The sequence below is a fragment of the Aurantimonas sp. A2-1-M11 genome, from assembly GCF_036549475.1.
In the GTDB taxonomy this organism is placed as follows: domain Bacteria; phylum Pseudomonadota; class Alphaproteobacteria; order Rhizobiales; family Rhizobiaceae; genus Aurantimonas.
Genome location: NZ_JAZHLI010000030.1, coordinates 1 through 53,963, shown reverse-complemented (window position 1 = coordinate 53,963; position 53,963 = coordinate 1). Strand labels below are relative to the sequence as shown.

Here is a 53,963-nt window from a genome sequence, read left to right as displayed (position 1 = left end):
CAGGAGTTCGTGGAAATCATGCAGTTCGGCATTGCCGGTGCGCGGATCATCAAGCCCTTCCCAGCAGGCGACGAATTCTTCCACGGCATCCTCCCAACGGCGAAAATCCGCCGTCCAAGCGAAGAATCCATCGCAAACGCAAGTGAACAATCAGACTACAAAAATTTCCAAATGCGATTCCCCTGCCGCACCATGTCATCGGTCCCCATCGCGGGAACGCGAACGCAAAGGCCCGGCCGCAGGATGCTGCGGCCGGGCCGGAGGATCGGCTGACAAGGGGTGCGGTCAGCGCGCCGCAGACTGCTCGCAGGCTTCCACGTGCTTGGCCAGCGCCTCGTTGGAGAGGATCGCGCTGATCGTGCGGATGTCGCGGTTCTGGAACTTCGGCGTCTGCTGCAGCTCCTTGAGCCGCTCGAGCATGGTCACTCGGCTCATGGCGTTCTCCTTCTTGGCAATTCCGCGGCGAGGATTTCGCCTGCGGGTTTGGCGGGTGCCGTCAGGCGGCCCGCACACTCGCGGTCACGGGAATCTCGATGTCGACCTCCAGGGTCGAGACCTGTTCGCCGCGATCCATCTTCACGATCACCTTCTCGCGGTCGACATGGACGTGCCGTGCGATCACCGCAAGAATCTCCTCGCGCAGGAGGCCGACGAGATCGGAATGGCCGACCGTCGCGCGCTCGTGGGCGAGCAGGACCTGCAGGCGCTCGCGCGCCATCGGCGCCGAGCTCTGCTTGCTGAAGAAACTGAAAAGGCTCATGCCGCTCTCCGTCCGAAGATCTTGCCGAACAGGCCGCGCTTCTCCCCCGGGATCGTCATGGGAACGGTCTCGCCGGCCAGGCGGCGTGCGGCATCGATATAGGCCAGCGCCGGTGCGCTGCGGGCGTCGCCCAGCGTGACTGGCGTGCCGAGGTTGGATGCGCGCAGCACGTCCATCGATTCGGGGATGATGCCGAGCAGCGGGATCGACAGGATCTCCAGCACGTCCTCGACCTTCAGCATGTCGCCACGCTCGGCGCGGTTCGGGTCGTAGCGGGTCAGCAGCAGGTGCTTGTCCATGCGCTCGCCGCGTTCTGCCTTGGCGGTCTTGGCGTCGAGCAGGCCGATGATCCGGTCCGAATCGCGCACCGAGGAGACTTCCGGGTTGGTCACGACCACGGCCACGTCCGCGTGGCGCATCGCCAGCGTGGCGCCGCGCTCGATGCCGGCCGGGCTGTCGCAGATGATCCAGTCGAAGGTCTCGCGCAGCTCGTTCATGACCTTCTCCACGCCTTCCGACGTGAGATTGTCCTTGTCGCGGGTCTGCGAGGCCGGCAGCAGGAACAGCGTCTCCAGCCGCTTGTCGCGGATCAGCGCCTGCGGCAACTTGGCATCGCCCTGCACCACGTTGATCAGGTCGTAGACCACGCGGCGCTCGGCCCCCATGACGAGATCGAGATTGCGCAGGCCGACGTCGAAATCGACCACGACGGTCTTTTCGCCCCGCTGTGCCAGCGCGGCGCCGAGCGCAGCCGTGGATGTCGTCTTGCCGACGCCTCCCTTGCCCGAAGTCACCACGATTACTTTTGCCATCTCGTTCTCCTGTAAGCTGGTCGCCGCCGGCTAGACCAGAATCTCCGTCTTCAGCGTGTCGCCGTCGAGCCAGACCTGCACGGCCTGCCCGCGATGCGCCGGGTTCATGTCGTCTGCCATTTTATAGAGTCCGTCGATCGCCAGAAGCTCGGCCTCGAGCTTGCGGCAGAAGATGCGCGCCGAGGCGTTGCCCACCGAGCCCGCCATCGCCCGACCGCGCAGGGTGCCGTAGACGTGAATCGACCCGCCCGCGACGATCTCCGAGCCCGACGCGACGGAGCCCAGGATGGTCACGTCGCCTTCCGGGAAGATCACCGACTGCCCCGAGCGTACCGGCTCGTGGATGATGATCGACGGCATTGCGCGCATCGGCTGGGGCTCGGGCCGCGGGGCCGGCGCTTCGGTCCTTGGCGCGGCGCTGGTCGGCGCAACGGCCGGTTCCGGCGCGGCGGGCGGTTCGAAATCGTCGGCCGGGCGTCCGCCCTTCATGGCCGGCGGCATGCCGAAGCCCAGCAGCGAGGCGCGGGCACCCTCGATGCCCATAATCCGCACGCTGCGCTCGCCCAGTTCCCCGATCAGGTCCTTCAGCTGCGCCTGGTCGATGTCCAGACCCTCGACATCGAGGACGATCGGACGCCCGAGGAAGAAGCCGGTCGAACGCGAGGCCAGGTCGTCGAGGCGTGCCAGCCAGCGGTCGAAGGGCAGCTCGGGGGACAGCACCAGCGCAAGGAAGGAGCGGCCCTTGAGGCGGATCGGACGGGTGTCTGTTAGCGCTTTGGTCATCTGCGTTAATTTTCGGTTGCTGTGCGATCTAATCGAAGGTCGGTTAATGGCAGATTAATCCTCGGAGCCTGCGCCGGGCTGACGCCTGCGCGGCGTTTCGCCCCGCCCGCGGCGGTCTCCGGCGGGGCTATGACGTCCTTGTGGCCTTGCGATGGCGATGGCTTTCGGCCATGACCCGAGGGCAGGCTCGGCGCAGATCGGGTGCGACGGCCGCCAGACACGGGGACTAGCCATGACCACCGGACGGATGCTCGCCACGCTCGCAGGCGCCCTCGCTTGGTTCGCAGGGCTTTCGGCGCCAGGCCTCGCCCAGGAGCCGATCACCCTCGGCGAGATGAACAGCTACACCACCCTGCCCGCCTTCACCGGCCCCTATCGCAAGGGCTGGGAACTGGCGCTGGAGGAGATCAATGCCGCCGGCGGCATCGACGGCCGGCCGGTCACGGTCGTCAGCCGCGACGACAACGGCAAGCCTGCCGACGCCATCCGCATCGCCGAGGAATTCGTCGCCTCTGACGACGTCGCGATCGTGTGGGGCGGCTTCTTCTCCAATGTCGGCCTGGCCCTGACCGACTTCGCCAAACAGCGTCAGGTGCCGTATCTGGCTACCGAGCCGCTGGCCGACGCCATCGTCTGGTCGCAGGGCAACCGCTACACCTTCCGCCTGCGCCCCTCCACGGCCATGCAGGCCGCGATGCTGGCGGAGGAAGCCGCCAAGATGGACGCCACGCGCTGGGCCACCATCGCGCCGAACTATGCCTACGGCACCGACGCCGTCACCGCTTTCAAGGCGGAGCTGAAGAAGCGCAAGCCGGAGGTCGAGTTCGTCGGCGAGCAGTGGCCGCCCCAGGGCAAGCTGGATGCCGGCCCCACCGTGCGCGCGCTGGAGGCGATGAAGCCCGACGCGATCTTCAACGTCACCTTCGGGGCCGACCTCGCCAAATTCGTGCGCGAGGGCGACATCCGCGGCCTGTTCGACGGCCGCGAGGTGGTGTCCCTTCTGTCCGGCGAACCGGAATATCTGGAGCCGCTCGGCGCCGAGGCCCCGGAGGGCTGGATCGTCACCGGCTACCCCTGGTACGACATCGACACGCCGGAACATGACGCCTTCCGCAAGGCCTACGAGGCGAAATACGGCGAGCATCCCTATGCCGGCTCGCTCGTCGGCTACAATTCGATGCTCGCCATCGCCGCCGCCCTGTCGAAGGCGGGCGCCACCGATGCCGAATCCCTCGTCGCCGCCTTCGAGGGCCTCGAGGTCCCCGACGCCCCCTCCGGCCCCTTCACCTTCCGCGAAGCCGACCACCAGTCCACCATGGGCGCCTGGGTCGGTCGCACGGCGGTGCGCGACGGCCAGGGCGTCATGGTCGACTGGCGCTATGCCGACGGCGCCGACTACCTTCCGTCGCCCGAGGAAGCCCGCAAGCTGCGCCCAGCCGAATAGGCCCGCAACCCGGCCAGGCGGGCGCGCGGTGGTCCGCGCCGCGGCGTCGCCGCGCGGGTTCCCAACGAGGAGACGGTGTTGACGACGCTCGGCTTCGTATTCGCCCAGCTTCTGGCCGGCCTTGCCGACGCGTCGTCGCTGTTCCTGGTGGCGGCCGGCCTGTCGCTGATCTTCGGCGTCACGCGCATCGTCAACTTCGCCCATGGCTCGTTGTTCATGCTGGGCGCCTATGTCGCCTATTCGGCGGTGACGTTCCTGCCGACCGGCTTTCTCGGCTTCTGGGGCGGCATGCTGGCGGCGGCCGTGGCGGTCGCTCTCGTCGGCGGGCTGATCGAAGTCGTCGTCCTGCGCCGGCTCTATGCCTCGGCCGAGCTCTACCAGCTCGTCGCCACCTTCGGCGTCCTCCTCGTCATCCAGGATGTCGCCCTGGCCATCTGGGGCCCGGAGGACCTTCTGGCGCCCCGCGCGCCGGGCCTCGGCGGGGCACTGCGGATCCTCGGCGAACCGGTGCCGCAATATGATCTCCTGCTGATCGCCGCCGGTCCGGTCGTCCTGGCCGCCGTCTGGCTGGTTCTCAACCGCACCCGCTGGGGCACGCTGGTGCGCGCCGCGACCGAGGACCGCGAGATGACCGGCGCCCTCGGCGTCGACCAGGCGCGCCTGTTCACCACCGTCTTCATGCTCGGCGCCTTCCTGGCGGGGCTCGCCGGCGCGCTGCAGACCCCGCGCGAAGCGGTCAGCCTCGCCCTCGATCTCGACGTCGTGGTCGAGGCCTTCGTCATCGTCGTCGTCGGCGGGCTCGGCTCCATCGGCGGCGCCTATGCGGCCGCGGTGCTGATCGGCGTCCTCAACGCCTTCACCCTCTTGTGGTTTCCCACCCTCGCCACCGTCTTGCCCTTCCTGGTGATGGCCGCCATCTTGGTCGTGCGGCCCCACGGCCTGTTCGGCCAGCCGGCCCTCGTCGCGCCGGCCCCGGCCGAGCGCGGCGCCACGCTGCGGCTGCCCGGCCGGGCGACGACCATCCTCGTCGTCCTTGCCTTTGCCGCCTTCGCGCTGCTGCCGCTGGTCGAATCCGGCTTCGCCCTGATCCTGCTCGCCGACTTCTTCGTCGCCGCGCTGTTTGCCGCCAGCCTGCAGTTCATGATGGGTCTGGGCGGCATGATCTCCTTCGGCCACGCCGCCTTCTTCGGCCTCGGCGCCTACGGGGCGGCCCTCGCCGCGACTGCGCTCGGCCTGCCGATGCTTCCCGCCATGGCGCTGGGCGTGGCCACCGGCGGCGTCGGCGCCCTCGTCATCGGCTGGTTCTGCGTGCGCCTGTCCGGCGTATATCTCGCCATGCTGACGCTGGCGGGCGCGCAGATCCTGTGGGCCGTCGCCCTGCAATGGCAGGATGTGACCGGCGGGGACGACGGCATCCTCGGCGTCTGGCCCGACCGCTTCGCCGCCTCCCGCACGGCCTACTATCTCATCGCGCTCGGCCTTTGCGGCGCCGGTCTCTGGCTGATCCGCCGGGTCGCCCACGCACCCTTCGGCTATCTCCTGCGCGCCACCCGCGATTCGCCGCTGCGCGCCGAGGCCATCGGCCTTGACGTGCGGGGCCGCCAGCTCGCCGCCTTCGTCCTCGCCGGCCTCTTCGCCGCGCTCGCCGGCACGGTCTTCGTCTTCGCCAAGGGCAGCGTCTTTCCCACCATCCTGTCGGTGGGCCAATCCGTCGATGCGCTGCTTATGGTGCTGATCGGCGGCGTGCAGGCCCTGTCGGGCCCGATCGCCGGCGCCGCCGTCTTCGTCGGCATCGAGGATTGGGTCGGCCGGCTGCCCTATTGGCGCTCCATATTCGGCATCATCATCCTGGCCGTCTGCATCCTGGCGCCCCAGGGGCTGGCCGGCGGGCTGCGCTCGATCGCCGGCCTGGCCCGCCGCCGCGCGGCAGGCCAGCCCGGCGCTGCCGCATGAAGGCGCTCGCGATCCAGGGTCTCGCCAAGGCTTTCGGCGGTGTCGTCGCGGTCGACGATGTGGCCTTCGACCTCGCCGCGGGCGAGATGCTGGCGCTGATCGGCGCCAACGGCGCGGGCAAGTCGACCACCTTCAACATGCTCAACGGCCAGCTGCGGCCCGATCGCGGCTCGGTGCGGCTGTTCGGCGCCGAGATCGCCGGCCTGCCGGCGCGCCGCATTGCACGGCTCGGGGTCGGGCGCACCTTCCAGATCACCCAGACCTTCGCGTCGATGACCGTTCGCGAGAACCTGCAGGCCGCCCTCCTCGCCCATCGCAACCGCCGCTTCGATTTCTTTTCCCGCGCCGTTGCCGCCGAGCGCGACGCGGCCGACCGGCTGCTCGCCACCGTCGGCATGGCCGAGGCCGCCGACCGCCCCTCCGCCGAGCTCGCCTATGGCGACGTCAAGCGACTGGAACTCGCCGTCGCGCTGGCCGCATCGCCGCGGCTGCTCCTGATGGACGAGCCCACCGCCGGCATGGCGCCGCGCGAGCGCACTGCCCTGATGGCGCTGGTGCGCGGCATCGTCGAGGAGACCGGGCTCAGTGTCCTCTTCACCGAACACGACATGGACGTCGTCTTCGCCCATGCCGACCGCATCGTGGTCATGAACCGCGGCGCGGTCATCGCCGAGGGCACCGCCGAGGCGATCCGTGCCGACCCGACCGTCCGGGCGGTCTATCTGGGCGGCGGCGCCGTTGAATCGATCACTGAACAAGTGGCGCCAGATGCTTGAACTGCAGGCGATCGACAGCTTCTACGGTGAAGCCCACATCCTGCACGGCGTCTCGCTCGCCGTGCAGTCGGGCGAGATCGTCGCCCTCATCGGGCGCAACGGCGCCGGCAAGTCGACGACGCTGAAGAGCGCCATGGGCCTGGTGCGCCCGCGCCGCGGCACGGTGCGCTATCGCGGCACCGACATCACCGGCCTGCCGCCCTACCGCATCGCCCGCATGGGTCTCGGCTACGTCCCCGAGGACCGTCGCATCTTCAAGGACCTGACCGTGGCGGAGAATCTCGAGGTCGGCCGCCGCGACGCCATCGACGATGACGCGCCCTGGACCCCGGCGCGGCTCTACGACCTTTTCCCCAATCTCGGCGAACGCAGCGGCCAGAAGGGCGGCCGCCTGTCGGGCGGCGAACAGCAGATGCTCAGCCTCGCCCGCACGCTGATGGGCAATCCCGAGACGCTGCTTCTGGACGAGCCCTCCGAAGGCATCGCCCCCGTGATCGTCGACGCCATGGCCGCCGCGATCCTCGACCTCAAGCGCGAGGGCCTGTCGGTGCTTTTGTCGGAACAGAATCTCGGCTTCGCCCGCGCCATCGCCGATCGCGCGGTCATCATCGAAACCGGCACCGTCTGCTTCACTGGCAGTTTCGCCGAGATGGAAGCCGATCCCGAGATCGTCTCCAGCCATCTTGCCGTCTAGCCGACTGTCCCTGCCAGCGACCTCAGCCGCCGTCGCCGAAGCGCGCGCCCTGATGCTCGCCGAGCCGTGGCGCCGGCCGCTCCAGCGACAGTTCGGCCGCGCCATAGGTGATCGGGCTGCGCACGCCCGCCGTGCCGCCGGGCGCGATCTGCATGCCGCGATGGACGATCTGCGGATCGGCAAAGACGTCGGCGACATCGTTGATCGGCCCCGACGGCACCCCCACCGGCTCAAGCGCCGCGAGAAGGTCGTCGCGGCGCCACGCGGCGATCGCACCCGCCAGGATCGGCGCCAGTGCCTCGCGATGGGCGACCCGCGCCTCGTTGGTGGCATACAGCGGATCCGCGGCGAGCTGCGGCAGGCCGAGGACGGCGCACAGGCGCGCGAACTGCCGGTCGTTGCCGCAGGCGATGATCAGATGGCCGTCGGCGACCGGGAAGACCTGATACGGCACAATGTTGGGATGGGCATTGCCGAGCCGCGTCGGGGCGAGGCCCGTTGCGAAGAAGTTCAGCGCCTGGTTGGCCAGCACGCCCGCCATGCAGTCGTAGAGCGCCATGTCGACATACTGGCCGCGCCCGGTCCGTTCCCGGTCGGCCAGCGCCGCCTGGATGGCGATCGTGCCGTAGAGGCCGGTGAAGATGTCGGCAAAGGCGACGCCGATCTTCTGGGGCTCGCCCGCCGGATCGCCGGTCAGGCTCATGATCCCGCCCATGCCCTGGATCATGAAGTCGTAGCCGGCTCGGCCGGCATAGGGCCCGTCCTGGCCGAAGCCGGTGACCGAGCAGTAGACGAGGCGTGGATTGACCGCCGCCAGGCTTGCATGGTCGAGGCCGAACTTCGCCAGTCCGCCGACCTTGAAGTTCTCGACCAGGACGTCGGCCTCTTCTGCCAGTTCGCGCACCAGCGCCCGCCCCGCCTCGGTGGCGAAATCGGCGACCACGGACCGCTTGCCGCGGTTGCAGGCATGGAAATAGGCGGCCGTGCGCTCGCCGTCCCGCTCGACGAAGGGCGGGCCCCAGCCGCGCGTATCGTCGCCGGCCGGGCTCTCCACCTTGATCACGTCGGCGCCGAGATCGGCAAGCGTCTGGCCGATCCACGGACCGGCCAGGATGCGGGCGAGTTCCAGGACCTTCAGTCCGGCATGGGGAGCGTGCGTCATCGGGCCGGCGTGCCGCCCGGCGCCGTCTCTGTCAAGCACGGCGCGCGATGCGCCGGCATTTCATCGGATCAGTCCACGAAGGCGCGTTCGACGACGAAGGTGCCCGGCTTGTTGTTGGCACCTTCCTCGAAGCCGCGTGCCTCCAGCAGCGCCTCGGTATCCTTCAGCATCGCCATGGAGCCGCAGATCATCGCCCGGTCGGTCTCCGGGTCGAGCGGCGCGATGCCCAGATCCTGGAACAGCCTGCCGTTCTCGATCAGCGTGGTGATGCGGTGGCCGCGCGTCTCGCCCTCGCGGGTCGCGCTGGCATGGAAGATCAGCTTGTCGCCGATGAACTCGCTCATCAGCTCGTCGGTCCGGCAGGTCTCCACCAGTTCGCGGCCATAGGCGAGCTCGGCATCGCCGCGGCAGGTCTGGGTCAGGATCACCTGGTCGAACTTCTCGTAGGTCTCCGGGTCGCGGATCACCGAGGCAAACGGCGCGATGCCGGTACCGGTCGAGAACAGGAACAGCCGCTTGCCCGGCTTCAGCGCGTCGTGGACGAGCGTCCCCGTCGCCTTCTTGCGCATCAGCACCGTGTCGCCGACCTTGATCTTCTGCAGATGCTCGGTCAGCGGGCCGTTCGGCACCTTGATGGAGAAGAACTCCAGTTCCTCGTCCCAGGCGGGGCTGGCGATCGAATAGGCGCGATAGACCGGCTTCTCCGCGTTCGGCAGGCCAATCATCACGAACTCGCCCGAGCGGAAGCGGAAGCTCTGCGGCCGGGTGATGCGGAACGCGAACAGACTGTCGGTGTAATGCGTCACCATGGTCACGGTCTCGGCGAAGACGCCCGCGGGAATCGGGAAGGTGGGCTCCGGCGAATGCTCCGGCTGGCGGGCGAGAGAACTCATCAGGCGTCGTTCCTTTTCAGTGTCCGTGTCCGCCCGGATCGTCCCGGCCCGGCGCGCAGGCCGGCATCTTGCCGCGGTTGGTTGGTTGCCGGGAAGACGGCAGGTCCGGCATGACCGTGCCTACATCGCAGTCGTGCCGGAAGATAGAACCCCTGCTGCGCCATTGCAGCGTCGCACGTTCCAAATATCGCCATCCTTCGGGGAAAACATTCGCTGCCCCGCATGGCAACGCAGCGCCTGCGTCCTGCCTGGCCTCAGGTGGCATCCGCCACCACACCCGTCTGCGCCTTCTCTTCCAAGCAGGCGACCCGCGCGCCGGCACAGGCGAAGCCGGCAATGACGCTGCGCACCACCCGGGTGCCGACCCCGGTCAGGTCGAAGCCGCGATCCGAGCGCAACCATTCGGAAATCACCCCGCTCACCGCGCAGACATAGGCCGTTGCCGCCTCTTTCGGCTCCCATTCGTGCTTCAGCTCGCCGCGATGCTGCACCGCGGCGAAAATCCCGGAAACAGCCTTGTGCATGGTCTCCTCGGCGTCGGTCCGCCGGATCATCGCATCCTGCATCTCGCCCACATATTCGCAGCGGAACAGGAGGATCGTCAGCACCTTACGGGTTCTTTCGTCGCGCTCCAGATGCCTGAGCGCCTCGATCGTGTTCTCGTAGAGATCCTGCAGGGAGCGGCGGCCGGCGCAGGCCTGTTCGTCGAAGAACTCCTCCTGCGGCAGGCGGGCGCGGTCCTGCATCGCCTGGAACAGTACGAGCTTGTTGGCGAAGTGCCAGTAGATCGCGCCGCGGGTGAGGCCTGCGGTCGCGGCAATGTGACCGAGGGTCGTCGAAGCGACGCCCTTTTCGTAGAACAACGTTTCCGCAGCGTCGAGGATCGCCTCGCGCGTCTGCAGGGCATCCTGCTTCGTGCGTCTCAAATCCTGCCTCCCTTGCTCGGATACATTTATGCATGTATGTATGCTGCAATGCAAGAGAACGCCGCCGGAGCCGGCCGGAAAAAGGTTTTACAATGCGCGGACTTAACCTGATTTTGCGCATGACGGCACTGGCCGCCGCGTCGCTGGCGACGACCAGCCTTTCCCTGGCACAGGGCGCCGGCGGCACCCCGCCCCCGCCCGCCGTGACCGTGCAGACCGTCAAGACCACGAGCCTGCCGGTCACCTACGAATATGCCGGCCGCGTCGCCTCCTCCCGCGAGGTTGAGGTGCGCGCCCGCGTCGGCGGCATCCTGCTGGAACGCGATTTCGACGAAGGCTCGCAGGTGGCTGCCGGCACCCTCCTGTTCCGCATCGATCCGGCGACCTACGAGGCCCAGGTCGCGCTGGCCAGGGCGCAGGTCCTGCAGGCCCAGGCCCAGCTCGGCCAGGCACAGCGCAGCGAAGCCCGGGCCCGCCAGCTCGCCCGCAGCGGGGCATCGAGCCAGGCCACCCTCGAGGATTCGATCTCGGCGCGAGAACTCGCCGAGGCGCAGGTCGCGGCCGCCGAGGCGCAGCTGCGCACCGCCAATCTCTCGCTGGACTACGCGACCGTCGAGGCGCCGGTCGGCGGCGTCACCAGCCTGGAACAGGTGCCCGAAGGCAGTCTGCTCAGCACCGGCGACCTGCTCACCCGCATCAGCCGGCTCGACCCGGTCTATGTGAACTTCTCGGCTGCCGACACCGAGGCCGCCTCGATCCGCGAGCTGGTCGAAAGCGGCCAGCTGCAGGGCTCCTCGTCGCCGTCCGACCTCACCGTCACCGTGATGTTCGGCGACGGCGAGACCTACGGCCAGACCGGCACCATCGACTTTACCTCCACCACCATCGATTCCCAGACCGGCACGATCCTGTCGCGCGCTGTGCTGCCGAACCCCGACACCAGGCTGCTGCCGGGCCAGTTCGTGCGCCTGCAGCTCGAGGGTCTGTCCATCGAGGATGCCATCGAGTTGCCGATGGAGGCGCTGATGCAGGGGCCGCAGGGCACGTTCGTCTACACGCTGACCGACGAGAATGTCGCCGAGGTCCGCCCGATCGTCGTCGGCCGCAATCTCGACGGCTCCATCGTCGTCTCGGAAGGGCTGGCGAATGGTGACCGGGTCATCGTCAAGGGCGTCGTCAAGGTCCGCCCGGGCGCGCCGGTCGACCCGCAGCCGGCGGCCGAGCCGGCCGGTGAAGACGCCACAGGCGCCGACGCGGCCGCTGCCACCGATGCGCCGAAGCCCGCCGAGCCCGAGCCGGCCGCGTCTCAGCCTGCAGAGGCCGATGCCGAGCAGCAGGGTGTGATCCAGCCCGACGCAGGCGATGCGGACAAGGTGGTTGTCGAAGCCGGAACGGCCTCGGGCACCGGCATTCGGACGAACGAGCCGCCGGTCCCCCTGACCGCCCTGCCCGATGGCGATGACGCCCGCCGCGCCACGAATGGCGACGAAGCGGCAGCGGAGTCCGCGCGATGAACGCCCGCTTCTTCGTCGACCGGCCGATCTTCGCGGCCGTCATCTCGATCCTCATCACCCTCGGCGGCCTGCTGTCGATCAGCGCGCTGCCGATCGAGCAATATCCGCAGCTGGTGCCGCCACAGGTCCAGGTGCGCGCCTCCTATCCCGGCGCCAGCGCCGAGACCATCGCCCAGACCGTCGCCGCGCCGATCGAGCAGCAGATCAACGGCGTCGAGGACATGCTGTACATGCAGTCCACGAACTCCTCGACGGGCACGGCGACGATCACCGTCACCTTCGCCAGCGGCACCGATCCCGACCAGGCGACGATCAACGTCAACAACCGCGTGCAGCAGGCCAATGCCTCCCTGCCCGAGCAGGTCCAGCGACTCGGCGTCACCGTCGCCAAGCAGAACTCGTCGATCCTGGCGGTTCTGACCATGTCGTCGACGGATCCGCGTTACGACGCGACCTATGTGTCGAACTACGTGCTGCTCAACGTCCTCGACGAGCTCAAGCGGCTGCCGGGCATCGGCGAGGCGCAGCTCTTCGGCGCCCGCAACTATTCCATGCGCATCTGGCTGCGCCCGGACGCGCTGGCCTCCTACGATCTCACGCCCGGCGACGTCGCCACCGCGATCCGCGATCAGAACGCCCAGTTCGCCGCCGGCCAGTTCGGCGCTCCGCCCACCAACACCGATCTCGCCTTCACCTATTCGGTGACCACGGCCGGCCGCCTGCCCGACAGGGAGGCGTTCGAGAACATCATCCTGCGCTCCGACCAGAACGGCTCGTCGCTGCTGCTCAAGGACGTGGCGCGGGTCGAGCTCGGTGCCCAGGATTACGGCTTCAACGCCACCTACAACGGCACGCCCACCGTGCCCATCGGCATCTATCTGCAGCCGGGCGCCAATGCCCTCGACACGCTCGCCGGCGTCAACGAGCGCATGCAGGAGCTGTCCGGCTCCTTCCCGGACGGCATCAGCTTCGCCATCCCCTACGACACGACGAAGTTCATCGAGGCCTCGATCGAGGAGGTGGTCATCACCTTCATGGAGGCGATGGCGCTGGTCTTCGTCGTCGTCTTCGTCTTCCTGCAGAGCTTCCGCGCGACGCTGATCCCGATGATCGCCGTGCCGGTGTCGATCATCGGCACCTTCGGCGTGCTTTTGGCGCTCGGATTCTCGATCAACCTCCTGACGCTGTTCGGCCTGGTGCTGGCGATCGGCATCGTCGTCGACGACGCCATCGTCGTCCTGGAGAATGTCGAGCGGATCATGCGGACCGAGGGCCTCAAGGCCAGGGACGCCACGGCCAAGGCAATGACCGAGGTCGCCGGGCCGGTGATCGCCATCGTGCTGGTGCTGTGCGCCGTGTTCATCCCGGTCGCCTTCCTCGGCGGCCTCGCCGGCACGATGTATCGCCAGTTCGCGGTGACCATCGCCGTGTCGGTCACGATCTCCGGCATAGTCGCGCTGACGCTGACCCCGGCGCTCTGCGGCCTCCTGCTCAAGAACAGCCATTCCGAGCCATGGGCGCCGTTCCGCTGGTTCAACAGCGGCTTCGACAAGCTCACCCGCGCCTACGGGGCGGGCGTTGCCTTCATCATGCGCTGCGCGATCCTGGCGCTGGTGCTGTTCGCCGGCGTCGTCGGCGGCAGCTACTACATGTTCCAGGCCATCCCCGGCTCGCTGGTTCCCGACGAGGATCAGGGCGTCAATTTCGTCATCGCGATCCTGCCGCCGGCCGCCTCCCTGGCGCGCACCACCGAGGTGATGGAGCAGGTCAGCGAGAATCTGCGCCAGCACCCGGCCGTGCAGGACGTCACCGCCTTTGCGGGCTTCGACCTCCTCGCCGGCACGCAGAAATCCAGCGCCGGCGTGGCCTTCGTCAGCCTCAAGGACTGGGGCGAACGCACCGATCCGTCGCTCGACGCCCGCAATCTCGTCGGCCCGTTCATCGGCATGAATGCCGGCATCCAGGACGGCATGGTGCTCGCCTTCAACCCGCCACCGATCCAGGGCCTGTCGACCACCGGCGGCTTCGACCTGTTCGTCCAGGACCGCCGCAATGCCGGGGCGCAGTCGCTGATCGAGGCGACCAACGCCCTCGTGGCCGCCGCCGCCGAGCGGCCGGAACTGGCCGGCGTGCGCACCACCTTCTCGGCCAATGTCCCGCAGTACCAGATCGACGTCGACCGCCAGAAGGCCAAGGCGCTGGACGTGCCGATCTCGTCGATCTTCGAGACCATGCAGTCGACCTTCGGGTCGCTCTACGTCAACGACTTCACCCTGCTCGGCCGCAACTACCGCGTCTCGCTCCAGTCGGAATCGGATTTCCGCGAGAAACCCGAGGATCTGCGCTTCGTCTACGTCAAGGCGACCAATGGCGCGATGATCCCCCTCGACGCCCTGCTCTCGGTGGAGCGGATCGTCGGGCCCGACCTGATCGAGCGCTTCAACGCGTTCAACGCCGCCAAGGTCTCCGGCGGCCCCGCCCCCGGCTTCTCCTCCGGCCAGGCGCTGGCGGCGATGCAGGAGGTCGCGGCGGCGAGCCTGCCCGAGGGCTACCAGGTCGCCTGGACGGGCTCGGCCTATCAGGAGATCGCCTCGGGCGGCACCGGACTGGTCGCCATCGGCTTCGGCATCCTCATGGTGTTCCTGATCCTGTCGGCCCAGTACGAGCGCTGGTCGCTGCCGATCGCCGTCCTCCTGGCGGTGCCCTTCGCCATGCTCGGCGCATTGCTCGCGATCTGGCTCCGCGGCCTCGACAACGACGTCTATTTCCAGATCGGTCTGGTGACGCTGGTGGGGCTGGCGGCCAAGAACGCCATCCTGATCGTGGAGTTCGCGGTCCTGAAGCGGGCGGAGGGCCTGTCGGCCTTCGACGCCGCGCTGGAAGGCGCCAAGCTGCGCTTCCGGCCGATCATCATGACGTCGCTGGCCTTCATCCTTGGCGTCGTGCCGCTGGCGATCTCCACCGGCGCCGGCTCGGCCAGCCGCCACTCGATCGGCACCGGCGTCATCGGCGGCATGCTGGCGGCGACCTTCGTGGCGATCTTCTTCATCCCGCTCTTCTACATGCTGCTCGCCCGCAAGCAGCCTGCGCCGAAGACGGCCGCGCCCGCATCGGGGGGCGACAACGAGGCATCGGTACCGGCCGAATAACGGGCCCGGCCTCCACCACGCGACAAACGAAAAGGGCGGCGCGCCGGATTGGCGCGCCGCCATTTTTATCGAGTTAGCCCAAAATATTGCCGGCAGGTCCGGAATCGGTTTCTCAGCCGCCTGCGGGCACCAGGCTCACGCCTCGGCCGGCACCTCCAGCTTGTCGAGCGGGCATGGCTGGTCCTTCTTGGCGCATTTGCGCCGATAGACATGCGCCCAGCGATCGTAGCGCCCGGCCGCGGCCAGCCGCTCGGCGATCAGCCGGAAGAACGCCTTCTTCTCGGCCTTGCCGTCCAGCCGCTTGAACCGCTTCTTGTCCGGCTTGGTCATGGCGCAGCCGATGCAGCGGCCGCCATCCTTGTACTTGCAGATGTCGATGCAGGGTGACGGGGCATCGCCCCAACGCTTGGCCACGCGGCCTCCTGTGATGAGATTGCCGGAAGGGCGACGGCCCGGTGGGTCCCCACCCGGCACGCGGCATTTCCCTTCCATTCCCGGTCTGCTATGAATAGATGAAAGTAGTTGTCAAGTTTGGAACGGTTCCAGGTATCGGCATCATCGCCGGCTCCGGTTTCGTCCCGCACGGCTTTCCTCAACGCGGAAATATCATGTCTGCATTGCCCCTGACCGATTCATCCCTGCCGCACATCGCGGCGCCCGCGCGCGTACTGGCCTTTCCCGGCGGTGACTGCCCGACGGTCCGGCCCGCAACGCCGCAACTGACCGATGACGAATGCGACGAATTGAACCGTCTGCGCTGGTTCGCGTTGAAGAGCCGTCTGGCGCCAAAGCCGGATCTGGAACGCGCCTGCTTCCTGCTGGCCGGCGAATCCAACGTCTCGCTGGAGCGCTTTGCCATCGCCTTCTTCCGCGGCCTGTCGGCCAGGAGCCTGCGGGAGATGGTGTTCTACCGGCCGGGGGCACGCCACGCTTCGGATGACGAGATCTGGCTGCTGCGCCTCCTGTCGGTGCTGCGCTCCGGCGAGAATGCCGCCGCCGGCGCGCTCGTCGCCTGGCGGGTACGCCCGGATGGCCGGCGCTGGCTGCGATTCCTCGCCGCCTCCCTCGCGAACGCCCTGTGAAGCGAAAAACTGCCTGGGGCGGATCGCCGCAACCTTGCCACGGACGGACCGAGGGTCTACATTAGAAACATTCTAAAACACCATTCAGGGACCTGAGCCATGGGACTAGTAGCAGCCAAGATCGAACCGACGGCAAAGGAAGAGATCGTCAACGGCCTCACCCAGTCGCTGGCCGAGACGGCGATCGCGACGCTGAAGGCCCAGAACTTCCACTGGAACGTGACCGGCATGTCCTTCGGCGCGCTGCATGCGCTGTTTCAGGAGATCTATGAGGATCACTTCGAGGGGCAGGACACGCTGGCCGAGCGCATCAAGACGTTCGACGCCCATGCCGAGGGTCGCTATTCGGTCTTTCTCGAGCGCAGCGCCATCGAGGAGCATGACGGCCGCACCGACGCCCGCACCATGGTCGAGGTCCTGATGCAGGACCAGGAGACCCTGTCCTCAACCCTGTCGGCACTCGCCGAGGTCGCCGACCAGCATGGCGACTTCGCCACCAACGATCTGGCGACGGCACGCATCGAGCAGCACGACAAGTTCGCCTGGATGCTCCGCGCCCACCTCAAGACGACGGCCGCCTGACACCGGCACGCCGGTCGCAAGAGCACCGTCCGACATCGAAAGGCCCGCCGGATCGTCTCCGGCGGGCCTTTCCCGTTCTGGGAACGCATGCGGCAATTGCCGCGCCGCCTGCGTCAAGCGGCGTCGTCTTCGCTCGGGATCGGACAGGGCACGCCCTCGCGCTCGCATTTGCGCCGGTAGGACATCACCCAGAAAGCCGGATTGCGCGCCGATTCCTGCAGGCGCGTGATCAGCGTCTCGATGAATTCGCGCTTCTGCGCGGCCCCGCCGGAGGACGGAAAGGCCTGCTTTTCCGCCTTGGTCATCGAACAGCCGACGCAGCGGCCCTGCCGCTTGTACTTGCAGATGTCGACGCAGGGGGACGGTGCAGAGGCCCAGGCGGCATCCGCGTCGTTCGTGGTGGTGCTGGTCATGAAGTGCGGGTCGCTGCTGGCGGAATAGGCGGGCGTCAGGCCGCCATATAGGTGCGCACGCACGCGACCGCCAAGCCCCGACGACGTTCCGGTCGTCGGTACAGCCAGCCTGTGCGTGGACGGCCGGAGCGACCGTCAGCTCGCCGCGGCGAGACCCTGCATCGGCTCCATCAGGCCGAGACGACGGCGCATGAAGGCCTTGTTGCCGAGAAGATCCTCGATCGTGTAGTGGCCCAGCGCCCCCAGGAAGGCATTCAGCGCCTCGCGCAGCGCCGAGTTCAGCTCGCAGCTGTTGACCAGCGGACAATCCACCGCCCCGGTCTCGAAACATTCCGCCAGGGCGAAATTCTCTTCGGTCACCTCGACCACGTTGCGCAGATTGATCGCCGATGCGGGCCGGGCCAGCCGGACGCCGCCGTTGCGACCGCGCACGGTCTCGATCATGCGGGCCTCGACCAGAGGCTGCAGGATCTTGAACAGGAACAGCTCGGATGCCGAATAGGCGGCCGCAATATCCTTGATGCGGCTCAGCTGCCCCCCGTTGGAGGCGCAATACATCAGAATCCGGATCGCGTAGTTCGTCTGGCGGGTCAGCCGCATCAAATCGTCCCTCGACCATGTCGCTGGTTAACATCCAGCGAACCCAATCTAGAACGATTCCAGCTTCATGAGAAGGGCACGCGCGCAGGTCCTCGAATCGAAATCGATCCTCGGCATGCACGATCCGTTGAAACCATCACGCAGGGGCGTCCGCTCACGCGCCCTGCGGACCACAAGCGAACGCCCGCCGCGATCCTTTCGCAGCGGGCGTCGCACACCCTGCCCTCCGATCCGGCCGGCCGCCTATTCGGCGGCTTCGGCCGGTGCCTCTTCGGCGGCCTTCGGAATGTAGTTGAGGATCGGCGCCAGCCAGCGTTCGACCTCGGCAAGCGCCATGCCCTTGCGCCGCGCATAATCCTCGACCTGATCGCGCTCGATCTTGGCGACGCCGAAATAATACGCCTCGGGGTGGCCGATATAGAGGCCCGACACCGACGAGCCCGGCCACATGGCATAGCTCTCGGTCAGGGTCACGCCGGTCGTGGCCTCCGCGTCGAGAAGCTCGAACAGCGTGGTCTTCTCGGTGTGGTCGGGCTGGGCCGGATAGCCCGGTGCCGGCCGGATCCCGGCATAGTCCTCGCTGATCAGTTCCTCGGGCGCGAAGGCCTCGTCCGGGGCATAGCCCCAGAACTCCCGGCGCACCCTCTCGTGCATGCGTTCGGCGAAGGCTTCGGCGAAGCGGTCGGCGAGTGCCTTGACCATGATCGAGGAGTAATCGTCGTTGGCCTTGGCGAAGCGGTTGGCGATCGCCTCCTCCTCGATGCCGGCTGTGACCACGAAGCCGCCGACATGATCGCCCTTGCCGCTGTCCTGCGGCGCCACGAAGTCGGCCAGCGCCACGTTCGGGCGGTCCCCGCGCTTGGTCAGCTGCTGGCGCAGCGTGTAGAACGTCGCCAGTTCCTCCTTGCGGTCCTCGCCGGTGTAGAGGCGGATGTCGTCACCCACCGAATTGGCCGGCCAGAAGCCGATCACGCCGCGCGGGCGGAACCACTTCTCGGCGATGATCTGCTTCAGCATCGCCTGGGCGTCGCTGAACAGCGCCCGGGCCGCCTCGCCCTGCTTCTCGTCCTCCAGGATACCCGGATAGCGGCCCTTCATCTCCCAGGTCTGGAAGAACGGCGTCCAGTCGATGTAGCGGGCGAGCTCCTCCAGGTCCCAGTCCTCGAAGACGCGGGTGCCGGTGATTGACGGCGTGACCGGCTCGTAGGCCGCCCAGTCGCAGACCTGCGCATTGGCACGGGCCTGGGCGAGCGGCAGCCGCTTTTTGTCGCGCTCGCCCTTGCGATGCGCCTCGGCGACCTTCTGGTAATCCGCCTTCACGCCCTCGACATAGCTGTCCCGCGTCTCCTGCGAGAGCAGGTGCGACACCACGCCGACGGCGCGCGACGCGTCGGTGACATAGACCGTCTGGCCCCGGTTGTAGCCGGGGTCGATCTTCACGGCGGTGTGCACCTTGCTGGTCGTCGCACCGCCGATGAGGAGCGGAATGTCGAAGCCCTCGCGCTCCATCTCCGCGGCGACATGCACCATCTCGTCGAGCGACGGCGTGATCAGGCCGGACAGGCCGATGACGTCGACCTTCTCCTTGCGCGCCGTCTCCAGGATCTTGGCGGCCGGCACCATCACCCCGAGATCGATGACCTCGTAATTGTTGCAGGCTAGGACCACGCCGACGATGTTCTTGCCGATGTCGTGGACGTCGCCCTTCACGGTCGCCATCAGCACCTTGCCGGCGTTGGAGCGCTCGTCGGTGCCGTTCAGCCGCTTCTCCTCCTCCATGTAGGGCAGGAGATGCGCCACCGCCTGCTTCATGACGCGGGCAGACTTGACCACCTGCGGCAGGAACATCTTGCCGGCGCCGAACAGGTCGCCGACGATGTTCATGCCGTCCATCAGCGGCCCCTCGATGACGTGCAGCGGCCTGTCCGCCTCGAGCCGCGCCTCTTCGGTGTCCTCGACGATGTACTCGGTGATGCCGTTCACCAGGGCATGGGCAATGCGGTCCTGGACGCTCTTCTCGCGCCAGGTCAGGTCCTTGGCCTTCGCCTCCTTGCCGCCGGCCCCGCGCCAGCGCTCGGCCAGTTCCAGCAGCCGCTCGGTCGGGTCCGCGCCGTCGGCGCGCTTGCGGTCGAGAACCACGTCCTCGCACGCCTCGCGCAGTTCCGGGTCGATCGACTCGTAGACCGCCAGCTGCCCGGCGTTGACGATGCCCATGTCCATGCCCGCCTGGATGGCGTGGTACAGGAACACCGCGTGCATGGCCTCGCGCACCGCCTCGTTGCCGCGGAACGAGAAGGACAGGTTGGACACGCCGCCCGAGATGTGCGCCCCGGGCAGGTTCTGGCGGATCTGGCGCGTTGCCTCGATGAAGGCGACGCCGTAGCCATTGTGCTCCTCGATGCCGGTGGCGATCGCGAAGACGTTCGGATCGAAGACGATGTCCTCCGGCGGGAAGCCCGCCTGCTCGGTCAGGAGCTTGTAGGCCCGGCTGCAGATCGAGACCTTGCGCTCCAGCGTGTCGGCCTGTCCCTGCTCGTCGAAGGCCATGACCACCACCGCGGCGCCGTAGCTGCGCACCAGCCGCGCCTGCGTCAGGAAGCTCTCCTCGCCCTCCTTCATGGAGATCGAGTTGACCAGCGCCTTGCCCTGCACGCATTTCAGCCCGGCCTCGATCACCTCGAACTTCGAGGAATCGATCATCACCGGCACCTTGGCGATGTCGGGCTCGGCCGCGATCAGGTTCAGGTAGTCGATCATCATCTGCTTGGAGTCGATCAACCCTTCGTCCATGTTGACGTCGATGATCTGGGCGCCGTTCTCGACCTGGCTGCGGGCCACGTCCAGGGCAGCCGGCAGGTCGTTCGCCTCGATCATCTTGCGGAAGCGGGCCGAGCCGGTGACGTTGGTCCGCTCGCCGACATTGACGAAGGGGATCTCCTTGGTCAGCGTGAACGGCTCGAGGCCCGACAGGCGCATCAGCGGCGCGATCGTCGGCACCTTGCGCGGCTTGTAGCGCGCGGCGGTCTCGGCCACGGCCTTGATGTGGTCCGGCGTCGAGCCGCAGCAGCCACCCAGCACGTTGACCAGCCCTTCCTTGCAGAAGATCTCGACCTCCTTGGCCATCTGCTCGGGGCTCTGGTCGTACTCGCCGAACTCGTTCGGCAGGCCGGCATTCGGATAGGCGCAGACGAAGGTGTCGGCGGCCGCCGAGATTTCCGCCAGATGGTCGCGCATCGCGCTTGCGCCGAGGGCGCAGTTCAGGCCGATGGTGAAGGGCCGGCCGTGCCGCACCGAATGCCAGAACGCCGTCGGCGTCTGGCCCGACAGCGTGCGGCCGGACAGGTCGGTGATCGTGCCCGAAATCATCAGCGGCAGCGTCACGCCCTTCTCCGCGAAGATCTCCTCGCAGGCGAAGATCGCCGCCTTGGCGTTCAGCGTGTCGAAGATCGTCTCGATCAGGATCAGGTCGGAGCCGCCGTCGATCAGGCCGCGCAGCTGCTCACCATAGGCGATGCGCAGGTCGTCGAAGGTGACGGCCCGGTAGCCGGGATTGTTGACGTCCGGCGAGATCGAGGCGGTCCGGTTCGTCGGTCCCAGCGCGCCGGCGACGAAGCGGCGCTTGCCGTCCTTCTCCTCGGCGCGGATGCAGGCCCGGCGGGCCAGCCGCGCGCCGTCGCGGTTCAGCTCGTAGACCTGGTCCTCCATCTGGTAATCGGCCTGGGCGATCGTCGTGGAGGAGAAGGTGTTGGTTTCCAGGATGTCCGCGCCGGCCATGGCATAGGCGTAGTGGATGTCCTCGATCGCCTGCGGCTGCGTCAGGTTGAGCAGGTCGTTGTTGCCCTGCAGGTGGCATTCGCAGGCGCCGAAGCGGTGCCCGCGGAATTCGTCCTCGCCGAGGCCGAGCAGCTGGATCTCGGTTCCCATGGCACCGTCGAGGACCAGGATGCGCTCGGCCACGGCCTTGCGCAGCGCCCGCGAGGCTTCTGCCGGCGAACGGCCTTCGGTCATCGCCCCGAAGAGCTTGTCGGACGTCTCTGTCATGGCTTCACCGTTTCCTTGTCGCTACGCGGCATCACATAAACATATCCTTATGTCAACATCTGCTGCAGCGTCGGTCCGTCGACGACACCCTTACACGATGCCCGCGACGGAGAGAATTCGGCCTGCCCCAGAGCATGACAATGGGACCTGCCGGCGCTCTCACCGTTCCGAGACCTCGCCACCGGTTCTCGGCGTCACTCTCCCCTCGCTCAAGCTTCACCGCAGAAGTGGCCCGCCTCTCAGCCGCGTCATCCTCGGATGCACCCCGAGAACCCATGCCAAACCGACCGAAATGCCGACGCGTGGACGAACGCGCCCGGATATATTGGCGAAGCCGCGGAATAGGCACGCGAATTTGCCCGAGGTCAGCCTTGCGCAAGCTTCATGGCGTACCCATCTGTGTGTAGTGCAGCGCGTCCCTGAGTTTTCAGGTCGATGTGCCCAGGGTCTTCAGCTGTTCGTCCGACCACGGATGTACTGGCGAGTCGAAGAGCGGGCCCGCACCTTTCTCCGCAAGGAGAACGCGGAGCCGCCGGGAGATGTCCCTGGCGGCTTTTTCGTGTTTGCTCTGCTTCATAGCCGCTCAGGCGGACGGCGCCGGGCGCGGCCTGGCGCGCCGTGCATCCGCCGGCAGGCACATGGGACGTTCCGACCTAGTGCCTCTCCGCATCGTCTGGCCGACGAGCGATCCCGATTGTCGGGTCGATGCGGCAGCGCTCTGGCTCCTGCCGAAGATCAGCGTGTCCAGCGCCAGCCGGCCGCCGCCGAAGGTCATCAACGTCAGCGCCATCGCCGCCCAGGGCAGGTGAAAGTTCGCCCAGCCGTCCGGCACGGTGATCTGGATGATTGCGGTCATCATCAGGAGCGCGAAGGCGGCAAGGCGCGTGCCGAGTCCCAGCACCAGGAGGACCGGCAGCACGATTTCGGCGATGCCCGCCAGATGTGCGCTCAGGATCGGCAGCGGATAGGCGAACTCGGCGCCGAGGATGTGCAGCCTGAACTCCTGGGTGAACAGGTAGCGCGCTCCCCCCGACAATTTCAGGAAACCGTCCCATTTGGTCAGTCCGGACCGGTAGAACGGCACCGCCAGGGCGATCCGCAGCGCCAGAAGCGGCAGGGCCGGCGGAACGGCGCCGAGTGCGGCCTCGGCGCGGGCCAGATAGTCACGCATCCTGTCTCTCCCTGTCGCAAAAGCCGGTGACGGCCCCCAGTTCGACCAGCGCGATCAGCGCGCCGCCGAAGTCGAACGCCGCGTCGGCCGCGAAGGCCGCTCCGGCCGCATCCGCAAGGCTCTCGCCCTCCATGAGCGAAGTCACGAACGGCACGTCGCGCGGCGGCAGGACCGTTGACCGCACCGCTGCCTCAGGCCGCGTCACCAGCACCGCCTCGCTCGCCCAGCATGTGACCGGTCCCAGCGGCTCGACCTGATGGTTCGACCAGATCGTGCCGACCGGATGGGGCGAGCGGACCAGGTTCGTGGCGGGATGCAGCGCGGTCGCAGTGACCGCGAGGCGCGACGGATCGAGCCCGGCGACATCGCTCCGGCCCAGCGTCGTCGCCTCGGCGGCGTGATAGGCCTGCGACAGCGCCACCTCCAGCCGCGCGATGTCGGCGAGATAGGGCAGGCCACCGGCCGGCGCGAATCCCGCCACGAAATCCGGAAAGCCGTGGCCATAGGTCAGCATCACCGGAGACGCCGGCTTCACGGCGGCGACGAACGCCCGCGCCATGATCCGGAAGAACGCCTCTCCGACCAGCCGACGGACCACCGGAAACGCCGTTTCGAGCGCCTTGACCAGCCCGACATGGACATTGTTGCGATAGACCGCGAAGCGGCGGGCGTCGCGAGTGCCGCGATGGGTCGTCAGCCCCGGCGGCATCGGCGCATCCGCAACGCTCAGCGCGGCGATGAAGTCACCCGCGCTGGGCGCCGCCGCGGTGCCCGCCCCGGCGGTCATGCCGCCGACCGCACGCGCCGACGGGCCCGCTGCTCGTCGGCAAGGGCGCTTTCCACCCGCACCACCTCCTCCAGCAGCGTCGCGAAGGGCGGCACGTCGTTGTCCCATTCGACCAGCGTCGGCAGCGCTCCGCTACGACCGAGCACATGGCGGTAGAGCGCGAAGACGTCGGGCAGCACCGGGGCGTTGTGCGCGTCGATCAGCAGCCGGTCGCCGGCTTCGTCGATCGTCTCGTCATAGCCGGCAAGATGGATCTCCCCGACCCGCTCCAGCGGAAACCGGTCGACATAGGCGACCGGATCGAGGCCGTGATTGACCGCCGAGACCATGACGTTGTTGACGTCGAGCAGCAGGCCGCAGCCGGTGCGCTCGGAAACCGCGGTCAGGAAGTCGATCTCGTCGATGCAGGATTCGGCGAAGAGCAGGTAGGTCGAGGGGTTTTCCAGGAGCATGCGGACCCCGAGCGCGTCCTGCGTCTCGGCCACATGGGCGATCACCCGCTCCAGCGTTGCCGGCGTGTAGGGCAGCGGCAGCAGATCGTTGAAGAAGGCGCTCTCGTGGGTCGACCATGCCAGATGCTCGGAGAAGCTCGCCGGCCGGTAGCGTTCGATCAGCCTGCGCAGCCGGGCCAGATGCGCCCGGTCGAGCGCGCCCTCCCCGCCGATGGACAGGCCGACGCCGTGCAGCGACAGCGGATAGCGGGCGGCGATCGCTTCCAGATAGCGGTGCGGCGGCCCGCCGGCGCCCATGTAGTTCTCCGCATGCACCTCGAAGAAGCCGACTGCCGGCCCGGTCGCGAGGATCTCGCCGGCATGTTCGAGCTTCAGGCCGAGCCCGGCCGCGGCGGGCAGCGGCGATGCCGCAGTCGGGGCGGCGGCAAGGGCGGGATGGTTCTGCGACATGGGGCAATTCCCTCTGGCGAAACGGGCCTTGGCCGAAGCGGGAAGGCCCGGACGATCCGCCGGGCCTCCCTTGTCACGGTCGCGATCAGCTCGGCAGATCGCGCTCCAGCGGCTCGATCGAGCCCATCCGGTCGTCCGGCAGTTCCATCGTTTCGCAGGTGCCCGCCGGCACCGCCTTCCAGGCATTGCCCTGGTAGTCGACGCTGGACGTGCCGGCGCAGGTCGTGCCCGGGCCGGCGGCGCAGTCGTTCTGGCCGGCGAGCGCGACGCCGTAGCACTTCACCGTATCCGTCTCGTCCGCCGCCGAAGCAGGCAGCACCGAGGTCGTCAGGGCTGCGGCGAGCGAGCCGGCAAGCGCGAGGTTCAGAGAGCGACGGTCCATGAAATCATCCTCCTTCGAGACCTTTGGTCGGGCGACATTGTTGCCGGTCCCGCCTCCCCGTCTTCGCGGCCGCCGAGGGGTTCGTTACGCCGATCGCGCCATCACCATCATGTGAAACTCGCCATGCACCGCCGGCGGAAAAATTTGCCATGCTGCGAAACATCCTTGGCCCTGCGCGCGAAGAACCCGTCATGCAGCCTGCCTCGCCCGTCCGGCCCGGACGCCTGGAAACCCTTCTGACGTTGGCGAATGCCGGCGACGACGACGCTTATCGCGATTTCCTTCAGGAGGTCGCGGGTCTCCTGCGAGGCTTCGCCCGGGCGAAGGCGCCGGCCCGTGCCGGCGGCTACGATCCGGAGGATCTGGTCCAGGAGATCCTGATGGCGGTCCATCAGAAGCGACACACCTGGCGACAGGACGAGCCCGTCGCGCCCTGGCTGTTCGCCATCGCCCGCTACAAGGCGATCGATGCCTGGCGCCGCGAAGGCCGCCGCATCCATCTCGATATTGCCGATTTTTCCGACACGCTGGACGATCCCGATTCCATGCCCGATGCCAAAGCCCACGACATATCCCGCGCGCTTCTGACCCTTGCCGGTCGTCAGCGCGAGGTCGTCGCCTCCCTGTCCGTCCACGGCCGGTCGATCACCGAGACGGCCAGCCGGCTTGGAGTCACCGAGGGCGCCGTGCGGGTGGCCTTTCATCGCGGCCTCGCCGCGATCGCCGGCAGATTCGGACGGACCTGAGCCATGCAGACCGACACCCTCATCGACACGCTGGTGGCCGACAGCCGGCGCACCGCGCCCGAGACCGGCCCGTCCTGGCCGCTGCTCGCCACCATTGCGGCGTCGCTCGCCGGCCTGGTCTTCTTCACCGCCATCGGCGTGCGGCCGGATCTCGCCGGCGCCCTGCAGACGATCCGCTTCGATTTCAAGTTCGTGGTCACCGGGCTTCTCGCCGTCACAGCCTTCCTGGCGATGCGGACGCTGTCTCGTCCCGCAGCTTCGGCGCGCAGGCTGTGGTGGCTGGCGCTGCCGGCCGGCGTGATGTTCCTCGCCGTCCTTGCCGAGCTTGTCGCCCTGCCGCCAGATCTCTGGATGGCCTATCTCGTCGGCTCCAACGCCCTGATGTGTCTGACCGCGATCCCTTCCATGGGCGCTCCTGCGCTGCTCGTCTTTTTGTGGGCGCTGCACCGGCAGGCCCCGACCCGGCCGGCCATCGCCGGCGCGGTCGCGGGGCTGGCCGCGGCCGCCATCGCCGCTTTCTTCTATGCGGCGCACTGCACCGACGATTCGCCGCTCTTCGTCGCCGTCTGGTATCCGCTGGCCTCGCTGGTGCTGGTCGGCACCGGCGCGCTCCTCGGCCGACGCCTCCTGCGCTGGTAGCGTCAGCCTCAAGCCGCAATCCCTATCCGCCCCGCTCTCGGCAGGCTCTTTACAACGACGCGCGGCTGACGTTGAAGACGCGGCGTTGGCGCTGCCGCGCCGTTCCAGATGAAGGCGCTCGATCGTGTCACGCACACCCGCCGCCCCGCTCCCGACCTTCGCCGATGTCGCCACCGCACGGGCGCGGGTTGCCGGCATCGCCCACCGCACGCCGGTCATGACCTCGCGCTTTGCCGACGAACGCACCGGCGCGCGCCTGCATTTCAAATGCGAGAACCTGCAGCGCGCCGGGTCCTTCAAGTTCCGCGGCGCCTGCAATGCCATCGCCGCCCTGCCCAAGGACGCGCGCCGCCACGGCGTCATGGCCTTCTCCTCCGGCAACCACGCGCAGGCGATCGCGCTGGCCGCCCGTATCGAGAGCGTGCCGGCCACGATCCTGATGCCATCCGACGCCCCGGCCATGAAGGTCGCCGCAACCCGGGGCTACGGCGCCGAAATCATCACCTACGACCGCTACGCCGAGGACCGCGAAGCGCTGGCCAATGGCATCGCCGCGGAACGCGGCCTGACGCTGATCCCGCCCTACGACCATCGCGACATCATCGCCGGCCAGGGCACCGCGGCGGCCGAGCTCATCGAGGAAACCGGTCCGCTCGACATCCTGCTGGTTTGCCTCGGCGGCGGCGGCCTCCTCTCCGGCTCGGCCCTGGCCGCGGCCGGGATGTCGCCCGGCTGCCGCGTCATCGGCGTCGAGCCGGAAGCCGGCGACGACGGCCGCCAGTCCCTCGCCAGGGGTGAGATCGTGCGCATCCCGGTGCCGCGTTCCATCGCCGACGGCGCCCTCACCACCCATCTCGGCGACCTGACCTTTCCGATCATCCGCGACCGCGTCGATGCCATCGTCACCGTGCCCGACGCGGCGCTGGTGGACGCCATGCGCTTCTTCGCCGAACGCATGAAGACGGTGGTCGAGCCGACCGGCTGCCTGGCGGCGGCGGCCGCCTTCACCGGCGCAGTCGACTGTAAGGGCCTGCGCGTCGGCATCATCGTCAGTGGCGGCAATGTCGATGTCGCCATCTACGGGCGCATGCTCGCCAGCTAGGCCGCCACGCCAACCAAGCGGTGCGGCGCCGCTTCCCCGGCCTCTCGCCCCGTCAGCCGCCGCCCGACGCGTCCGGCCAGCCCTCGCGGCCAATCAGCGGCACGAAGGCGACCAGTTCGAGCAGCACGTCGTCGAATTCCATCGCCGAACGCCGCGTGATCCGGCGCAGTTCCTGCCGCTGGCGCGTCCGGCCGACCGGGATCACCAGCCGCCCGCCGATGGCCAGCTGTCGGCGCAGGCTGTCGGGTATCGCCGGCGCCGCAGCGGCCACCAGGATCGCGTCGAAGGGGGCGGCCTCCGCCAGCCCCAGGGTCCCGTCGCCGATTGTCACGGCGACATCGTAGCCGAGCGCCTTCAGCCGCGCGCGGGCCGCCTCGGCCAGGTCCGGGTCCCGCTCGATGGAGTGGACCGTCGCGCCCATGTCGGCCGCCATCGCCGCCGCATAGCCGGAGCCGGTGCCCACGTCGAGAACCCGGTCGCCGGGTGCAACCCTGGCCGCTTCCAGCATCAGGGCGACGATGGCGGGCTGCGAGATCGTCTGCCCACCGCCGATCGACAACGGCGAATCCGCATAGGCGGATGCCGCCAGCGCGTCCGGCACGAAGGCCTCGCGCGGCACCCGGCCCATGGCGTCGAGCACGCGGCGGTCCGAGATGCCGGCACGCACGAGCTGGTCCTCGACCATCCGGCGCCGCAAAGCTTCGCTCATCGGCTCTCTCCTTTTTCCCTCCCGTCGCGGCGCGGTTCTTTCACGTCGCGTGGCACATATCGGTTCCCGCGGCGAACATTGTCCCGAGCCTCTCAGGAAACCGGGCTGAGCACGATCTTCCCGCGCACATGGCCGGTCTCGATCCGCTGGTGCGCCGCCGGCAGGTCCGCGAACGCCATGGTCGCGATCTGCGGCGGGCACACCGCCCCGCTGGCCACGAGTTCGAGGATCCTCAGGAGATGCGCCCGGTCGCGGCCCACATGCGGCCGAACGATGCGGATGTCCTCCGGCGTCGCCATGTCCGCCGGCCCCGGCGCGATGTGCACGAGCAGGCCGCCGGGCTTCAGCACCTGGAGCGAGCGGCGATGCACCTCGCCGCCGATCGTGTCGAAGACCACGTCGCAGCCGCTCACCGCCGTCTCGAAGGCCGTCGTGGTGTAGTCGATGACCTGGTCCGCCCCGAGACCGCGCAGATAGTCGTGGTTCGCCGCGCTCGCGGTCGCGATCACCTCGGCGCCCACATGCCTGGCATATTGCACGGCAAAGCTGCCGACCCCGCCGGCCCCGCCATGGATGAGGATGCGCTGTCCGCCTGCCAGCTGTGCGACATCCTCCAGCGCGACCAGGGCGGTCAGCCCGGTTAGCGCCAGCGCCGCGGCGTCGACATGGGACAGCGTCTCGGGCTTGCGCGCGGCGAGCCCGGCGGCCAGGGCCACCTTGCCGGCGCAGGCGCCCTCGTGCCCCCGGTCGAGCACGCCGAACACCGCGTCGCCCACGTCGAGATCGGTGACGCCCTCGTCCCGCGCCGTCACCGTGCCGGAAAAGTCCCGGCCCAATGTCAGCGGAAAGCCGATCGCGTCGGCACCCGGCGAGCGGCCGGCCCGCAATTTGGCGTCCGCCGGGTTCACGCTCGCCGCCGCCACCGCGACCACCACGTCTCCCGGCCCCGGCACCGGATCGGGCACCTCGCGCAGGACGAGGCTGTCCGCTGGTCCGAATTGATCGATCTGCCAGGCCTGCATGGTCCATTCCCCTCGCTTGCGATGCCACCAAAGCTGGGGCGCCGGCACTGCCGCGCAAGCCGACGGCTCAGCTCCCGCGCCTTACCGGCCCGCCGTTCGCCGTCCGGGATCCCCACAAAACACCCGCGCGGGTGCTTTCACGCCGCGCAGTTCCCGCCTATCATTTCATCAGCAACACTGATGGATTGGACCAGGCATGACGCATCCCGCAGCACCCCGCGAGAACCGGTTGAAGACCCGCGTCGCGGCGGGCGAGAAATCCTTCGGCGTCTGGCTGCAGAGTGCCAATGCCACCACCGCGGAGATCGTCGGGCTCGTCGGGCTGGACTTCGTCATCATCGACCAGGAGCACGGTCCCGGTGACATCCAGTCGGCCATCGACATGATGCGCGCCCTCAACGGCACGCCGACCACCGCCATCATCCGCGTCCCGGCCGCCGATCCCGCCTATCTCAAGCGCATCGTCGATGCCGGCGCCGAAGCGGTGCTCGTGCCCATGGTCAATTCCGCCGCAGAGGCGAAGATGGTGGTCGATGCCTGCCTCTACACACCCTTCGGCCAGCGCGGCAACGCCGCCGCCGTGGTGCGCGGCTCCCGCTATGGCCTGCTTCCCGGCTATGTCGGCACGGCCCATGAGCGGCTCATGGTGATCCCCCAGATCGAGACGGTCGAGGCCGTCGCTCAAGCCGGCGCAATCGCGGCGGTGCCGGGCGTCGACATGGTCTTCATCGGCCCGGCCGACCTGTCCGGCAGCGCCGGCATGCCCGACCAGACCGGCGCCCCGGAGGTCGAGCGCCTGATCGCCGAGGCCGAGGCCGCCATCCGCAAGGCCGGCAAGCCACTGGCCACCGTCCCCCGCCAGGGCCGCGGCTGGCAGCAGCTCTTCGCCGACGGCTATGCCGCCGTCGCCTCGGGCAGCGACATCGCCTGGCTGCGCGACGCCGCCCTTGCCCAGGCCAGGGAATGGCGCGACTACGCCGGCTGACCCGGCACGCGCCCATCTCCCGGCCGTGCCATCAATCGTGGTGCGTGCCCGCAGCAACCGCGTCCGGCCTCCCCCAGCCTCAGGCCGGATCGCCCCGGCCACTCGGCGGGACCTTCACACCGGGCACGTGCAGGCCCGCCAGCAGGCTGACGATTTCGGCCTGCCGGGAAAGTCCGGTCTTCAGGAACACCGCCTTCAGCTGCGAGCGCACTGTTCCCGGCGAGTTCCCCGACCGTGCGGCCAGGGTCTGCACGGTCCCGCCCTCGGCGATCCCGCGCGCCACCCGCGACTCGGCGGGCGTCAGGTCGAACAAACCCTCGATGATGTCGGCGGACGGCACGTCGCGCCGCGAGACCGGCGTGATCAGCAGGACCTCCGAGGCCGAGAAGAAGATGTCCCGCGCCGCCAGCCGGATCGGCACCAGATGGGCGATCATCGGCGGATGCTCCTCGGTCCCGGCAATGGGGATCGAGCGGGTATGGCGCGCATTGCTCTGCGCAAGGGCCTTGGCCAGCAGCGCATCGGCGCCCGGTTCGCCGAATGCCACGCGCTTGCTGCCGTCGCGGATCACGTCCGGCATCAGCGCCTCGAACGGCCCATTGGTGGAGGTGATGCGATGCGACAGCGACAGCACCGCCCCCGGCAGCCCGACGACGCCGAGCATTTCCGTCGCGGCGCGCGCCCGCTCCATCTGCAGCCGCCCCGACAGGACCGCCGCCCGCGCGAGATGCGGGCGAAGCGCGTCGAGCTCGTCCACGGCAGCCTTCTCGAAGGGACCGTCGTCATAGCGCCGCTCGAAGGTGTATAGCAGCTTGTCGCCCGTCGGCACCTTCACCCCCGTCCCCGCGCACCAGCCATAGCCGCGTGGCCGCAGGAACTCCGTGTAGAACGGTTCGGAGTCGAGCTGCGCCGGTGTCATGACGTCGAATTCTGTGATGAAGCCCGGATGGGTCGATGTCAGCCCGTGGGGCGTGCGGATGTCCATCTCGGGGCGGCCCAGCGCCGCGAAGTCGGCAAGGAGATCGGACATTTCCTGGGAGCCGACCCAGCGCATGCCGTTCGGATCCAGGTCCAGCAGCGCGCCGCCGCAGCTTCCCACGCGCTCGGAGATGTCGTGGAGGATGTCCGGCCAGAACTCTCCCACGAAAGCGGCCTCGTAGATCCGGTCGACGAGGTCCGTATCCCCGAATTGCATGCGCCACCCCGCCCCGCCACAAAAGTGACAAGAGGTTAGGCAGCGCATCTCAAACGAGTAAGGGCGACAATCAGCGGGTGCATCGCACACAATGCCGGCATGTCCCTGCGGTCGCTTGCGCCGGTACCTGCGGCCCGGCTGCGATGCCGGCGCCGCGAGGCTTGGTCCGTTCGTCCCGGCCGCGTCACGCCACCACGTCCCGCGCGGCGACCCGCAGCACATAGTCCGCCAGGATTTCGGGCGCCCCCGGGTCGTAGCAGCAGGTGGGAATGTACGGAAACTCGGCCGCCACCGCCGCAAGATTGCCGTTGACGGAGAACAGGAGGGCCGGGATTCGCCGCCGCCGCAGCACCTCGACCACCATCGGCAGATACCGGCATTCGGTATCGACGCCGAGCACCGCCACGTCGTAGTGGCGGCGCAGGAGATAGTCGAACCGGCCGGGCAGGACGATGCAGTCCGTCGCGATGTGCCGGCCCAGGAGAACGTCTTCGATGAAGGCTGCGATCAGCGGATCGGCCTCCACCACCAGCGCTTCCAGGCCGGGCGTTCTCATCGCCGGCATCCGCCCCTCCCGGCCGTCATTTGGTGAGTCGCGGCGAGGCGTCGGCCGTCCTCTGGCCGGCCGGCCGGCAGAACACCTTGGGATAGTCGCCACCCTCGAGCAGCCGCGAACGCGCCGCCGAGATCATGCCGTCGCGCATGCAGTCGGCCAGGCCGGTGCTCGGCTCGGAGATCGGGAGCCAGTGCACGGCGGTGGAGCGCTGGCACTCGGCGACGGGGATGGCGTTCAGGCAGATGGCGATAGCTGCAACGAAATTCATGGACGGTGCCCTCAAGTTGCGCGGGCCTCGCCCGCTCACACCGCCATGGTTCCGCCACCAGCGTCGCTCCGCATCCCTCGTTTGAGGTATGGACGGCGCGCCCCATTCGTGCTCACCGAGCGTCAACCCGCCGTCACCCGTGCTGACGGCGGGGGCGTGCGCCTTCCCGGTGCTGCGACAGGGCCACGCAGAGATTGCGCCGGCGCTTGGCAAAACCGTCGGACCATGGAAAATCTGTCTGACGCAGAGATCATCCGCGCGGGCGGGCAGCGCGGACATGCGATATTGCCACCGTTGCCCCCCGCCTCGCCTTCGGCAAGGCTTCCTCCCAACGAGCGGTCACGCCATGCACTTCGACAGACTGCGCGACATCGCCGACCGGTATGACGCGTTCTTCCTCGACCAGTTCGGCGTCGTCCACGACGGCACCGACGCCTATCCCGGCGCACCCGAGGTGGTCGCGGCACTGGCCGGCCTCGGCAAGCCGGTGCTCTTCGTAACCAATTCCGGCCGGCCTGCGGCCTTCAACGAGGCCCGTCTCGCGCGCCTCGGCGTCGCGCGGAGCCATTATCTCGCCTGCGTCACCTCCGGCGACGTTGCCATCAGCCTGTGCGAGGACGGCACGATCGCCCTGCCACAGGACCGCGAGATCCGCTGCCTGACCCTGTCGAGCCCGGGCGACACCAACCTGTCGGACCGGCTCGGCTGCATCCCGGTCGAAACGGGCGAGAACGCCGATCTCGTGGTGATTGCCGGCAGCCAGGCCGACCGCATCGCCATGAGCGACTACGAGGACCACCTGCGGCCCGCCGCCCGCCGGGGCGTGCCCTGCATCTGCACCAATCCCGATCGCCAGATGCTGACGCCCCGGGGCCTCGTGCCGGCCGCCGGCGCCATCGCCGACCTCTATGCGGCCCTCGGCGGCGACGTCACCTTCGTCGGCAAGCCCCATGGCGAGATCTATGCCGCGGCCCATGCGCTGATCGCCGAAATCCCGCCCGCGCGCATCCTGTGCGTGGGCGACAGCATCGACCACGACATGGCCGGCGCAGCGGCCTTCGGTGCCGCCAGGGCGCTGGTGCGCACGGGCATCCTGGCCGATGCCGACGATGCGACGGTCGCCGCGCAGGTCGCCCAGGAGGGCCTGACCATCGACCACCATCTCGCCTGCCTGGAATGGTGAGCCGGTCGCCAGAGAGATCCGCAGCGCATCGTAAGGGTACCTGATCGCGGGTGCCGACACAGGCACGGACGCCAGCTTTGTGCGTCGGCCGTCCGTGCCGTCATCACATCCTCGAATGGCCGCAGGAATATTCCGCCCGCCGACCGCAAAGCGGCATCACCGGTAGACCATGTCCACCCGATCGAATGCGCCGAGTGCGTGGTCTTCGCAGAAGAAGGCGAAGTCCCGCCTCATGCGCGCATCCGTCTCCTCGGTGAAGCGCAGGATGTCGGCGAAGAACAATTCCCGGGGACTGGCGGCCGCGACGATGGACGGTTCGACGTCGTAGTCGATCTGCCCGAGATCGTCCGACAGCGCATGGGACTTCGCCAGCGCCGCGCCGCAGACGCGGGCATACTGCTTCCAGGACTTGCAGCTCAGTTCGTCGAGGTCGATGTCGTCCCGGAAGGGCGCGCGCTCGCGGCTCATGAAGCTCTCGCCGTTGATGTCCACCGCCCCGTAGAAGATGTCGCCATGGGCCAGCTGCACGGCCTGGCCGTGCGCGATCCTGTCGGCCTCGGCTCCCGCGTGAAAGTCCGTCGGCGGCGTCAGCCCCTCCAGGGCGGATCGCCGGGCGCGCTTGAATTCGATGATCAGATCGTCCTGGGCGTCCTTCGACGGTCCCTCGATCAGCACGTAATATCGGGGGAGCCCGAGCGAGGCGGTTCCCTGCCCGTGCCGCACGCAGACATCCTTGACCTTTAGTTCGCCCGCCCGGCCACCTGGCGGAATGCCCTTCGCCTTGGCCAGATCGTTGATCGCCTTCTGGAAAGTCTCGATCTCGCTGGAGACCGGCTGCAACTCTTCATTGGCCCGGAAACCGCGCCCCGACGGGTTCAGATAATCGCTCCAGAGCCAGTCGTGACGCTCTTCCCACGCATCCTCGAAGAGCTGGCGGATGACCTTGGGCGAATTGTCCATCCGGTAGTCTTCGTTCTTCTCCGTGGCTTTCTCGGCATAGCCCTGCATCGCGTCGAGATAGCCGGTCGCAAAGCACGACACCACTTCGCGGCGCTTCTTGCGCTTCATGTCGGACACTTCGCCGGCGGCGATCCAGAAGCCGACGGAGCCGCGCTTGATGTCCCATGTGAAGGGCGCGTAGATCGTCTCGTCGAAATCGTTGACGCCGAAGATCGGGACGCCGTTCTTGTCCGGCATCACGCCGAAATTGCCCGGATGCACGTCGCCCAGCGCCATGACCGTCGGCATGTGCGCATCCTGGCCGGCCATGTCGCGATAGAACAGCAGCGCCGTGCCGCGAAAGAACTTGAAGAAGCTGCCGGCCAGCGCGTCGAACTTCTTCACCGTGGCCAGCGACCCCTCCTCGATGCGCGCCGCGTGATCCTCGCGGATGGTCGAGCGAACATGGTCGCGGCGTGCCTGTCCCGTCAGCGCGAGCGGAGCCAGGATCTGCTCGCGCGAGGCCACGCGCTCGGCGAAGCTGCGGAATCCTTCGACCCGTCCCTCGAACGCTCTGGAAGGGCTCTTGTCGGCGGCGGCCGCCTTTGCAGTCTGCTTGCGCGTCTTGGCCATGCTGTGCTCCTGGGGTTAGGAACTACCAACGCCGGGATTGGTCGGGCCGTTCCGCGGGCCGCGTCGGCCCTGCGGCGCGATGCAGGTCGTCCGCCTCGCGCTAGGTGGCCGTGGCCGCCAGATAGACCGTCTGCGTGAACGGCCGGTCCTGCAGCACGTTGTGGAAGGTCACCGGCGCCGCCCAGGCACGCTCGAAGACCCCTGCCAGTCGCTCGGTGAATACGGGATCGGGTGCGTCGTCCGACCACAGGCCGAAGACACCGCCCGGCTTGAGATGCGCCGCCAGCGCCCGCATGCCCTCGGCCCCGTAGAAGCTGGTGCTGCGCGCGTCCAGCAGCGCATCGGGCGAATGGTCGATATCGACCAGGATGGCGTCGAATTGCCGGCCGGGCCTGTCCGGGTCGAAGCCGGTCCCGGAGGCGGCAAGGGCGAAGAAGTCGCCTTCGACGATCCGGCAGCGCGGGTCACGGGTGAGCACCGGCCCCAGTGGCAGCAGCCCGTCGCGATGCCACTCGATGATCGGCTCCAGCATCTCCACCACGAGGAGCGATCCGACGGATCGATGGTCCAGCGCCGCCTTCGCGGTGTAGCCCAGGCCGAGACCGCCGACGACGATGTCCAGATCGTCGCCCGCCAGCGCCGCGATCCCCAGTTCCGCCAGGGCGATCTCCGATGCCGTGAACAGGCTCGACATCAAATGCTCGTCCCCGAGCTTGATCTCGTAGACGTCGACCTCGAGCGACAACTGCCATCGCCGCCGCAGGGTCAGCGCCCCGATCGGCGTCGGTCGGTAATCCAGCTCGGCAAAATATCGGCTCACGGCGTCCACTTTTATGTATCGGACCTTAGTGGATGGGCAGGACAACACAAATTGGACGCCGCAAGGCGACGGGATGGATGCGGCGTGGAAGACCGGCGCGCACGGCCTTCCACGCCGCCGGGATTTCTGCCGAATCCGACTGGACCGGACCTTCGCCCCCATGCTCTTTTCAGCTTGCGGTCACGCCCGCTGCCCGTCTGCACCAGGTGTGCCGGCGGATGCGCGACGCGCCGGCGATGCCGACCTGTCGGTCGCCGACACCGTCCTGGCCGCTGCCCCTTTTGAGCGGACGACATCGCAGGTGCGGCGAGACCCGACGAATGCGAGGAGGAGCAAGCGATGCAACCGACACCGGATGAACTGGCCCGCATCGCGCGGTTCAAGCCGCGCCTCGAGCAGGAGTTTGCCGAACTGATCGCCCTGTCGGCTAGCACGGCCGACCGCCGGGCGCCGGTGGAACTCGACCAGCAGAGCGTCGGCCGTGTGGCCCGCATCGATGCGATCCAGGTGCAGGAAATGGCGCAGGCCGTGGAACGGCGGCGGCGGGACCGGATCCATCGCATTCACGCTGCACTGCGGCGGGTCGAGGAAGGTGAGTTCGGCTATTGCACGGATTGCGGCGAGGCGATTGCCGAGGGGCGTCTCGAAGTGGAACCCGCCTCCCATCTGTGCGTGCGCTGTGCGGGCTGACGCCGCAACGACGATCCGACCATCCGCCGTGGCCGAGATGCGGCTGAGGCCCTGGGATACGGGCGCCGGTCAATCCTCGCCACAGGAGGCAGTCAGATGAGCGCCTTGCGCATCCTGTCGCAATGGGCGCCGTCGAAGACGACGGCGACCCGCTGCTCGTTGTCGGCGCGCCGCGGCTGCTGCGCGGCCGCCGTCACCGGATGACAAGCATCGGAATGGCGCAGGACTGGATCAGCCGGGTGGTGGTGCTGCCGACGATCAGGCTCCGGATCCGCGAATGCCCGTAGGCGCCCATCACCAGGAGGTCGATCTCGTCGCGCTTGACCCGTTCGGCAATCACCTCGTCCGCGTCGCCGCTGGCCGTCCCGACCGTGACGTCGTAGCCGGCGTTCTGAAGCTGCTTCTGCGCGGCATGCAGCCGCTCTCCCGCGTCGCCGCTGGGCTCGCCCACCATGAAGAGATGGCAGGCCACATCCACCAGCAGCGGGCTGGCGATCAGCCGCTCGACGATCTGGGGCGAACTCCGCCCGCCGTCGAAGGCGACCATGAAGCGGCGGATCGGCTGGAACGCCCGGGAGGCGACCAGGACCGGTTTCTTCGAGGCCCGGATGACCCGTTCGAGGTTGGACCCCAGGTGCCCCTTGGCGAAGTCGGCGGCCTCGCCGCGCTTGCCTATGATGACGAGGCGGGCATCGCCCTCCATGTCGCCGATCGCGTCGGCAATGTCCCCGTGCCGCAGACGCTGCGCGACTTCCGGCACGCCATCCTCCGTCAGCCGGGCTGCCGCCTGATCGAGAACCAGCCGGCCGCGGCGCGCCGCGACTTTCGACTTCTTCTCGTCGAGCTCCGTCAAGTCGGCGAGCAATGCCTCGCGCTCGCCGAATTCCAGACTGCCACTGAGGTCGTAATGGCTGCTGGACGTCTCGCGACGACCCAGCGCATGCACGAGTTCGACGGGCACTTGCATGCGTGTCGCGGCCCAGGCCGCATGGTCGCAGACGCTTTGGGCATATATCGACCCATCGACGCAGGCCAGGATCTTGGTCATGTTTCCTCCCTCAATGCGCCGACAGCTGGTCGAGCGAATCCGGTTTGTCATGGACGGCAAGCTTGTCGACGATGGTCGCGCTCGCTTCGTTGAGGCCGCGGATCTCCACTTCCGCGCCCTCGCGCCGGAACTTCAGCACGGCACGGTCGAGGGCGGCAACGCCGGACAGGTCCCAGATATGCGCCGCGCCGACGTCGATGACGACCGTGTCGAGGGACTCCTTGAAGTCGAAGGACGACGCGAACCGGTCGGAGGAGGCGAAGAACACCTGCCCCGTGACACGGTAGGTGCGGGTGCGCCCGTCCGCGGACAATTCGGAAGTGATGCGGAAGATCTGGGCGACCTTCCAGGCGAAGAAGGCGCCCGACAGCATCACGCCGATGATCACCCCGATCGCCAGATTGTGGGTCCAGACCACGGTGACGACGGTCGCCAGCATCACGGTCGACGAGCGCCGCGGATGCTCTCGCAGGTTCTTGATCGAGCTCCACGAGAAGGTGCCGATCGACACCATGATCATGATGGCCACCAGCGCCGCCATCGGGATGATCGCCACCCACTCCCCGAGAACCACGATCAGGAACAACAGGTATACGCCCGCAGCAAACGAGGACAGGCGCCCGCGTCCGCCGGACTTCACGTGGATGATCGACTGCCCCGATCATCGCGCAGCCCGCCATGCCGCCGAGAAAGCCCGTTACCGTATTGGCGATGCCCTGGCCGACGCATTCGCGATTCTTGTCCGACCCCGTATCCGTCAGGTCGTCGACGATCTGCGCCGTCATCAGCGACTCCAACAGACCCACCACGGCCACCGCTGCCGAATAGGGCAGGATGATCAGAAGCGTTTCGAGCGTCAGCGGAATGTCGGGCAGCAGGAAGAACGGCAGCGTCGAGGGCAGTTCGCCCATGTCGCCGACGACGCGCAGGTCCATCCCGAAGGTCAGCGAGACAGCGGTCAGGACGACGATCGCAACCAGCGGCGACGGGACCGCCGTGGTCAGGCGCGGAAACAGATAGATGATCGCCAGGCCCAGCGCGACCATGACGTAGGTCATGGAGGGCACGCCGACGAGTTCGGGGATCTGCGCCATGAAGATCGCCCAACGGATTGGGTCCTTGCGCGAACGCTTCATGGCACTTCGCAGGTGCGAGATCAACCCTGCTGCGATGCCTGGAGAGGGGCGTGCAGCCTCCGGGAAGCCGACCGTCGGCTTCCGGCGCTCAGAAGCCGATCAAGTCCGCCTGCTCCCGGTAGAACGCCCTCACGTCCAGCGGGAAGCGGAAGGCGGCGAAATAGTCATCGATCCGGTAGCCCGGAGCGTTCCGGCGGACGATGCCAGCATAGGATCGCGCCAGATCGAGCCGGCCGGCGGCGGCAAGGCACAAGGCGGCGATCGCCTGGATATGGACGTGGGCGTTCGGGCGCGAGGCGGCGCTGACGGCCGCGTCGGCCGCCTCCTCGAACGCGCCGAGCCGGAACAGCGCCATCGCTCGAGCTCCGAGCATGCCAAAGAGCATCGGGTCGAACGGGCTCAGCTCCCGAGCATGGTCGGAGGCGGTGACCGCCGCCTCCGCGTCGCCCGACTGGCAGCTGACGAACGCGAGCGCGTAGTGGTCCATGGAGAAGCTCGGGCTGAGATCCACCGAGGTCCGCAACTCGGAAACGGCTTCGCCGTCACTGCCGGCAAGCCAGAGTGCACGGCCCATCGCCCAGTGCGCCGTCGGGTCCCGCTCGTCCGCGGCAAGGCTGAGCCCGGCCGTCTTGAGCGCACGCTCCGCCTCCTGCTCCCGGTCCTGAGGCCGCAGCAGGAACGCGTTCTGGAAATGGGTGAAGGAGAGGCCGGCATGCGCACGCGCATAGGTCGGATCCATATCCGCGGCCTCGCGAAACAGCGCCTGCGCGCGATCGTTGTCCTCTCTGGTGAAGCGGTACATGTGCCAGAGCCCGCGGTGGAAGCTTTCCCACGCGCCCAGCGAATCCGGATGCTTCAGGAGCGCCCGATTGCGTTCGGAAATCTCGATCTCGCTGGCCAGCGCCCCGACGATCCTCTGCCCGATCTGGTCCAGGGCCTCGAAGAGTTCGGGCCCACCGCAGTCGAGCCGCTCTGCCCAGAGGATATCTCCCGCACGCGTCTCGACGAGCTGAATCGCGATCGAGACCCGGTCCTCGGTGCGCTTGACCGTGCCCGTCGCCAGGTAGTCGACAGCAAGCAGGCGTCCCGCCTCGTGGTCGGCGATCCCGCGTTCCGCCAGCGTGAAGACCGAGCCGCGCGCCGTCACCCGCACCGCACGCAGTTTCGCCAGTCCGGCGATGATGTCCTGTACCAGCCCCTGCGCCAGCGCGCCGCACCCGGCATCGTCCCCCTGGAAGGGCATGATGGCGATCGACGCCCTTCTGACTGGGGCGGCTCGGATGACTTCGGCCGCAAAGGCAGCAGCAGGGCCCGCATGCTCCAGCGTTCGAAGGAGGGCGATCTTGGAAGACACCCCGAGCTTGCGGTAGATCGTGCCGATATGGGTGCGCACCGTCGCTGGCGCGATGAAGAGTCGCGCGCCGATGTCACGATAGCTGGCACCGCCCGCATAGGCGGCAGCGATCTCGCGCTCGCGGCAAGTCAGCTCCTTAGCGTCGCCTGACTGCATGGCACGCCCGCCACTCCCTCGGCGCGGGCAGTCCGATACTAGCAAAATACGGCATATGCATGCTCCGGCGCGGCGCTCTGGCTCGCGCCGGGCGCCGAGGTGGATGCAGCCCCCCTGATGGCGCATCTGGAGGCGACGTCGCCCGAGCGCCGCAAGGCTGCGCTTCTCGACGGCCTCGAGGTCCAGGCGGCTCTGCACCCGCACGAGCCTCACTGGTACCTGCCCTTCATCGGCGTGCGCGCAGCGGCGCAGGGCCGAGGCATCGGGGCGACGCTCCTCGCCCACGGGCTTGCCCGGGCCGATCGCGATGGCCTGCCTGCCTATCTCGAAGCAACCAGCCGTCGCAGCGTGCCGCTCTACCGACGCTTCGGCTTCGAGACGATCGGCGTCGTCGAAAGCCCCGGCTATCCGGAGATCTTCGCGATGTGGCGTCCAGCACGCTGAATTTCTGGCACCGGTGCGTCGTCGCCCGGTGCCAGCTCGAACCGAACGACCACTTGCTCGGGGACATTGGTTTTGCAGGCGATCAAGTGCGTCGCGGTCAGGCGAACCACCTTCTCTTCTGACCGGCGTCTCAGGCCGGGTCAGACGGCCAAGCCGCCCATCCCGCGCGAGCGGGTTCGTTCTTCGGCCCGTCCACGCAATCAGAAATGATTTCCACTATGGCGCGAAGCAGTCGGCGACAACGGATGGAAGCGCCCTCCCCCCAAGTGAGCGGTATGAGCGTCCACGCTGCCCAGGCTCCCGATTGCCGCCAAATCTGCGGCCTACTGTCGGTGACGTCTTGTGACCACAGCGGGAACGCTAGCCTTTTCCGACCCCGCGGCGCTTCTGGGTGAGCCTCTGGTTTCCGCTGACTGTTGATACGAATTCCCCATGGCCCCACGGCTGACCGCGCGGGGATCAAGGCCGTCGGCTCTGAGCTCAACGGGCTCGCCGTGGGGCGTCCGCCGGTAGGCCGCCTCCCATTCGGACCGGCGGCGCGCGCGATCAGTGCCTGAGATGCCTGCGCGCGTCTCGCACAGTCGCTCGAGGGAGACGAGAACAGCGAGGTAGTAGGTCTCCATCGTGTCCGGACCGCCCTGCGCCTCTGCCTTGCTCAGTTCGGCACCGAGCGCCTCGGCCCAGTCGAGCGCCGAGAAGCGTCCCTGCTGAACCAATGCGTCCGCGAGCGCCAGAGCCTGTGCCTGCCACGGCTCGTCGAAGACCCGGCCGGGAGGCGCCAGAGGATCGTCAGGCTGGAACAAGGTAGCTCTCCCAGAGATCGAGCGTGACGCTATCGTGCGGGTTCGTCGCCGGGCCCCAGAGCTCCGTACCGGTGAACACCACGCTGTAGAGGTGTTCACCAATGTGGCGGCCTTTCGCACCCTCGTCGGGCAGGGCATGGCTGCCATGATGTGCAAGGACGGTGCCCTGCCTGTCGCGTGCATAGCGCGGTAGCCGGGTATGCCCACTCGGCATCCGACGCAGCGTCCGCACGACGTCGCCGGTCGCGAACGCCGGCCCGGCGTGCGCGTCCGTTTCGAAGCGCGCGTCGGCCTTGCGATTGATCCGGAGGACGTCGTCCACCATCAGGGGCTGCGGCATCGGACCCGGCGCGTCGACCTGCCCGCGCCGGACCTCCGCCATCGAGATCACGCCATCGTCGATCATAAGCATCAGGTACGTCGTGCACCACTTGTTGAAGTACGAGAAGCCGAGGTATTCGGCCGGAACCATGCGTTCGATGCCATGACGAAACCAGTCGATGGTGATGCCGGGCGCGAGGTTGGACTTAGACAACGCGTACATCCGCTTTTCCCAGTCGGCGATGTCGCGAAAACCCGCGTCGCCGGTCTTCACCGGCACCGGGCCGAAGCCCTCGATCCCGCCCAGATCGTGAATGCCGTCCATCAGGCGGGCTCCGTCGTGAGGTCGCGGTGCGTTCCGATCATCGAATTGCGCGTGACGATCGCGGCAAGCCGGCTCTCGTCCCAATCCTCCGTACCGGCCGGGCGCTGCGGGATCACGAGATAGCGCAACTCCGCCGTGCTGTCCCAGACACGGACGCCGATGTTGTCGGGCAGCAGCACACCGAACTCCTCCAGCACCTTGCGCGGCTCGCGCACGGCACGAGCCCGATACTCCGCGGACTTGTACCAGGCCGGCGACATCCCGAGGATCGAGAACGGGTAGCAGGAGCAGAGCGTGCAGACGACCAGATGGTGCTGATCATCCGTATTCTCGACCGCCTTCAGGTGACCGGTGGCGCTCCCCTGAAAATCGAAGTCCTTGATCGCCTCGGCAGCGTTCTCCAGCAGCCTTCCTCGGAAGCCGGAATCAGTCCAGGCGCGCGCTACGACCGCCGCGCCTCGCTTTGGCCCGATGTGGTCGGAAAATGCCTCGATCCACGCGTCGATGGTCTCCGGCGCAACGATGCCCCGCTCGACCGCAAGGCTCTCGAGCGTCTTAACGCGCAGGGCCGGATCAGACGGCAGGTGGGCGTGTAGTTCGCGGTGAAGGGCGGCTGCGTGATCGCTGTCGAACGTCGTCATGCCAATCGTTCTCCCGCTATCTGTGCCGACGAACGCTAACCCGCGTTTACCGAGAGAGCAACGCGAGCTGGACACCTCTAAGCGGTCGTCGCGGTCTCTCCCCCCTCGCCGCCGGATATCTCAATCTCGAGCGATCACCATGAGATCTCGATCGCTTCAAGTGATCTGCACAAAGTTCATTGCAGGCTTCAGCGGGTCGGCTGGTGAAGCTCGGCTTTGACCGTGACCGCGCCGAACGCCGCGTCAGTGATCGGACTGATCGCTACGAGGATGGCTGGGTCTTCCAGTCGAAGCCGCATCTGCTTCGGCAGCCCGAACCGGGTACGGTGTCCTGAGGTGGCTGGGCCATCGGGTTTGAAGGGGTTGCGCGGTCAGTGGTGACGAGCCATGGCCATGTCGTCGACCGCGGATCGAGGCGGGTTCAGACGGGGGGATCCGCCCGCCATCGATGTCGAAGGGCCAGACGCCCCTGTGACTGGCTCCAACGCCGTTTGCCGTTGCAACGACCATCCCGACATGAAGACGGTCCAACGCTGGTCGGCCGGAAGCGTGGAATTGTTTCCCCGGCACAGGTCGCGCTCGCTTCAAAGGGTAGAAGGCCGAGCTTCGTGCGTGAGGGCACGTCACTCGGCAGCATCGAGGCGAGCGCCCGCGATGATGGTCCCGATCTCGCTTCGGCAGGAGCCGCAGTTGGTGCCGGCGCGCAGGTCTTCGCCGATCGCCGCAACGCTGTCGCAGCCTCGGGCGACCGATGCCGCGATCTGTGCGATCCCGACATTGAAGCAGGCGCAGACGATGCGTCCCGTTGGAAACATTGGCACTGGCGAGCGCCCGGAAAGGAGCGCCATCCGGTCGCCTGAACTGAGCGGTGCACGCGAGCCGAGCAGCGACACCAGCCAGTCGCGCGGCGGCAGTTGCCCTGATGGTGCGACGAGCAGCGCCTCTGCCAGGGCACCTTCGGCATCCACGGCCGCCGCGCGATAGGCAAGGCCGCGCCTGTCGGTGTACTCGACCAGTTGATCACGGCGGTAGCGATCGAGAAACTGCCGCGACAGCAGGATACCCTGCCCGCCGGTCTCCGTGCCGCAGAGCTCATAGACCCAGCCGCCTTCGACCGGGCACCGGCTCCAGTGGACGAAGCCGGTGGGCCGCAGGTCGCGCCGGGTCATCAGGACACCGGTCCAGGCGACGGCCTCGCGCACGATGCGCACCGGCACGTTCTTCAGTTCCGGCTGGCCCGAGAACGGATCCGTCAGCGGCGTGGAAAGCGAACCGGCGCCGGCATTGGCGGCGAACTGGCCGCTCCAGTGCATCGGCAGGAACGCGGTGCCGGTCTTCTGACGCGCAGAGATGCTGACCTTGGCGCGGGCGAAACCGTATCGGCTCGACACATGGGCAAGATCACCATCGGCAAGGCCTTCGCGGGCCGCGTCCTGCGGCGCCATCTCCAGCGTCGGCTCTGGCGTGTTGGCCATGAGCCGGGACACCCGGCCGGTCCTCGTCATGGTGTGCCACTGATCCCTCGACCGGCCCGTGTTCAGCGCGATGGGGCGCTGGGCGTCGACCGCCAGCGCGACGCCCTCCTGGCGCACGGCGACGAGACGCGCGCGCCCGTCTTGTGTCGGAAAGCGTCCCTCCCCGAGCAGACGCTCAGGCCGTTCGCCCGGCTGCGGCAGCGGCCAGATTGCTGGTGCGAAGCGCTCGTAGGCCGCGTCCTCCAGGCCCGCAAGAGCACCGATATCGAACAGACGCTGACCGTCGTTTTCATAGGCCGAGAGAGCTGCATGCTCGCGGAAGATGGCCGCCGGTCCGTCGAAGGCGAAGGCATCATCGAACCCCATCCGCTGCGCGACGTCGCAAATGATCCGCCAGTCGGCGCGTGCGCTGCCCGCCGCGGTCAGGAAGGCGCGCTGGCGCGACATGCGGCGCTCCGAGTTGGTGACGGTTCCGCTCTTCTCGCCCCAGGCTGCAGCGGGTAGCACGACGTCGGCATATTGCGTGGTGTCGGTGCGGGTCACGTCGGAGGCCACGACGAACTCGCACGCCTTGAGAGCGGCGCGCACGCGGCCGGCATCGGGCATCGAGACTGCCGGGTTCGTGCCCATGATCCACAACGCCTTGACGCGGCCCTCCCCCGCCGCGCGGAACATGTCGACCGCCTTCAGGCCCCCTTGCCGCGCAATCGCAGTTGCGCCCCAGAAGCGCGCAACCCGGTCCACGTCGTCGGGCTGGTCGAAGCCCATATGGGCGGCAAGCTGGTTGGCAAGCCCGCCGACTTCCCGGCCGCCCATGGCGTTCGGCTGCCCGGTCACCGAGAACGGTCCCATGCCGGGCCGTCCGATGCGACCGGTCGCTAGGTGGCAGTTGATGATGGCGTTGACCTTGTCGGTGCCGTGCGCGGACTGGTTGATACCCTGGCTGTAGACGGTGACGCTCCGCTCCGTAGCGGCGAACAGCTCGTAGAAGAGACGCACATCCGCTTCCGCAAGGCCGCAGCCAGCCGCCACATCGGCCAGTGACGCTGCGTCGGCACTCGCCACCGCGACGGCTTCGGCAAAGCCGGTCGTGGCGCCATCGACGAAAGCCCGGTCGACGGCGCCGCTTCGCGCGAGGTGGGCGAGCAGACCATTGAAGAGCAGGACGTCGGTCCCGGGGTCCAGCGCCAGATGATGGTCGCTTTCGTCGGCCGTGGCAGTCCGGCGAGGGTCGACCACCACGATACGCGTGCCACGCTTTTGCCGGGCGGCGAGCAGCCGCTGATAGAGGACGGGATGGCACCATGCGGCGTTCGACCCGGTCAGGACGACGAGGTCGGCGTCTTCCAGGTCGGCATAGACCCCGGGAACGATGTCCTCGCCGAAGGCGCGCCGGTGACCGGCCACGGACGAGGCCATGCAGAGCCGCGAATTGGTGTCGATATTGCCCGAGCCGATGAAGCCCTTCATCAGCTTGTTGGCAACGTAGTAGTCTTCCGTCAGCAATTGGCCGGAGACATAGAACGCGACGGAATCCGGCCCGTGCCGCGCGATCGTCTCCCGAAAGCGGCTGGCAACCCGGTCGAGCGCGTCGTCCCACGATGCTTCACGGCCGCCGATCTCAGGAACCANCCGGCCCGTGCCGCGCGATCGTCTCCCGAAAGCGGCTGGCAACCCGGTCGAGCGCGTCGTCCCACGATGCTTCACGGCCGCCGATCTCAGGAACCAGAAGCCGACCGGCGACGCCCGTGGTCTCGCCCAGCGCAGCGCCCTTGGAGCACAGCCGGCCGAAATTCGCCGGGTGATCGGGGTCGCCGCGGACTGTCACTTCGCCGTCCGCGGCGACCCGCGCCAGCACGCCGCAACCCACCCCGCAATAAGGGCAGGTCGTCCTCGCCTCGGCGACCGGCGCATTGTCGGCCCCGGTCATTCCGCCGCCATCAGGGCCCGGCCGAGGCCGATCGAGATGCGTCTTTCGACCAGCCGGACGGGGATGGTCCGGACCGCTCCCTCGTCCGCACCCTGCGCATGGCCGGTCTCGAGCGAGAATACCCAGTTGTGCAAGGGGCATGTCACGGATGCGCCGTGGACGATCCCCTGGCTGAGCGGGCCGCCGCGGTGCGGACAGTGATCCTCGATCGCGTAGATGGTGTCATCGGCCGTGCGGAACACGCCGATTCGGCCTTGCGGCGTTGTCACGCACCGCGCGCCCCGAACGGGGATGTCGTCAATCGTGCCGATATCGTGCCAGTTCATGACTTACTCCGCCGCCGGCTGGAGGGAGACCGCCGCCATCGGCTGGAACTCGTGCTTGTCCTTTCCGGACACGCGTTCCGACCAGGGGTCGACCTGAGCGAATTTCTGGCTGAAGACGAAGCGATCGTAGTAGGCCTTGCGACGCTCCCGATCATCGAGAACCTGCCGCCTGATCTCGTCGGTGCTGACGCGGCGGGCCCATTTGTAGATGCGTTCGAGATAGCGGCCCTGTTCGCGGTACATCTGCGTGAGGGCGACGATCACCTCCAGCGCCTCGTCCTCGGTCTTCACCATGCCGAGAACTTCAGTACCCTTGATGTCGAGACCCGCAGCCCCGGCGAAGTGGATCTCGAAGCCGGAATCGACGCAGATGACGCCGACATCCTTGCAGGTTGCCTCGGCGCAGTTTCGCGGGCAGCCCGACACCCCCATCTTCACCTTGGCCGGTGTCCACGATCCCCACATGAACTTCTCGATGCGGATGCCGAGGCCGGTGGAGTCCTGCGTGCCGAAGCGGCACCAGTCGGTGCCGACGCAGGTCTTCACCGTGCGAAGGCCCTTGGCGTAGGCCTGGCCCGAGACGAAGCCGGCCTCGCCGAGATCGGCCCAGACGGCCGGCAGGTCTTCCTTGCGGATGCCGAGCATGTCGATGCGCTGGCCGCCGGTGACCTTGACGGCCGGGATCGCGAACTTGTCGACCACGTCGGCTATGGCGCGCAGTTCCTTCGACGAGGTCATGCCGCCCCACATGCGGGGCACGACCGAATAGGTGCCGTCCCGCTGGATGTTGGCGTGTACGCGCTCGTTGACGAAGCGCGACTGGTAGTCGTCGGCATACTGGTCCGGCCAGTCGGCCACAAGATAGTAGTTGAGGGCGGGCCGGCACTTGGCGCAGCCGCAGGAGGTCTTCCACTCCAGTTCCTGCATGACTGCCGGGATCGTCTGCAGATGCTTCGCCTTGATCAGGCGACGGACCTCGTCATGGCCGAGATCGGTGCACCCGCAGACCGGCTGGACGGCCTCCGGATTGTAGCTGTCGCCCAGCGTCAGCGTCATCAGCTTCTCGACCAGCCCGGTGCAGGTGCCGCACGAAGCCGACGCCTTCGTATGCGAACGGACCTCATCGAGCGAGGACAGCCCCTTCGACGCGATGGCCGAGACGATGGCGCCCTTGCAGACGCCGTTGCAGCCGCAGATTTCCGCATCATCCGCCAGTGCCGCAACGGCCGACAAAGGGTCCGCGGAGGTCCCCCCCTGATAGGCCTGCCCGAAGATCAGCGTGTCGCGCAGCCCGGAAATGTCCGTCTGCTTCTTCTGCATGTCGGCGAACCAGGCGCCATCCGCCGTCTCGCCGAACAGCACCGTCCCGATGATGCGGCCCTCCTTCAGCACGACGCGCTTGTAGATGCCCGCGGACGCATCGCGCAGGACGATCTCCTCCCGGTCGTCGCCATCCGCGAAGTCACCGACGGAGTAGAGGTCGATGCCGGTCACCTTCAACTTGGTCGGCGTGTCGACATGAACGAAGCGCTCGCCGGCCCCATCGAGCAGGGTCGACGCAGCAATCTTCGCCATCCGATAGAGAGGGGCGACGAGCCCATAGACGTGACCGCCCACTTCCGCGCATTCGCCGAGGGACAGGATGTCCGGATCCGACGTGCGCATCCGGTTGTCCGTGACGATGCCCCGGTTCACCGTCAGGCCGGCATCCTTGGCCAAGGCGGCGCTGGGCCGGATGCCGACGGCCATCACCACCAGGGTGGCGGGGATCACCGTCCCGTCGTCGAGTTCCACGCCTTCGACCTTGCCGTCTCCGACGATCTGCCGTGTGTTCGCCTGCGTGACGACCGTGATGCCGCGATCCTCCACGGCCTTCTGCAACAGGTATCCGGCTGCCGGGTCGAGCTGGCGTTCCATCAATGTCGGCATGACGTGCAGCACAGTGACGTCCATGCCCCGTTCTTTCAGCCCGGCGGCCGCTTCGAGCCCCAGCAGGCCACCGCCGATCACCACGGCTGTCTGACGCGACTGTGCGGCAAGCAGCATGGCATTGACGTCGTCGAGGTCGCGATAGGTCAGAACGCCGGGCAGGTCCTTGCCCGGCACCGGAATGATGAACGGCACCGATCCCGTCGCGATGACGAGCTTGTCGTAGGGCTCGCGCACGCCATGGTCCGACGTCACGGTCCTGGCGTCGCGGTCGATCGCGACAATGCGGTGGCCCTTGTAGAGCGTGATCCCGTTGGCGACGTACCAGCCGTCGCCGTGGATCACGATCTCCTCGAAGCTCTTCTCCCCCGACAGCACCGGCGACAGCATGATGCGGTCGTAATTCACGCGCGGCTCGGCATTGAAGATGGTGATGTCGTATCGACCCGGTGCCTCTTCCAGGAGATGCTCGAGCATCCTGCCGGGCGCCATGCCGTTGCCGATGATGACAAGTTTCTGCGTCATGTTGATTGCCTCCTGATCCATCATTCAGCAGCCGGAGCAAGCGACGCGGTCGGCCCTTCGGCGCGCTTCTCCATGCGTCGGACGGCCAGATGCATCCACGCGAAGCACCCGGCCACCAGGAGGAAGAGCAGCATGAAGCAGCTCGACCAGATGCCGGTCAGATCGTTGAGCGCACCGAAGGCGATCGGCAGGAAGAAGCCGCCGAGGCCGCCGATCATTCCGACGAGGCCCCCGACCGCGCCGACATTTTGCGGATAGTAGACCGGGATGTGCTTGTAGACGGCCGCCTTGCCGAAGCTCATGAACAGGCCCAGCACGAAGGCGACGGCGACGAAGGCGACCGGGCCGATTGCCATGTGGAAGACGATCGGTCCGTTCATCCCCTGAACGCTGTAGTCCGTTGCCGGGATCGCGAGGATGGCACAGCAGACGGCCGACACCGTGAAGGTCCAGTAGAGCACAGTGCGGGCGCCGACGCGGTCGGACAGGACCCCGCCATAGGCGCGGAAGATCGAGGCCGGGATCGAGTAGGCGGCGCCGATCATGCCGGCCGTGGCGAGATCGAAGCCGTAGACGCCGATGAGATAACGTGGCAGCCAGAGGGCTAGCGCCACGAATGCACCGAAGGCGAAGAAATAGTAGAGCGCGAAGCGCCAGACGCGCAGGTCGCGCAGCGGGGCAAATTCGGCGAGGAAGCTGCGCGGCTGCGCCGCACCGGTCAGCCGTCGCTGGCGGATCACCGGATCGTCTTCGGTGGTGAACCAGAAGACGACCGCCATGGCCGCGAGTGCCAAGGCCCATGCGATTGCCACGCTCTGCCACCCCCAGGCGAGGAGCACGAAGGGCGCGACGAACTTCGTGACCGCCGCACCCACATTGCCGACGCCGAAAATTCCGAGCGCCGTGCCCTGACGACTGGCGGGATAGAAGCGCGAAACATAGGCGACGCCGACCGCGAACGAGCCGCCTGCGAGACCGACGCCCAGCGCGGCCACCAGCATCTGCGCGTAGGTGGTGGCGAAGGCCAGGAGGAACGTCGCCAACGCGGCGGCGAGCATGGTTCCTGTGTAGACCAGCCTGCCGCCGAGACGGTCGGTCCAGATGCCGAGCAGCATGCGCACGAGCGAACCGGTCAGGATCGGCATTCCCACCAGCAGACCGAACTGCGTTTCGCTGAGACCGAGATCGTCCTTGATGCGGATGCCGATGATCGAAAAGATCGTCCAGACGGCAAAGCATACGGTGAAGGCGACGGTGGACATCGACAAGGCTCGTGTCGCTGAGCCGTCGGGAATCTGGTGAGGTTTGGCGGTTGCGGTCATTTCTGGCTCCATCGGTCGCCTTGAGATCGGCTGTGCCTAGGCTGAAAAACAAAAAGCCGCCGAGCAGGCCTCACGCGCCCGGATATCCGGGGTCGCGAAAGGCCTGGTCGGCGGCTTTGCCTGGAGCGCCCGTCGTTGGACGCGAAATTACGGGCCCAGCTTTGGGCTCAGCCAGATTGAAGCAGGTTCCGTGCCAAATTCCCCGAGATTGATTTAGCCGTTCGCAATCAGACGCTTGATGGATCTCGCCCGACGGCCGGCTTCCGCGATCTGCGCGAAACCTGTTCACCCGGCCTGCGCAACCGCACAGGATTTGTGCACCGCATCAGCGTTCGACGGATGGTTGTCGCGGATGATCAGGGGGCGAGATAGTCGGCGATCCGGTCGGGGTCGAAGACCCTTCCGTCGAAAAAGCCATCCGGCCCGAGGATGAGGCTGGCACCGGCCGATCCGACGGGAGTGGCCGTAGTCAGCCCCCCCTCGACCTTGGCGCTCGCACCCGGCAGCGCGACGTCCAGCGAGCGCAAAGCGATTCGGTAGAGATCCGGCCGGTAGCTGTCGCGCGCGACCGCCTCGTGCTGTGGGTTGGCCGCGACCTGGCCCCACCGAACCATCTGGCTGTAGAACCAGAGCGCATGACTCTTCCAGGGAAAGGTGGCCGCCCGCGCATGCGGCATGAAGAAGTCCGGGATCTGGACGATCGTGCCGTCGCCGGTGTGCAGATGTCCCGACAGGGCCGGCATGAGCCATTCGACCGGGCAGCCGACATAGGCCGGCGACGCCAGCAGGCCGGCGAGTTCGGCGTGATGGGCGGGAACGCCGCACCATTGGGCCGACCGGTACAGCGCGCGCAACAGTCCGCCCAGCGCTTCCGGATTGGCATCGGCCCATTCTGCCGAAACGCCAAGGACCTTTTCCGGGCTGGAACGCCAGATCATCGACTTGGTCGTGGCGATCCGTCCCCAGCCTCGGATCGCAGCAACGGTGTTCCACGGCTCCCCGACGCAATATCCGTCGATGCGCCCCGCCGCGAGGGCATCGGACATCAGCGATGGGGGAACGATGACGATCTCGATGTCGCGATCGGGGTCGATGCCGCAGGCGGCGAGCCAGTAGCGCAGTTCGTAATTGTGCCCCGAATGCGGGTGAACCACCGCGAAGCGTGGTCTCTCGGCACCGGACTGCGCCACCATCGCCGCGCGAAGCGCCCTGCCCGCTTCAGCGGGATCGAAGCCGTCGGTGGCCCCTTCATGCTTCATCGCGTCCCACAGGCGGCGCGACACGGTGACGGCATTGCCCCCCAGGCCGAGCGCCATCGGCGCGATGGTGCGGGCCGCCAGCGGGGCAAGGCCGAGATTGAAGGCGATGGGCATCGGCGCAAGCATGTGGGCGGCATCGAAATGACCGACCGCCATGCGGTCGCGAATGCTCGCCCACGAATTCTCGCGCACCAGAAACAGCTCGATTCCCTCAGCTTCCGCGAAACCCTTCTCATGGGCCGCCACCAGCAGCGAACTGTCGAGAAGCGGCAGGAAGGCCGCAGTGACCCGGTGGAGTCCACTCATGTCTCGTCTCCCTGTCGGAGCAGGTCGGCAGCCGTAATCAGGCTCTGCGCGATCTCGGCGATTTTGCGGTTCTGGTTCATCGCCGTCTTGCGCAACAGCGCATAGGCCTCCTGCTCCGACAGGCCGCGGGAGGTCATCAGAATGCCCTTGGCGCGTTCGACCAGCCGTCGGCTCTCGAGCTCGGTACGCGCTTCCTCGAGTTCCCGTGCCATGCGCGCAAACGCATTGAAGCGGCTGATCGCCATCTCGATGACCGGCTTGACCCGCTCCTTGCGCAGTCCGTCCACCACATAGGCGGAGATGCCCGCCTCCACCGCCGCCTCGATGGAGGCGCTGTCGGAACGGTCGACGAACATGGCGATCGGCCGCTTCACCGCACGGGAGAGCTGGAACATGCTTTCCAGCATGTCGCGATTGGGGTTTTCCAGGTCGATGACGATGACGTCGGGTTCCATCTCGGCAATACGCCGCGCAATGCCTGCCACCTCGTGGATCGTGGTGACCTCGCCATGCCCCGCGTCACGCAATCCTTCCTCGATCACCGCGGAGCGAATGCGGTTTTCGTCGATGATCAGGATCCGGAGTGCGGTACGGCTCATGCGCTCACATTGCCTGTCATCCTCTATTGTGCAACGCAAAATGCACCAATTCCATGCGTCAGCAATTCCTGACCCTCTGCCCCTATTCGAGACCAACCCGGACGCGATCCGGTCGAACGTTGTCTGACGACAACGGCAGAACGGCGCCAATTGCTGGAAGATGCGCGCGGCAGTTCGCTGTCGGCAGATGGGATGTCTGTGAATTCGGAAAGGCGGCCTGGCGCCCGAAAGGGCTGGTGGTGCCCGGGAATGAAGCGTCGCTCCGGGCGAAAGGAGGGCAGAAGAATGCCCTGAGATGCGCTGATGTTGATCCCGACGGACGCTCAAGGGCCTCACGGAATATCTTCGGGCGAGCGCGGGGGCCGGCGAACGTGGATGGATCGAGGATCGGACCGTTCTGGGTGAACCTTCGGGCTCGATGCGCTGGCAAGCCGCTCAGTGCTTCAGTGGATCGTTCTCTTTTGCGTCCCTCACGGACCGGTTTGATGGTTGCGGCTGCCTCGGTGCACCACTGCCGATGGCTAGGCTCGAGAACCGTGCAAACCCCGATCCACGCGGCGACCGGTGCCGTTGCGACCGCCCAGCGTGGTTTGACGCAATGCCCGGGCGCGCCCAGAGGCACTGGGATGTCGGAACCGAGTTCGGGTTATTCGGGAACGGCTTTCGGGACTTCCCAGCCATGGGAATGCCCGAAGTGTCTCTCGGCGACGGCGGATCTGGATTGTTCCGACCGTGCTCTCCCGGATTGTCGCTTGCACGACGGACGGCGCGGATCTGATCGGACGGACATCGACTGGGGGGCCGTTCATCTGACCGCTGCGGCGACCAAATCTGAATCGTTCCCAGGATGCGTCCTGAATGCAGTGGAACTCCGGAGAGATCCCGGGGATTAGCCACACGATAACAATGTTCAGGAGAAACGATATGAACCGCAACATCACAGCCGTTTACCGTGCCCACGCAGTGGCAGACCTGGTTCGCAGGGAACTCGAGGCCGAGGGCGTTTCGAGCAGCCACATCCACGTGATTCCCGATCATGATCGCGGTGTCGATGCCGTAGGCGGCGACGATCGTCGCTACAACGACGAGATACATGATCTGCATCTGCCGGACGCGGATGCCCGGACCTATCAGGCCAGCATCCGTCAGGGCGACTATGTCGTTTCGGTCAATGCAGGTGATGACCGGGTCGAACGGATCCAGGCCATCATGCGTCGTCCGGAAGCCGAGGCCCACAATCTTGACGCTCGGGATGCAGAGTTCCGTGAGCACGATCTGCTCGCGCACAGCGATGCGGGCCGTGGCACCGTCGATCCGGCTCTGCGGGGTGAGAGAGATCCCGCCTTTGCCGATACCAACCTGCGTTCCTACCGTCGGCATTCTCCGATGAGCGGCAACTGATCCCGACACAGCGACAGAAATCTGACAAAGGAATATATCCGTGAGCAACTACCGTGATCCGAAAGTGACCACTACCGAAAAAAAGAGCAGCATGGGCAAGATGATCGGCATCGCCCTCGCTGTCATTCTCGGCCTGCTCCTGCTGGCTTGGGCATTCGGTGCATTCGACGATGAGGCCGAGACCGTCCCCGTCGTCACGGAGGAGCCTGCCGCAACGCCGGGCACCGCGCCGGCAGCCGTTCCGGCAGATTAGACCCGATGACAACGTGCGCCACCTAGGTGGCGCACGCTTTTCCATGGGCCCCGGCTGCGGTCAGGGCGGAGCGGAGATCGTCGATGGCAAGGGAACG

51 protein-coding genes and 2 pseudogenes are annotated in these 53,963 nt (G+C 67.5%); 18 read left to right on the top strand and 35 right to left on the bottom strand.

The genetic code is table 11. The features are described 5' to 3' along the window. Positions 1-273 (top strand): hypothetical protein (locus VQ042_RS14585; protein WP_331820509.1); only part of this gene is annotated, 273 nt, incomplete at its 5' end. Positions 274-285: 12 nt separating this feature from the next. On the opposite strand, the gene VQ042_RS14580 is transcribed toward VQ042_RS14585, so the two are convergent. The 4 genes from VQ042_RS14580 to minC all read right to left on the bottom strand — a co-directional run bounded on the left by VQ042_RS14580 (position 286) and on the right by minC (position 2,355). Next, positions 286-435, bottom strand: coding sequence for a hypothetical protein (locus tag VQ042_RS14580; protein ID WP_331820507.1), 150 nt, complete (start codon positions 433-435; stop codon positions 286-288). A gap of 61 nt (positions 436-496) precedes the next feature. Further along, the gene (minE, locus tag VQ042_RS14575; RefSeq protein WP_024348772.1) at positions 497-760 is read right to left on the bottom strand and encodes a cell division topological specificity factor MinE; all 264 of its coding nucleotides are present in this window, start codon (positions 758-760) and stop codon (positions 497-499) included. Next, positions 757-1,572: a septum site-determining protein MinD gene (gene minD, locus VQ042_RS14570; protein WP_331820501.1), complete on the bottom strand. Its 816-nt coding sequence runs from the start codon at positions 1,570-1,572 to the stop codon at positions 757-759. The genes minE and minD overlap by 4 nt, the downstream gene beginning before the upstream one ends. 30 nt (positions 1,573-1,602) lie before the next feature. After that, positions 1,603-2,355, bottom strand: coding sequence for a septum site-determining protein MinC (gene minC / locus VQ042_RS14565; RefSeq protein WP_331820498.1), 753 nt, complete (start codon positions 2,353-2,355; stop codon positions 1,603-1,605). A 232-nt stretch (positions 2,356-2,587) separates the two neighbouring features. Here minC and VQ042_RS14560 point away from each other — a divergent pair, with 232 nt between their 5' ends. The 4 genes from VQ042_RS14560 (at position 2,588) to VQ042_RS14545 (ending at position 7,222) form a co-directional block, all read left to right on the top strand. Continuing rightward, a complete protein-coding gene (locus VQ042_RS14560; RefSeq protein ID WP_331820496.1) occupies positions 2,588-3,799 on the top strand; it encodes an ABC transporter substrate-binding protein in 1,212 nt (403 codons plus the stop codon). A 75-nt stretch (positions 3,800-3,874) separates the two neighbouring features. After that, positions 3,875-5,752, top strand: a complete 1,878-nt coding sequence (locus VQ042_RS14555) for an ABC transporter permease (RefSeq protein WP_331820494.1) — start codon at positions 3,875-3,877, stop codon at positions 5,750-5,752. Then, positions 5,749-6,528, top strand: a complete 780-nt coding sequence (locus tag VQ042_RS14550; RefSeq protein WP_331820492.1) for an ABC transporter ATP-binding protein — start codon at positions 5,749-5,751, stop codon at positions 6,526-6,528. Before VQ042_RS14555 ends, VQ042_RS14550 begins: the two co-directional genes overlap by 4 nt. Continuing rightward, a complete protein-coding gene (locus VQ042_RS14545; RefSeq protein ID WP_331820490.1) occupies positions 6,521-7,222 on the top strand; it encodes an ABC transporter ATP-binding protein in 702 nt (233 codons plus the stop codon). Before VQ042_RS14550 ends, VQ042_RS14545 begins: the two co-directional genes overlap by 8 nt. 22 nt (positions 7,223-7,244) lie before the next feature. On the opposite strand, the gene VQ042_RS14540 is transcribed toward VQ042_RS14545, so the two are convergent. The 3 genes from VQ042_RS14540 to VQ042_RS14530 form a co-directional block, all read right to left on the bottom strand. Then, complete coding sequence (locus VQ042_RS14540; RefSeq protein WP_331820488.1) at positions 7,245-8,384, bottom strand: CaiB/BaiF CoA transferase family protein; 1,140 nt, start codon at positions 8,382-8,384, stop codon at positions 7,245-7,247. A 68-nt stretch (positions 8,385-8,452) separates the two neighbouring features. Beyond that, complete coding sequence (locus tag VQ042_RS14535; RefSeq protein WP_331820487.1) at positions 8,453-9,277, bottom strand: ferredoxin--NADP reductase; 825 nt, start codon at positions 9,275-9,277, stop codon at positions 8,453-8,455. A gap of 254 nt (positions 9,278-9,531) precedes the next feature. Next, the gene (locus VQ042_RS14530) at positions 9,532-10,203 is read right to left on the bottom strand and encodes a TetR family transcriptional regulator (protein WP_331820485.1); all 672 of its coding nucleotides are present in this window, start codon (positions 10,201-10,203) and stop codon (positions 9,532-9,534) included. 92 nt (positions 10,204-10,295) lie between these two features. On the opposite strand from VQ042_RS14530, the gene VQ042_RS14525 reads away from it, so the two are divergent. Continuing rightward, positions 10,296-11,717 (top strand): efflux RND transporter periplasmic adaptor subunit, encoded by a 1,422-nt coding sequence (locus VQ042_RS14525; protein WP_331820483.1) that lies wholly within the window; start codon positions 10,296-10,298, stop codon positions 11,715-11,717. Further along, on the top strand, positions 11,714-14,866 hold the full coding sequence (locus VQ042_RS14520) for an efflux RND transporter permease subunit (protein WP_331820481.1): 3,153 nt from the start codon (positions 11,714-11,716) through the stop codon (positions 14,864-14,866). Before VQ042_RS14525 ends, VQ042_RS14520 begins: the two co-directional genes overlap by 4 nt. A gap of 135 nt (positions 14,867-15,001) precedes the next feature. On the opposite strand, the gene VQ042_RS14515 is transcribed toward VQ042_RS14520, so the two are convergent. Then, entirely contained in the window at positions 15,002-15,280 is a 279-nt protein-coding gene (locus VQ042_RS14515; protein WP_331820479.1) for a DUF1289 domain-containing protein, read from the bottom strand. A 194-nt stretch (positions 15,281-15,474) separates the two neighbouring features. Here VQ042_RS14515 and VQ042_RS14510 point away from each other — a divergent pair, with 194 nt between their 5' ends. Both VQ042_RS14510 and VQ042_RS14505 read left to right on the top strand, forming a co-directional pair. Continuing rightward, complete coding sequence (locus VQ042_RS14510) at positions 15,475-15,948, top strand: hypothetical protein (RefSeq protein ID WP_331820477.1); 474 nt, start codon at positions 15,475-15,477, stop codon at positions 15,946-15,948. 99 nt (positions 15,949-16,047) lie between these two features. Continuing rightward, complete coding sequence (locus VQ042_RS14505) at positions 16,048-16,530, top strand: Dps family protein (RefSeq protein WP_331820476.1); 483 nt, start codon at positions 16,048-16,050, stop codon at positions 16,528-16,530. Positions 16,531-16,643: 113 nt separating this feature from the next. Here VQ042_RS14505 and VQ042_RS14500 read toward each other — a convergent pair whose 3' ends face one another. The 7 genes and pseudogenes from VQ042_RS14500 to VQ042_RS14470 form a co-directional block, all read right to left on the bottom strand. Then, positions 16,644-17,006 carry a DUF1289 domain-containing protein gene (locus VQ042_RS14500; RefSeq protein ID WP_331820474.1) on the bottom strand — a complete coding sequence of 121 codons (363 nt, stop codon included), beginning with the start codon at positions 17,004-17,006 and terminating at the stop codon, positions 16,644-16,646. 72 nt (positions 17,007-17,078) lie between these two features. Further along, on the bottom strand, positions 17,079-17,543 hold the full coding sequence (gene rirA, locus VQ042_RS14495) for an iron-responsive transcriptional regulator RirA (RefSeq protein WP_331820472.1): 465 nt from the start codon (positions 17,541-17,543) through the stop codon (positions 17,079-17,081). Positions 17,544-17,786: 243 nt separating this feature from the next. Then, positions 17,787-21,584, bottom strand: a complete 3,798-nt coding sequence (gene metH, locus VQ042_RS14490; RefSeq protein WP_331820470.1) for a methionine synthase — start codon at positions 21,582-21,584, stop codon at positions 17,787-17,789. A 733-nt stretch (positions 21,585-22,317) separates the two neighbouring features. After that, positions 22,318-22,755, bottom strand: a pseudogene (locus VQ042_RS14485) (DoxX family protein); the annotation flags it as partial. Beyond that, positions 22,748-23,542 (bottom strand): DNA-binding domain-containing protein, encoded by a 795-nt coding sequence (locus tag VQ042_RS14480; RefSeq protein WP_331820468.1) that lies wholly within the window; start codon positions 23,540-23,542, stop codon positions 22,748-22,750. The pseudogene VQ042_RS14485 and the gene VQ042_RS14480, both read right to left, overlap by 8 nt. Beyond that, positions 23,539-24,444, bottom strand: a complete 906-nt coding sequence (gene bufB / locus VQ042_RS14475) for an MNIO family bufferin maturase (protein ID WP_331820466.1) — start codon at positions 24,442-24,444, stop codon at positions 23,539-23,541. The genes VQ042_RS14480 and bufB overlap by 4 nt, the downstream gene beginning before the upstream one ends. Positions 24,445-24,529: 85 nt before the next feature. Further along, complete coding sequence (locus VQ042_RS14470; RefSeq protein WP_331820464.1) at positions 24,530-24,826, bottom strand: BufA1 family periplasmic bufferin-type metallophore; 297 nt, start codon at positions 24,824-24,826, stop codon at positions 24,530-24,532. A gap of 191 nt (positions 24,827-25,017) precedes the next feature. Between VQ042_RS14470 and VQ042_RS14465 the strand changes: the two genes are divergently transcribed. The 3 genes from VQ042_RS14465 (at position 25,018) to VQ042_RS14455 (ending at position 27,313) form a co-directional block, all read left to right on the top strand. Beyond that, a complete protein-coding gene (locus VQ042_RS14465; RefSeq protein WP_331820511.1) occupies positions 25,018-25,572 on the top strand; it encodes a sigma-70 family RNA polymerase sigma factor in 555 nt (184 codons plus the stop codon). 3 nt (positions 25,573-25,575) lie between these two features. Further along, a complete protein-coding gene (locus VQ042_RS14460) occupies positions 25,576-26,211 on the top strand; it encodes an NrsF family protein (RefSeq protein WP_331820462.1) in 636 nt (211 codons plus the stop codon). A 124-nt stretch (positions 26,212-26,335) separates the two neighbouring features. Continuing rightward, the gene (locus VQ042_RS14455) at positions 26,336-27,313 is read left to right on the top strand and encodes a threo-3-hydroxy-L-aspartate ammonia-lyase (protein ID WP_331820460.1); all 978 of its coding nucleotides are present in this window, start codon (positions 26,336-26,338) and stop codon (positions 27,311-27,313) included. Between the two features lie 52 nt (positions 27,314-27,365). Here the strand turns inward: VQ042_RS14455 and VQ042_RS14450 are convergent, their stop codons facing one another. Both VQ042_RS14450 and VQ042_RS14445 read right to left on the bottom strand, forming a co-directional pair. Further along, positions 27,366-28,022 (bottom strand): protein-L-isoaspartate(D-aspartate) O-methyltransferase, encoded by a 657-nt coding sequence (locus tag VQ042_RS14450; RefSeq protein ID WP_331820458.1) that lies wholly within the window; start codon positions 28,020-28,022, stop codon positions 27,366-27,368. Positions 28,023-28,114: 92 nt separating this feature from the next. Continuing rightward, a complete protein-coding gene (locus VQ042_RS14445; RefSeq protein WP_331820456.1) occupies positions 28,115-29,044 on the bottom strand; it encodes an NADP-dependent oxidoreductase in 930 nt (309 codons plus the stop codon). A 196-nt stretch (positions 29,045-29,240) separates the two neighbouring features. Between VQ042_RS14445 and VQ042_RS14440 the strand changes: the two genes are divergently transcribed. After that, positions 29,241-30,029 (top strand): HpcH/HpaI aldolase family protein, encoded by a 789-nt coding sequence (locus VQ042_RS14440; protein ID WP_331820454.1) that lies wholly within the window; start codon positions 29,241-29,243, stop codon positions 30,027-30,029. Positions 30,030-30,108: 79 nt separating this feature from the next. Here the strand turns inward: VQ042_RS14440 and VQ042_RS14435 are convergent, their stop codons facing one another. From VQ042_RS14435 to VQ042_RS14425, 3 genes are all read right to left on the bottom strand, one after another. Beyond that, positions 30,109-31,224 (bottom strand): helix-turn-helix transcriptional regulator, encoded by a 1,116-nt coding sequence (locus tag VQ042_RS14435; RefSeq protein ID WP_331820452.1) that lies wholly within the window; start codon positions 31,222-31,224, stop codon positions 30,109-30,111. Between the two features lie 184 nt (positions 31,225-31,408). Then, positions 31,409-31,789 carry a hypothetical protein gene (locus VQ042_RS14430; protein ID WP_331820450.1) on the bottom strand — a complete coding sequence of 127 codons (381 nt, stop codon included), beginning with the start codon at positions 31,787-31,789 and terminating at the stop codon, positions 31,409-31,411. Between the two features lie 16 nt (positions 31,790-31,805). Beyond that, positions 31,806-32,048 (bottom strand): hypothetical protein, encoded by a 243-nt coding sequence (locus VQ042_RS14425; RefSeq protein WP_331820448.1) that lies wholly within the window; start codon positions 32,046-32,048, stop codon positions 31,806-31,808. 346 nt (positions 32,049-32,394) lie between these two features. On the opposite strand from VQ042_RS14425, the gene VQ042_RS14420 reads away from it, so the two are divergent. Further along, on the top strand, positions 32,395-33,231 hold the full coding sequence (locus VQ042_RS14420; RefSeq protein ID WP_331820446.1) for a TIGR01459 family HAD-type hydrolase: 837 nt from the start codon (positions 32,395-32,397) through the stop codon (positions 33,229-33,231). A 156-nt stretch (positions 33,232-33,387) separates the two neighbouring features. Here VQ042_RS14420 and VQ042_RS14415 read toward each other — a convergent pair whose 3' ends face one another. Next, positions 33,388-34,803 (bottom strand): DUF2252 domain-containing protein, encoded by a 1,416-nt coding sequence (locus VQ042_RS14415; RefSeq protein WP_331820443.1) that lies wholly within the window; start codon positions 34,801-34,803, stop codon positions 33,388-33,390. 100 nt (positions 34,804-34,903) lie between these two features. After that, positions 34,904-35,623: a spermidine synthase gene (locus VQ042_RS14410; protein ID WP_331820441.1), complete on the bottom strand. Its 720-nt coding sequence runs from the start codon at positions 35,621-35,623 to the stop codon at positions 34,904-34,906. A gap of 339 nt (positions 35,624-35,962) precedes the next feature. Here VQ042_RS14410 and VQ042_RS14405 point away from each other — a divergent pair, with 339 nt between their 5' ends. After that, the gene (locus VQ042_RS14405) at positions 35,963-36,313 is read left to right on the top strand and encodes a TraR/DksA family transcriptional regulator (RefSeq protein WP_331820439.1); all 351 of its coding nucleotides are present in this window, start codon (positions 35,963-35,965) and stop codon (positions 36,311-36,313) included. Between the two features lie 193 nt (positions 36,314-36,506). Here VQ042_RS14405 and VQ042_RS14400 read toward each other — a convergent pair whose 3' ends face one another. The 3 genes and pseudogenes from VQ042_RS14400 to VQ042_RS14390 form a co-directional block, all read right to left on the bottom strand. After that, complete coding sequence (locus VQ042_RS14400) at positions 36,507-37,361, bottom strand: universal stress protein (protein ID WP_331820437.1); 855 nt, start codon at positions 37,359-37,361, stop codon at positions 36,507-36,509. Between the two features lie 10 nt (positions 37,362-37,371). After that, a pseudogene (locus tag VQ042_RS14395) lies at positions 37,372-38,461 on the bottom strand (SulP family inorganic anion transporter); the annotation flags it as partial. Positions 38,462-38,585: 124 nt separating this feature from the next. After that, complete coding sequence (locus tag VQ042_RS14390; protein WP_331820435.1) at positions 38,586-40,007, bottom strand: LuxR C-terminal-related transcriptional regulator; 1,422 nt, start codon at positions 40,005-40,007, stop codon at positions 38,586-38,588. A 99-nt stretch (positions 40,008-40,106) separates the two neighbouring features. On the opposite strand from VQ042_RS14390, the gene VQ042_RS14385 reads away from it, so the two are divergent. Beyond that, a complete protein-coding gene (locus VQ042_RS14385) occupies positions 40,107-40,451 on the top strand; it encodes a GNAT family N-acetyltransferase (protein WP_331820433.1) in 345 nt (114 codons plus the stop codon). Between the two features lie 323 nt (positions 40,452-40,774). Here the strand turns inward: VQ042_RS14385 and VQ042_RS14380 are convergent, their stop codons facing one another. The 10 genes from VQ042_RS14380 to VQ042_RS14340 form a co-directional block, all read right to left on the bottom strand. After that, positions 40,775-41,254 (bottom strand): nitrile hydratase accessory protein, encoded by a 480-nt coding sequence (locus VQ042_RS14380; protein ID WP_331820431.1) that lies wholly within the window; start codon positions 41,252-41,254, stop codon positions 40,775-40,777. After that, the gene (gene nthB / locus VQ042_RS14375) at positions 41,241-41,900 is read right to left on the bottom strand and encodes a nitrile hydratase subunit beta (RefSeq protein WP_331820429.1); all 660 of its coding nucleotides are present in this window, start codon (positions 41,898-41,900) and stop codon (positions 41,241-41,243) included. Before nthB ends, VQ042_RS14380 begins: the two co-directional genes overlap by 14 nt. Beyond that, entirely contained in the window at positions 41,900-42,541 is a 642-nt protein-coding gene (gene nthA / locus VQ042_RS14370) for a nitrile hydratase subunit alpha (RefSeq protein ID WP_331820427.1), read from the bottom strand. Before nthA ends, nthB begins: the two co-directional genes overlap by 1 nt. A 623-nt stretch (positions 42,542-43,164) precedes the next feature. Further along, positions 43,165-45,723, bottom strand: coding sequence for a nitrate reductase (locus VQ042_RS14365; protein ID WP_442880092.1), 2,559 nt, complete (start codon positions 45,721-45,723; stop codon positions 43,165-43,167). Continuing rightward, a complete protein-coding gene (locus VQ042_RS26000; RefSeq protein WP_442880091.1) occupies positions 45,638-45,946 on the bottom strand; it encodes a hypothetical protein in 309 nt (102 codons plus the stop codon). The genes VQ042_RS14365 and VQ042_RS26000 overlap by 86 nt, the downstream gene beginning before the upstream one ends. Then, positions 45,943-46,272, bottom strand: a complete 330-nt coding sequence (nirD, locus tag VQ042_RS14360; protein ID WP_331820424.1) for a nitrite reductase small subunit NirD — start codon at positions 46,270-46,272, stop codon at positions 45,943-45,945. The genes VQ042_RS26000 and nirD overlap by 4 nt, the downstream gene beginning before the upstream one ends. A 3-nt stretch (positions 46,273-46,275) precedes the next feature. Further along, positions 46,276-48,726 carry a nitrite reductase large subunit NirB gene (gene nirB, locus VQ042_RS14355; protein WP_331820422.1) on the bottom strand — a complete coding sequence of 817 codons (2,451 nt, stop codon included), beginning with the start codon at positions 48,724-48,726 and terminating at the stop codon, positions 46,276-46,278. Positions 48,727-48,746: 20 nt separating this feature from the next. Beyond that, a complete protein-coding gene (locus tag VQ042_RS14350) occupies positions 48,747-50,048 on the bottom strand; it encodes an MFS transporter (RefSeq protein ID WP_331820420.1) in 1,302 nt (433 codons plus the stop codon). Between the two features lie 356 nt (positions 50,049-50,404). After that, positions 50,405-51,613, bottom strand: coding sequence for a CmpA/NrtA family ABC transporter substrate-binding protein (locus VQ042_RS14345; RefSeq protein WP_331820418.1), 1,209 nt, complete (start codon positions 51,611-51,613; stop codon positions 50,405-50,407). Further along, positions 51,610-52,212, bottom strand: coding sequence for an ANTAR domain-containing response regulator (locus VQ042_RS14340; protein WP_331820416.1), 603 nt, complete (start codon positions 52,210-52,212; stop codon positions 51,610-51,612). The genes VQ042_RS14345 and VQ042_RS14340 overlap by 4 nt, the downstream gene beginning before the upstream one ends. A 924-nt stretch (positions 52,213-53,136) precedes the next feature. Between VQ042_RS14340 and VQ042_RS14335 the strand changes: the two genes are divergently transcribed. After that, positions 53,137-53,613, top strand: coding sequence for a hypothetical protein (locus VQ042_RS14335; RefSeq protein ID WP_331820414.1), 477 nt, complete (start codon positions 53,137-53,139; stop codon positions 53,611-53,613). A gap of 40 nt (positions 53,614-53,653) precedes the next feature. Further along, positions 53,654-53,866: a hypothetical protein gene (locus tag VQ042_RS14330; protein ID WP_331820412.1), complete on the top strand. Its 213-nt coding sequence runs from the start codon at positions 53,654-53,656 to the stop codon at positions 53,864-53,866. Positions 53,867-53,963: the final 97 nt, after the last annotated feature.

What these genes read in the sequence shown, in the direction of transcription:
- VQ042_RS14480 (WP_331820468.1), bottom strand. Translation starts at nt 23,542, where the DNA reads ATGACCGCCGGGGCGGGCACCGCGGCGGCGCCCAGCGCGGGTGACTTC.
- VQ042_RS14560 (WP_331820496.1), top strand. Translation starts at nt 2,588, where the DNA reads ATGACCACCGGACGGATGCTCGCCACGCTCGCAGGCGCCCTCGCTTGG.
- nthB (WP_331820429.1), bottom strand. Translation starts at nt 41,900, where the DNA reads ATGGACGGCATTCACGATCTGGGCGGGATCGAGGGCTTCGGCCCGGTG.
- nirB (WP_331820422.1), bottom strand. Translation starts at nt 48,726, where the DNA reads ATGACGCAGAAACTTGTCATCATCGGCAACGGCATGGCGCCCGGCAGG.
- VQ042_RS14470 (WP_331820464.1), bottom strand. Translation starts at nt 24,826, where the DNA reads ATGGACCGTCGCTCTCTGAACCTCGCGCTTGCCGGCTCGCTCGCCGCA.
- VQ042_RS14445 (WP_331820456.1), bottom strand. Translation starts at nt 29,044, where the DNA reads ATGCAGGCCTGGCAGATCGATCAATTCGGACCAGCGGACAGCCTCGTC.
- VQ042_RS14540 (WP_331820488.1), bottom strand. Translation starts at nt 8,384, where the DNA reads ATGACGCACGCTCCCCATGCCGGACTGAAGGTCCTGGAACTCGCCCGC.
- VQ042_RS14435 (WP_331820452.1), bottom strand. Translation starts at nt 31,224, where the DNA reads ATGCAATTCGGGGATACGGACCTCGTCGACCGGATCTACGAGGCCGCT.
- VQ042_RS14415 (WP_331820443.1), bottom strand. Translation starts at nt 34,803, where the DNA reads ATGGCCAAGACGCGCAAGCAGACTGCAAAGGCGGCCGCCGCCGACAAG.
- VQ042_RS14440 (WP_331820454.1), top strand. Translation starts at nt 29,241, where the DNA reads ATGACGCATCCCGCAGCACCCCGCGAGAACCGGTTGAAGACCCGCGTC.
- VQ042_RS14345 (WP_331820418.1), bottom strand. Translation starts at nt 51,613, where the DNA reads ATGAGTGGACTCCACCGGGTCACTGCGGCCTTCCTGCCGCTTCTCGAC.
- VQ042_RS14520 (WP_331820481.1), top strand. Translation starts at nt 11,714, where the DNA reads ATGAACGCCCGCTTCTTCGTCGACCGGCCGATCTTCGCGGCCGTCATC.
- rirA (WP_331820472.1), bottom strand. Translation starts at nt 17,543, where the DNA reads ATGCGGCTGACCCGCCAGACGAACTACGCGATCCGGATTCTGATGTAT.
- VQ042_RS14420 (WP_331820446.1), top strand. Translation starts at nt 32,395, where the DNA reads ATGCACTTCGACAGACTGCGCGACATCGCCGACCGGTATGACGCGTTC.
- VQ042_RS14350 (WP_331820420.1), bottom strand. Translation starts at nt 50,048, where the DNA reads ATGACCGCAACCGCCAAACCTCACCAGATTCCCGACGGCTCAGCGACA.
- VQ042_RS14405 (WP_331820439.1), top strand. Translation starts at nt 35,963, where the DNA reads ATGCAACCGACACCGGATGAACTGGCCCGCATCGCGCGGTTCAAGCCG.
- VQ042_RS14430 (WP_331820450.1), bottom strand. Translation starts at nt 31,789, where the DNA reads ATGCCGGCGATGAGAACGCCCGGCCTGGAAGCGCTGGTGGTGGAGGCC.
- VQ042_RS14505 (WP_331820476.1), top strand. Translation starts at nt 16,048, where the DNA reads ATGGGACTAGTAGCAGCCAAGATCGAACCGACGGCAAAGGAAGAGATC.
- minC (WP_331820498.1), bottom strand. Translation starts at nt 2,355, where the DNA reads ATGACCAAAGCGCTAACAGACACCCGTCCGATCCGCCTCAAGGGCCGC.
- minD (WP_331820501.1), bottom strand. Translation starts at nt 1,572, where the DNA reads ATGGCAAAAGTAATCGTGGTGACTTCGGGCAAGGGAGGCGTCGGCAAG.
- VQ042_RS14400 (WP_331820437.1), bottom strand. Translation starts at nt 37,361, where the DNA reads ATGACCAAGATCCTGGCCTGCGTCGATGGGTCGATATATGCCCAAAGC.
- bufB (WP_331820466.1), bottom strand. Translation starts at nt 24,444, where the DNA reads ATGTCGCAGAACCATCCCGCCCTTGCCGCCGCCCCGACTGCGGCATCG.
- VQ042_RS14580 (WP_331820507.1), bottom strand. Translation starts at nt 435, where the DNA reads ATGAGCCGAGTGACCATGCTCGAGCGGCTCAAGGAGCTGCAGCAGACG.
- VQ042_RS14390 (WP_331820435.1), bottom strand. Translation starts at nt 40,007, where the DNA reads ATGCAGTCAGGCGACGCTAAGGAGCTGACTTGCCGCGAGCGCGAGATC.
- VQ042_RS14545 (WP_331820490.1), top strand. Translation starts at nt 6,521, where the DNA reads ATGCTTGAACTGCAGGCGATCGACAGCTTCTACGGTGAAGCCCACATC.
- VQ042_RS14550 (WP_331820492.1), top strand. Translation starts at nt 5,749, where the DNA reads ATGAAGGCGCTCGCGATCCAGGGTCTCGCCAAGGCTTTCGGCGGTGTC.
- VQ042_RS14340 (WP_331820416.1), bottom strand. Translation starts at nt 52,212, where the DNA reads ATGAGCCGTACCGCACTCCGGATCCTGATCATCGACGAAAACCGCATT.
- VQ042_RS14510 (WP_331820477.1), top strand. Translation starts at nt 15,475, where the DNA reads ATGTCTGCATTGCCCCTGACCGATTCATCCCTGCCGCACATCGCGGCG.
- nthA (WP_331820427.1), bottom strand. Translation starts at nt 42,541, where the DNA reads ATGACGACGTTCGACAGCGATCACGCAGCCGCCCTTCACCGCGAACTA.
- VQ042_RS14535 (WP_331820487.1), bottom strand. Translation starts at nt 9,277, where the DNA reads ATGAGTTCTCTCGCCCGCCAGCCGGAGCATTCGCCGGAGCCCACCTTC.
- VQ042_RS14335 (WP_331820414.1), top strand. Translation starts at nt 53,137, where the DNA reads ATGAACCGCAACATCACAGCCGTTTACCGTGCCCACGCAGTGGCAGAC.
- minE (WP_024348772.1), bottom strand. Translation starts at nt 760, where the DNA reads ATGAGCCTTTTCAGTTTCTTCAGCAAGCAGAGCTCGGCGCCGATGGCG.
- VQ042_RS14425 (WP_331820448.1), bottom strand. Translation starts at nt 32,048, where the DNA reads ATGAATTTCGTTGCAGCTATCGCCATCTGCCTGAACGCCATCCCCGTC.
- VQ042_RS14450 (WP_331820458.1), bottom strand. Translation starts at nt 28,022, where the DNA reads ATGAGCGAAGCTTTGCGGCGCCGGATGGTCGAGGACCAGCTCGTGCGT.
- VQ042_RS14465 (WP_331820511.1), top strand. Translation starts at nt 25,018, where the DNA reads ATGCAGCCTGCCTCGCCCGTCCGGCCCGGACGCCTGGAAACCCTTCTG.
- VQ042_RS14460 (WP_331820462.1), top strand. Translation starts at nt 25,576, where the DNA reads ATGCAGACCGACACCCTCATCGACACGCTGGTGGCCGACAGCCGGCGC.
- metH (WP_331820470.1), bottom strand. Translation starts at nt 21,584, where the DNA reads ATGACAGAGACGTCCGACAAGCTCTTCGGGGCGATGACCGAAGGCCGT.
- VQ042_RS14525 (WP_331820483.1), top strand. Translation starts at nt 10,296, where the DNA reads ATGCGCGGACTTAACCTGATTTTGCGCATGACGGCACTGGCCGCCGCG.
- nirD (WP_331820424.1), bottom strand. Translation starts at nt 46,272, where the DNA reads ATGAACTGGCACGATATCGGCACGATTGACGACATCCCCGTTCGGGGC.